Annotated in this window: 35 protein-coding genes (1 of these 35 only partly in view); 21 read left to right on the top strand and 14 right to left on the bottom strand. The window is 64.1% G+C overall.

What is annotated here, in order from left to right; all coding sequences use genetic code 11:
* The coding region (locus AAGA68_06720) for a pilus assembly protein PilZ (GenBank protein ID MEM9384735.1) at positions 1–131 on the top strand (131 nt) is incomplete at its 5' end.
* A 180-nt stretch (positions 132–311) separates the two neighbouring features.
* On the opposite strand, the gene AAGA68_06715 is transcribed toward AAGA68_06720, so the two are convergent.
* The 9 genes from AAGA68_06715 to AAGA68_06675 form a co-directional block, all read right to left on the bottom strand.
* On the bottom strand, positions 312–1406 hold the full coding sequence (locus AAGA68_06715; GenBank protein MEM9384734.1) for a cyclic nucleotide-binding domain-containing protein: 1095 nt from the start codon (positions 1404–1406) through the stop codon (positions 312–314).
* 313 nt (positions 1407–1719) lie between these two features.
* Entirely contained in the window at positions 1720–2136 is a 417-nt protein-coding gene (locus AAGA68_06710; protein MEM9384733.1) for an acyl-CoA thioesterase, read from the bottom strand.
* Complete coding sequence (locus tag AAGA68_06705) at positions 2133–4232, bottom strand: 3-hydroxyacyl-CoA dehydrogenase NAD-binding domain-containing protein (GenBank protein MEM9384732.1); 2100 nt, start codon at positions 4230–4232, stop codon at positions 2133–2135. The genes AAGA68_06710 and AAGA68_06705 overlap by 4 nt, the downstream gene beginning before the upstream one ends.
* A gap of 47 nt (positions 4233–4279) precedes the next feature.
* The gene (locus AAGA68_06700; protein ID MEM9384731.1) at positions 4280–5566 is read right to left on the bottom strand and encodes an acetyl-CoA C-acetyltransferase; all 1287 of its coding nucleotides are present in this window, start codon (positions 5564–5566) and stop codon (positions 4280–4282) included.
* Positions 5567–5699: 133 nt separating this feature from the next.
* Positions 5700–7061, bottom strand: a complete 1362-nt coding sequence (locus AAGA68_06695; protein ID MEM9384730.1) for an energy transducer TonB — start codon at positions 7059–7061, stop codon at positions 5700–5702.
* Between the two features lie 38 nt (positions 7062–7099).
* Complete coding sequence (locus tag AAGA68_06690; protein ID MEM9384729.1) at positions 7100–8740, bottom strand: response regulator; 1641 nt, start codon at positions 8738–8740, stop codon at positions 7100–7102.
* Between the two features lie 35 nt (positions 8741–8775).
* Positions 8776–10605 (bottom strand): hypothetical protein, encoded by a 1830-nt coding sequence (locus tag AAGA68_06685; GenBank protein MEM9384728.1) that lies wholly within the window; start codon positions 10603–10605, stop codon positions 8776–8778.
* A 45-nt stretch (positions 10606–10650) separates the two neighbouring features.
* A complete protein-coding gene (locus tag AAGA68_06680) occupies positions 10651–11148 on the bottom strand; it encodes a thioesterase family protein (protein ID MEM9384727.1) in 498 nt (165 codons plus the stop codon).
* The gene (locus AAGA68_06675) at positions 11145–11924 is read right to left on the bottom strand and encodes an SDR family NAD(P)-dependent oxidoreductase (GenBank protein ID MEM9384726.1); all 780 of its coding nucleotides are present in this window, start codon (positions 11922–11924) and stop codon (positions 11145–11147) included. Before AAGA68_06675 ends, AAGA68_06680 begins: the two co-directional genes overlap by 4 nt.
* A 276-nt stretch (positions 11925–12200) precedes the next feature.
* Between AAGA68_06675 and gltB the strand changes: the two genes are divergently transcribed.
* Both gltB and AAGA68_06665 read left to right on the top strand, forming a co-directional pair.
* Positions 12201–16688 (top strand): glutamate synthase large subunit, encoded by a 4488-nt coding sequence (gltB, locus tag AAGA68_06670; GenBank protein ID MEM9384725.1) that lies wholly within the window; start codon positions 12201–12203, stop codon positions 16686–16688.
* 13 nt (positions 16689–16701) lie between these two features.
* Entirely contained in the window at positions 16702–18132 is a 1431-nt protein-coding gene (locus tag AAGA68_06665) for an FAD-dependent oxidoreductase (protein ID MEM9384724.1), read from the top strand.
* A gap of 274 nt (positions 18133–18406) precedes the next feature.
* Here AAGA68_06665 and AAGA68_06660 read toward each other — a convergent pair whose 3' ends face one another.
* Complete coding sequence (locus tag AAGA68_06660; protein MEM9384723.1) at positions 18407–20434, bottom strand: chorismate mutase; 2028 nt, start codon at positions 20432–20434, stop codon at positions 18407–18409.
* Between the two features lie 199 nt (positions 20435–20633).
* Here AAGA68_06660 and AAGA68_06655 point away from each other — a divergent pair, with 199 nt between their 5' ends.
* The 9 genes from AAGA68_06655 (at position 20634) to AAGA68_06615 (ending at position 34556) form a co-directional block, all read left to right on the top strand.
* Entirely contained in the window at positions 20634–23039 is a 2406-nt protein-coding gene (locus tag AAGA68_06655; GenBank protein MEM9384722.1) for a TonB-dependent receptor, read from the top strand.
* Between the two features lie 452 nt (positions 23040–23491).
* A complete protein-coding gene (locus AAGA68_06650; protein ID MEM9384721.1) occupies positions 23492–24451 on the top strand; it encodes a CoA ester lyase in 960 nt (319 codons plus the stop codon).
* Positions 24452–24475: 24 nt separating this feature from the next.
* Positions 24476–25654 carry a malate--CoA ligase subunit beta gene (locus AAGA68_06645; protein ID MEM9384720.1) on the top strand — a complete coding sequence of 393 codons (1179 nt, stop codon included), beginning with the start codon at positions 24476–24478 and terminating at the stop codon, positions 25652–25654.
* A 7-nt stretch (positions 25655–25661) separates the two neighbouring features.
* The gene (gene sucD / locus AAGA68_06640) at positions 25662–26552 is read left to right on the top strand and encodes a succinate--CoA ligase subunit alpha (protein ID MEM9384719.1); all 891 of its coding nucleotides are present in this window, start codon (positions 25662–25664) and stop codon (positions 26550–26552) included.
* 11 nt (positions 26553–26563) lie between these two features.
* A complete protein-coding gene (locus AAGA68_06635; GenBank protein MEM9384718.1) occupies positions 26564–27535 on the top strand; it encodes a D-glycerate dehydrogenase in 972 nt (323 codons plus the stop codon).
* A 1-nt stretch (position 27536) separates the two neighbouring features.
* Positions 27537–30329, top strand: a complete 2793-nt coding sequence (locus AAGA68_06630; protein MEM9384717.1) for a phosphoenolpyruvate carboxylase — start codon at positions 27537–27539, stop codon at positions 30327–30329.
* 16 nt (positions 30330–30345) lie between these two features.
* On the top strand, positions 30346–32019 hold the full coding sequence (locus AAGA68_06625) for a formate--tetrahydrofolate ligase (GenBank protein MEM9384716.1): 1674 nt from the start codon (positions 30346–30348) through the stop codon (positions 32017–32019).
* Between the two features lie 78 nt (positions 32020–32097).
* Positions 32098–33348 (top strand): serine hydroxymethyltransferase, encoded by a 1251-nt coding sequence (glyA, locus tag AAGA68_06620; GenBank protein ID MEM9384715.1) that lies wholly within the window; start codon positions 32098–32100, stop codon positions 33346–33348.
* A gap of 26 nt (positions 33349–33374) precedes the next feature.
* A complete protein-coding gene (locus AAGA68_06615; protein MEM9384714.1) occupies positions 33375–34556 on the top strand; it encodes an aminotransferase class V-fold PLP-dependent enzyme in 1182 nt (393 codons plus the stop codon).
* Positions 34557–34631: 75 nt separating this feature from the next.
* Here the strand turns inward: AAGA68_06615 and AAGA68_06610 are convergent, their stop codons facing one another.
* Both AAGA68_06610 and AAGA68_06605 read right to left on the bottom strand, forming a co-directional pair.
* Positions 34632–35126 carry a YcgN family cysteine cluster protein gene (locus AAGA68_06610; protein MEM9384713.1) on the bottom strand — a complete coding sequence of 165 codons (495 nt, stop codon included), beginning with the start codon at positions 35124–35126 and terminating at the stop codon, positions 34632–34634.
* A gap of 163 nt (positions 35127–35289) precedes the next feature.
* Positions 35290–35634 (bottom strand): hypothetical protein, encoded by a 345-nt coding sequence (locus AAGA68_06605; protein ID MEM9384712.1) that lies wholly within the window; start codon positions 35632–35634, stop codon positions 35290–35292.
* Positions 35635–35907: 273 nt separating this feature from the next.
* Here AAGA68_06605 and AAGA68_06600 point away from each other — a divergent pair, with 273 nt between their 5' ends.
* On the top strand, positions 35908–36939 hold the full coding sequence (locus tag AAGA68_06600) for a hypothetical protein (protein MEM9384711.1): 1032 nt from the start codon (positions 35908–35910) through the stop codon (positions 36937–36939).
* A gap of 31 nt (positions 36940–36970) precedes the next feature.
* Here the strand turns inward: AAGA68_06600 and hutG are convergent, their stop codons facing one another.
* Positions 36971–37789: an N-formylglutamate deformylase gene (gene hutG / locus AAGA68_06595; GenBank protein ID MEM9384710.1), complete on the bottom strand. Its 819-nt coding sequence runs from the start codon at positions 37787–37789 to the stop codon at positions 36971–36973.
* A 158-nt stretch (positions 37790–37947) separates the two neighbouring features.
* On the opposite strand from hutG, the gene pabB reads away from it, so the two are divergent.
* From pabB to fae, 7 genes are all read left to right on the top strand, one after another.
* The gene (gene pabB / locus AAGA68_06590) at positions 37948–39366 is read left to right on the top strand and encodes an aminodeoxychorismate synthase component I (protein ID MEM9384709.1); all 1419 of its coding nucleotides are present in this window, start codon (positions 37948–37950) and stop codon (positions 39364–39366) included.
* 107 nt (positions 39367–39473) lie between these two features.
* On the top strand, positions 39474–40370 hold the full coding sequence (locus AAGA68_06585) for a formylmethanofuran--tetrahydromethanopterin N-formyltransferase (GenBank protein ID MEM9384708.1): 897 nt from the start codon (positions 39474–39476) through the stop codon (positions 40368–40370).
* An 11-nt stretch (positions 40371–40381) separates the two neighbouring features.
* Positions 40382–41464 (top strand): beta-ribofuranosylaminobenzene 5'-phosphate synthase family protein, encoded by a 1083-nt coding sequence (locus AAGA68_06580; protein ID MEM9384707.1) that lies wholly within the window; start codon positions 40382–40384, stop codon positions 41462–41464.
* Positions 41465–41498: 34 nt separating this feature from the next.
* Complete coding sequence (locus tag AAGA68_06575; protein MEM9384706.1) at positions 41499–42389, top strand: NAD(P)-dependent methylenetetrahydromethanopterin dehydrogenase; 891 nt, start codon at positions 41499–41501, stop codon at positions 42387–42389.
* Complete coding sequence (mch, locus tag AAGA68_06570; protein MEM9384705.1) at positions 42386–43363, top strand: methenyltetrahydromethanopterin cyclohydrolase; 978 nt, start codon at positions 42386–42388, stop codon at positions 43361–43363. The genes AAGA68_06575 and mch overlap by 4 nt, the downstream gene beginning before the upstream one ends.
* Before the next feature lie 10 nt (positions 43364–43373).
* A complete protein-coding gene (locus tag AAGA68_06565; protein ID MEM9384704.1) occupies positions 43374–44291 on the top strand; it encodes a triphosphoribosyl-dephospho-CoA synthase in 918 nt (305 codons plus the stop codon).
* Between the two features lie 99 nt (positions 44292–44390).
* Positions 44391–44903: a formaldehyde-activating enzyme gene (gene fae, locus AAGA68_06560; protein ID MEM9384703.1), complete on the top strand. Its 513-nt coding sequence runs from the start codon at positions 44391–44393 to the stop codon at positions 44901–44903.
* Between the two features lie 65 nt (positions 44904–44968).
* On the opposite strand, the gene AAGA68_06555 is transcribed toward fae, so the two are convergent.
* Entirely contained in the window at positions 44969–45859 is an 891-nt protein-coding gene (locus AAGA68_06555) for a dihydrofolate reductase family protein (protein MEM9384702.1), read from the bottom strand.
* Positions 45860–46005: 146 nt separating this feature from the next.
* On the opposite strand from AAGA68_06555, the gene AAGA68_06550 reads away from it, so the two are divergent.
* Positions 46006–46251, top strand: the 5' portion of a protein-coding gene (locus AAGA68_06550) for a 4a-hydroxytetrahydrobiopterin dehydratase (protein ID MEM9384701.1). 132 nt of this gene lie beyond the right edge of the window; the window shows 246 of its 378 coding nt (coding positions 1–246); it begins with the start codon at positions 46006–46008; the stop codon falls past the right edge of the window.

The raw sequence follows: 46251 nt of genomic DNA, 5'->3' as shown, positions 1-46251 counted from the left end.
GTGCTCAAGGAAAGCGCACGGCAGGCATAGGCGTGCAGTTTAGTGAGCAGGACCGCGGCGCGACCCAGGAGAAGATTGAGAACTACCTAGCTGGCAAGCTCACCAACGACCGTCCGACGCACACGATGTAGCGTGTCCTAGTGTCCTGAGTTAGAAGTTCGGTGATGACTTCGCGGCACCTTTTCGCCCCTGAACACGTTGCTCCTCCTCCCGTTGGACCTGCCACGCTCGTCGTCGCGCCGCGCTCAGGGACAAAACTCGCGTGCGAATTCATCAAAGAACTTCCAACTCAGGACACTAGGTGCCGACACCTAGCGATGTCCGGCGATACCGTCCTTCACCACGTAGACATCAAATCCCCGCTCCGCGAGTAGATACGCTGCCGCCGTCGAGCGCCCTCCGTCATCGCACACGGCGATCAGCTTCTCCGCCGGGTCTAGCGATCGCGACTTCATGCGGATCATGAACAGCGGGATCGGGATCGCATCTTCAAGGGTGCCGTTCTCCGGCACCTCGGTCGGCAGGCGTACGTCCAGCCAGCGTGCCTCTTTTGTCAGCACCATACCCTGAGCCTGCTCGTAGTCGACGAACTTGAGCATCGGCTCGCAGAGCAGCTCGAAGAAGTCTTCATTGGACAAGCGCATCACGGCGCCGTCTGTGTTCATCGTGACCGACGCAGTGCGCTCGCGGCCCGAGAGGAGTGCCTCCTCACCGAAGGTATCTCCGGGATTGAGCGTTGCCAGCACGAAACCGCCTGTGCTGCTGTGCGGAGAGGTGCGGGTTACGGAGGCGGAGCCTTCGGTGACGAAGTAGAAATAGTCACCGGGATCACCCTGACGCACGAGGGTTTCACCCGCGGAGGTGGGTCGCCGCTCGAGCTTCAAGAACAGCGCCTGAATATTGCCCGGGGGAATTCGTTGGAACAGCGCCGAGTGAAGGAGGGCGCTCATCCAATCATCGCCGGCACCTTCCTCGCTGTTCAGGTCGCTGACTTCGTAGGATCCGGTCTTGTCCCAGGTCAGCATGATCTCGAGGAACTCGCTCTCGACCACGAGAAGCTGCGTGGTCTTCTCAGCACGCAAGCCCAGGCGCCGTGGCTTCATCGGCGCGAGCTCTGCCTTGGCCTCGGGGCTGCCTTCCTCCACCGTGCGTACGCGGCGGCCTTCGTCGGTGTAGAGCCCGACGGAGCCATTCATTAGGAAGTACGAATACTTGTCGTTGTCGCCCGAACGAAACGCCCAATCGCCGCTTTTGAGGTCGATGCTCCGGGCGCGCTCCATAACGGCTTTGAGATTGTCGTTGCGCAGGCCTTCGAACGGGGACAGGCGGCGCACCGCGGACACGGTGACGCCGCCGCTCAGGGCGGAGCCTATCTGCGAGTCGGAGCGGGTTACAGCACTTGCCATTGCACTCATCCTACACTACCCACCACGCACCAAAAGGCCGTCGCTCCAGCGAGCGGTTGGCGCCCTGGCACGCGCGATTGATGCCCTCGTGCACTGAACCCTTTGATTTCCATGGCCCTCGCCTTAATGAGAAGGGCGCTAGGTTGGCTCGCCGCCGCTAGCGCAAATTCCGCTCTTGGCAAGAAGAGCGCCATCGGAAGCGCTTCCCCCGCACGCGGATCTCGGCCAGCGGCCTACCCGCTCTATGTTCTACTGCGCAGGTTAGCAGTGGGTAGGTGCATTACCCGGTACATCGTTCACATTTCATGATCGTTTACGTCGATCGGTCGGTCGCAACAGGGCGCGGCCGGCGATCCTCGCCCACGTGAACGTAGGTGATGCACGCCGTCGCGACCTGAAGCGGCAACGCCTCATGGCGCCCGGGTCGATCTACGCGGATATCGATGGCAACCCGCAAGGAACTGGTGCCCACTTCCGCCACGTGGGCATAGCAGGAGACGACGTCACCTACGTACACGGGCTGGAGGAAGCGAAACTCGTTCACAGAGACAGTAACGACTTTTCCCCCGGCGCGCTGATAGGCGAGGATCGCGCCGGCCAGATCCGCGTGTGACATGAGCCAGCCGCCGAAGATGTCGCCGAGCCAATTCGCATCGCGCGGCATGGCCATGGTGCGGGCGGTCGCGACGCCCTTTGGGGCGCCGTGCTCGGGAGCGTACATATCGCTCATGGCGTGGCGCGCAGGGTGTCCCACCCCGAATCCGGAGTGAATCGCGCACCGTGGCGCTCAGTGAGTGCAGCAAGTTCGGCGACGATTGTGTCGACACCGCGGCGCTGGGCGTAGTGGATGGGGCCACCCGTGAAGGGCGCGAATCCGGTGCCGAAGATGATGCCTGCATCTAGCAGCTCGGGATCTTCGATGACACCTTCTCGCAGGCAACGAATGGATTCGTTGAGCATGGGCAAGATCAGGCGCTGGGCCAGCTCACGTCCCTTTCCGTCCTCCGGGTCAGGGCCGATGAGGGGCTTGCCTCGGCGCCATTGATAGAAACCTTCGCCTGCCTTTCGCCCCAGCTTGCCCTCGGCCACCATGCGCTTCAGCCTCTCAGGTACGTCGAGGTCGAACTCCTCAGCGAACACGCCGGAGACGAGTAGACAGACGTCCAGGCCGATCGTATCGGCAAGTTCCACCGGGCCAACCGGCATGCCGAAGTCCCTAGCCGCGCGGTCGATAGACGAGAGCTCAATGCCCTCTTCGATGGCGGCGAACGCCTCCATTAAGTAGGGCATGAGCACCCTATTGACGACGAAGCCGGGTGCGCTGGCGCAGGGTAACGGCAGTTTACCGATCTGCTTTACCAAGGCGCACCCGCGATCCAGCGCGGCCCTGTCGGCTTCGGGGGCAGCGATCACCTCCACCAGCGGCAGTTTGGCAACTGGATTGAAGAAGTGTAGGCCGATCAGTCGTTGCGGCGCCTGCAAGATCTCGCGAATGCGCTCGAGACGGATGCTGGAAGTGTTGCTTGCAAGCACCGCATCTGGCCGCGCTGTCGCTTCCACCTTGGCGAACAGGGTGCGCTTGGCCTCCAGGTTCTCGTAGATTGCTTCGATGATGACGTCGGCATTGGCGATGCCGTTGCCGTCTGGATCGGGGAGCAAGCGGTCGTAGGCAGCGGTGATCGCTTTCGGTTCACGCAGGCGGCGCTTGAACAGGCGACCGGCGCGCTCGATTGCGGGCACGAGGTCCTTCGCCTCCCGGTCTTGGAGCGTTACCCGTAGCCCCTTCATGGCACACCACGCCGCGATGTCACCTCCCATTAGCCCCGCGCCGATCACGTGGACGTGGCGCGCGGGTGCCATGCGCGGGGCCAGCGCCTTGAGTCGATCTTGTAGGCCGAACACACGCACCAGGTGCCGAGAGGTATGCGAGCACATGAGAGCGGCGATGGAACGCGCCTCCGCCTCCAGGAACGTGCCGTGGCTGGCGTCCCCGTGGCATCGCCACAGGTCGATGATCGCATAGGGGGCGGGGTAGTGAGCCTCGCGTGCTTCCCGGCTAACCTGGCGGCGTAACTGGCGGACTAGCACACCGCGGGTAAAGGGCGTATCGAGAAGTGTTTGCACGATGGGGCGTCGGCGCACCGGGGGTGGCGAGAGTGCCAAGCGCTGTCCGGCGCGCTGGAGATGGCGTGCCGGCACGATCTGGTCGACTAAACCGATCCGTTTGGCCTCGCGGGCACGTACGTTACGTCCCGTGAGCATCATGCTCATGGCGGGTACTGGGCCGAGCATGCGAATGCTGCGCACGGTGCCGCCAAAGCCGGGGTGGATCCCCAGCTTGACCTCGGGGAGGCCAAGGGTTGCAGACGGTTCGTCGACCATTACTCGGTAGCGGCACGCCAAGGCGAGCTCCAGCCCGCCGCCCAGGGCGAAGCCGTTGATCAGAGCGACCGTGGGGCAGGGGAGTTCGGCGATCTGCTCCATGATCAGCTGCCCCCGGCGAATCAGCGCGTAGGCCTGATCGGCGTCGGCAAGGCGCTCGAACTCCGTGATATCGGCGCCGGCGATGAAGCCGCGCTTGGCAGAGCGAAACATCACTGCCCTGGGTGAGCGGTCCACTAGCGCGCTCAGCAGCGTATCGAGCTCTCCTAACACGGCGCTGGAGAGTACGTTGGTACTGCTTCCCGCGCGGTCCAGGGTTAGGCGCCACACGCCGTGCTCATCAATGTCAGCTTGCCAGTGTTGGCAGGGCGGGAGCGAGCCCTGCCGGCTGTGGGTGTCGCTGGCACCGCCCGGGAGTTTGGGCTGACTGCTGGGTGTCTTCATAAGGTGAGGTTCCGGACTATGCGGTTCATGACAACTAGGTGCGTGTTCTAAGCCTGTCGCTCCACCAGCATGGCGCCGCCCTGCCCGCCGCCGATGCAAAGGGTGGCCAGAGCCCGGCGTCCTCCCGTGCGCTTGAGTACCTCGAGGGCGTGCAAGACGATCCGCGCGCCGCTCGCCCCTACGGGGTGTCCCAGGCTGATCGCCCCTCCGTCCACATTGAGGCGATGGATCGCGAGCGTGCCCAAGGCCCCGTCAAGGCCTAGCTGCTTGGTGCAGTAGGCGTCGTCCTCCCAGGCGGCGATGCAGGCTAGCACCTGACCGGCGAATGCTTCGTTGAGCTCCACCGAGTCGAGATCGGTCAGAGAGAGCTCCTGACGTTTGAGGATAGGCGTTGCCGCGTGGACGGGCCCGAGGCCCATCTGCGCAGGGTCGAGGGCAGCCCATTCAACGTCTACGAGCTTGCCCAGCACAGGTAAGCGGTAGCGCTCGACTGCATCGGCGGAAGCCAGCAACAGCAGCGCCGCGCCATCGGTCACCTGGGAGCTGTTTCCGGCGGTCACCAAGCCGACGGAGCGGTCGAAGAAGGGGCGCAAGCGCGCGAGCTTCTCGGTGCTAGAATCGCGGCGAAGGCCATCGTCCTCCTCGTGCAGGCGCCCGCGCGTATCAAAGAGCGGTGCCACTTCCCCCATGCGCCCTTCATCGTAAGCTCGCGCGAGGCGTTGGTGGCTGTTTACCGCATAAGCGTCCATAGCCGCGCGGGTGATGGCGAAGCGGTGTGAGATCACCTCGCAGGTCTGGCCCATGTTGAGTCCAACGATCGGGTCCGTAAGGCCGCGTACCAGACTCAACACCGGGGAGAGGTGCTTTCGGCGCAGGCGGGTCAGGGTCGTGAGCTTGGCCAGCGGCGTACGAGCCTGATTCAAGGCCGCCAGCAGAGTGACTGCATCGTCGTTGAACAAGACGGGAGCGCGGCTCATCGCTTCCGTACCACCAGCGAGGGCGAGCTCGCAGCGCCCCAGAGCGATGTCTTTGGCGGCGCTGTCGAGGGCTTGCATCGCCGATGCGCAGTTGCGCATGACCGTGTACGCGGGCACATGCTCACCGCAGCCTAGGCGCAGGGCGATGACCCGAGCGATGTTGGCCTCGTCGGGCGAAGGCATTGCGCAGCCAATGACGAGTTCATCCACGTCCTCGGGCCTCAAGGGCAAGCGCGCCAGCAGCTGCCGACCGGCCTGCACGGCCAGATCCGAAGCGGCGAAGACACCCGGCTTCCCGCGCGCCTTAAGGAAGGGGGTTCGCAAACCGTCGACGAAGTAAACCGGACGGCCGGTCAAGGCAGTCTTGGCGATGGGGGGCCTCCTATGGGGGCTTGGCTAGTCCTGCGGCGTGCGCTCACGCGAGGCAAGCGATGGATTGGCAACTGCGCTAGCAGTGTAGCGCAGGCGGCGCCCAGTAGGTCCGACGACCCTAGTCACCCAGCCGGAAGGCGAGGCGAGTGCGGACGCGCTGTGACAGGGGGCGTCCGAGGTAAGTACGCGGTTGCAATTGCCACTGACGAATCGCCGTCAGGGCAGCATCGCGGAAGTTCGCCGTACGGGCGGAGTCGAGTACCACGATGTCGCTGATGCTGCCGTCCTCCTGCACGAGAAACTCCACTTCCACCCAACCTTCTGCGCCGCGCTGGCGGGCGACCGTCGGGTATCGGGGGGGAACGTAGTTGGCAAACTCAAACTCGTTCAGGTTGGCAATGCGTTGGCTCTCCGCCACGTGGCGTGCGTCGGCGACTTGTTCCCGCAGCGTCGGCAAGCGCTGGTCGTTTTCGTTGACCATGGCGGCTTCGGTAATCCACCCCTCGGCGGAGTCGAAGTCGCCTCCTTCAATGCGCTGGGTAACGCCGTCGACCAACTTGTTGAGATAGGCGCCCCGCAGGCGCGCCATCGCGACTTGGTCGGCCTGCAAGTAGTCGAGCTCCGAGATAAGCTGCTTGGCGTTCTCCCACTCCGGGGAGAGCAGCCTGTCCTCCTCGATCGCCGCGCGTGCAGAGACCAATAGCTGGCCCAACCGTACCTCTAGGGCCCGCTCTCGCTCGGACTGAGCCTGCGCCTCTACGCGGGCTGCTTCGGCTTGGAGAATCGCCGCCTCGTTCGCAGAGGCCTCCGCCGCCGCTGCGGTGGCGGCGGCGCTACGCAGACTGCCCAATTCATCCCAAGCATTTTGCAACCCGTCCTGGCGTCGGCTAGGTATCGCCTCTGCCCGGGAGAGCATGTCGCTCGCGAGGTCGAAGTTACTCGAACGGGCTAGCACTTGTGCCGTGTTGATCAGGCGGGAACGCTCCGTCTGCAGCTGTTGCTCCACCAAGGCCACGAGGCGATGGCCCGGACGCAGCGACTTGGCAGCCGCGAGCTGATTGATGGCGGTTTGTACTTGCTCTTGGGCAAGGGCGCCGGTGGCTCGCTCAAGAACGATCTCCGCGAGGCGGTCAAGGCCTAGATTGGCTTGCGCATGTTCTGGGTCGAGTTCGAGTACGGACTCGTAGTAGCCCCGCGCGTTTTGCTCGGGCGGCGAGAAGTACTGCTCGGCGGCCATGGCGAGGCTCGCGTTATCAAGTAACCGATCAATCTCATTCGGTAGTAAGGCGTCGCCTGCCTCAACGCTCGGCAGGGCAGCACCGTCCACGGTGACCGCATTTGCCACGCTGACGAGGGCATCTGTGTTCGTCGAGCCCATGCCGAAGGCGCCACCGGCGAACCAAGCGGCCGCCGTGCCGACGCCTACTAGGGCACTCACCTGAAGGAGGAGGAGGCTCGGCTGGCGGGATAGGATGGGCATGTCGTCTCAATCCCCGGCGGTAGGGTCAGAAGAAGTGCTCAGTCGTCTTGAGCGCCGGTCAGGAAGCGGCTGACGCGCCGCAGGCGATCGCTCAACAAGGCGCCTGTGGTTGGCGCGTGGGCCGCCGCGCTCGGCAGGGCGCGAGTGTCTACCAACGGCGGATCTACGACCACCGGAGGGGCGGCGATAGCGGTGTCCATCGCGTCGGCGTCGTGGGTCGCGACGGCGTGCGCCCAGCTGAGGGCGCCGAACAGTTGCTGGGACGTGGGCAAGGCGTAGAGCAGGCTGATGATGCCTGGTACCCGCGCCGGAAGCTCAAACAGGGTGGCGCACTCCGACACTTCGGCAAGCACCAGGATACTCAGTTCGGGCGCAGCGCCCAAAAGGGTGCGGGCCGTACGCTCCACAGCACGCGCCGATCGTCCCCTGCCGTCGACCAACACCACCGAACAGGAGGAGCTGCAGATGGCGTTAAGTGCCGCGTCAGGCGTCGCTGCGTCGACGACCACGTGCGCGCGCTCGAGGCTGCGGCGCAGCTCCGCGCGGGTGATCGCATCGTCCGACAGAAGCAGTACTTCCGTGGGTACTAGGGGCCGTGCAGCTGCATCCGCAGGCCTTGCGCGCGATGCGCTGGCTGCCGCGCGGTGTTCAGCATGCCCCAGGCCACCGAATGGTTCCGCTAGAGGCGTGTCCGGAAGTACGCCGTTTATGCCTGACTCGGGGGCGGACGGGGCAGTTACCTGGACCGCCGGTGATGTGCTCTCGTCGGCGCGCGGTGGCCGCGTCGATTTGTCATGCAGCATGCTCGCGAAGACCCGCTCCGTGTCCGTCGGGTCATCGTAAGCGTCCTCCTCCACGGTAATGCCGTGGGCGCTCCACACGCGTGTACTGATCGGCCGACTGTCCGTCGTGTCGCCGGGTGAAGGCGCGGCGTCCGTGTCCTCGCTCTCGCTGCCCGGTGCGGCGGTCGCGTCGACCTCCGCCAAGGGCGCGGGGACACTGTCCGCGGCGCTGGCGGCGGACCGCTCGGTGTTCGCTGGGACCGTGTCCGCTTTGGCGAGGGGTACATTGCCCGTTGTGGCTGCCGCATCGCTCACTCGCGGTGTTCCGCCGAACGTGTGCTCCGCGCCGTCGAGGGTGCGATGCAGGCCGGAGTCATCATCGCGCAGCGAGAGTACCGGACGTGTCCCCTCCTGGTCGTCTCGAAGCGGGTCGTTGGCGGCGGCGCTATCAGGCTGTGCGGCGCTGGCGGCCGCTCGTACCAACGCACTCGCGCGACCCACCCGGGCGGTTCGCCCCGCCTGGGCGATCGTGGCCCGTAGCACATCCGGAGCACAGGGCTTGGAGAGCACACGAAACAGTTGAGCGCGGCGAATCGTCGCGGCGTCGTAGGGCTGCTCTCCCGCACCCACGAGCAGGATGCGCGCAGCCTCAGGCGCGCGCAGCCGTACCCAGTGCAAGAGATCGAGGCCGTTCGTATCTGGGAGCCGATCGTCCGCGACCACGACATCGACTGGTGACTCGTCCAGCGCCTGCAGAGCCTCGTGCACGTGCGTTGCCCCGATGACATCGTGGTCGTGACGGAACATCGCCCGCAGGCTGTTTAGCACCCGCCGATCAGCATCGACGAAGAGCAACTTCAATCGAGCGGCTGCTTCGAGTCGATCTTCTGGGTTCATCCCGGGGTCTGTCCGTATGTCGGCATGGTGATGGCTCAGCTCGCGGTGGCCTGCTCGCTATCGCTGTCGCTAGCGCTAGCGCTAGCGCTAGCGGAGGAGAGTATCGCGGCCTCTGGCTCCTGTTGGGCGAGTAGCACTGGCAGGGTGATGGTAATCGTCGAGTCCGCGCTGGCTTCGCCTCCCTGTAGCTGCCCCCCCGCGCCGGCGATCAGTTTACTGGCGATCGCAAGATCGAGCCCAGCACTCGCACCGGAGTCGCTCGTCGACTGTGCCGCCGCTAACATCAGGTGCACCCTTTGCCCGTCCCGATGCGCGCTCGCCATGATCGATTGCCCACCGCTGCTCGCGTCCTTTGGCGCCAGAGCGGTGAACGCGCGCAACAGCCCCCGTTGCAGTGGCTCTTGCGAGGCATCGACAATAATCGGCCCGTCGAGTGCCACCGTGACGGGCGCGTCGGCTCGGTCGGCAGCCCACTGGCCGGCGACCTGGGCCACCAGCGCCGCCAAGTCCGGCGCTGGCGACTGATCCGTGTGCTGCAGTCCCGACATGATGGAGCCTACGTCACGCGTTAGGTCATCCAAGCCATCGGCGTTGTCCTGTAGCAGGCCACGCACCTCGACTACGCTGTCCGTGAGGTTGTTCTCGCGCAAAGACCGCCGCAGGGCGGTTAAGCCATCGGCGACCCGCTGACGATCGGTTTGCTCGCCGCTGAACAGGGCCAGCGTTTGGGCGGTTTGATCGACGAACCCTTGAAGTTCGTCGAGGCGTTCATCGACCAGGGTCGTGTTGCTGCGCAAGTACCACAGGGGGGTGTTCATCTTCGAATCGATCTGCGCGGCGACCTGCTCGAGTCGATCGGCGTGTCGACGCTGCGCGAGGCCACGCTGTGCGAGTTCAAGATCGGCGATCGCATCGTCCAGGGTGGACAACTGCTCGGCCAAGCGCAGCTGCACGGCCGTCTGGGCCTCGAGGTCCGGGTCGACTTGCGTAGGGTCCGCGACGACAGCGGGCGCTGGCTCTTCCGGCTTGCGCAGTCCGACGAGGAGCAGGGCAATGAGAGAGAGGGCGGAGAAGGCGGACAGGGCGGCCCACCCCTGTGCTGCCCCAAGGTTGGTAGACCCCCGCAGGAGGCTAGCTTCTGCCTGCCGGGCGAGGCGAGGAACCGATAAGGCTTCGAGTTGGGCGAGGGAGGCGTCGGCCAGGGGCCGGTCCGCCGCTACGCTCTCGACCGCGTCGAGAAGCGGCGTCAGGTAAGGAAGGTCTACCGTATCGGCACGCAACAATTCCGCGTCATCGCTCAGGGACGTTTGGTCCGTGCCCCCGCCACGGCGCGCGGCATCGACGGCACGGGTGAGCAGGGAGAAGGCGCGTTCGGCGGTCAGGCTGTTACCGCCCTCGCGCAGCTGGCGCACCACCTGCGGGCCCTGCCCCTGCAACCAAGCGACCTGATTCGAAAGACGCGCCCGGTGATCGACCAGGGCGCCACCTGCCGTGAGCGCATCCCGCCCCGCCAGCACCAATGCTTGCGCCTGCGGGTCGTTGGCGTCAGCCAACGCGTCGATGGCCGTATTTAGTTCGGCGAGCGAACGGTCGCCGCGAGCGGAGGCGTCCGCGGTAAGCTGATATGGGTCGAGGTTGGTGAGCAGGTCGGCGTACTCGACGGCGATGCGTCGGACTGCGGGCACCTGGGCCGCGTCTGCCCCGGCAGCGTTCGAGGTCGGCCTCGAAGCCAGAACAAGCAACACCAGCGCGCCGCACAGCACGCCGGCTGCCAACCATGCGCCGATCGCTTTGAGCAAGTGTGCCCCCGGTGGTGTTAACTCCTCGCCGGTGTGTCCCAGCGTGAATCCCCCCGAGATTACCACCGCAAGTTGCTAGACGACAGTGGTCATTCGGGGAGAAATATGTCCTCACGATGGACGGTTTGGGACATGCTGATCAGGGATTTGCGCGAGCACGGATGAGTATGTGTCGGCGAATGCCTGGGGCATTCGAGTCGCGCGTCCCGTGTCTAAGTTGATGCAGGCAAACTCGGTGCGGGCTCTGAGCAGCGTGCGCCCGTCACGCGCATTTCGAATCTGGAATCTGCGGACGATGCGGATGATGCCGTCGCATTCGACCACCCAGGTGGCTAGCGCCAGCGGCTCCTCGGGGTAGGCGGCGGCGAGGTAGTCGTACTCGCACCGTCGAATGACCATCGCGCGGCGCGTGGCGCGGTAGGTCGCGAGGGTGATGCCCAAACTCGCTGAATGCGCCCAGCTCACCCGTTCGCACCAGCGCATGTAGCTGGTGTTGTTGGCGTGGCCCAGGCCATCGATGTCCTCCTTGGCCACGGCGTGCTCGATCAGAAACGGCCGCGGCAGATCCCAGCCCTCGCCTACAGGTTCGCTCAGCTCGGGCGTCGTCACGGCGCGATCCTCTGGCCGTCCCAGGCGAAGCAGTGCCCCGAGTCTTGCTTCCCCAGGCTGCTCAACACCTCCAGCAATGCGGCGGCGCTGCGCTCTGGCGAGAACAGCTGCTGTTCGGGAACACCGCTGCGGAAGGGCGCCGATAGGTCCGTGGCCACGGTGCCTGGATGTAGGCCCACGCAAACGCAATCGGGCAGGCGCCGGGCCCATTCGATCGCCAAGGTTTTGGTGAGCATATTCTGGGCTGCCTTAGATGCGCGGTAGGCGTACCACCCACCGAGCCTGTTGTCCGAGATGCTGCCCACGCGAGCGCTCAGGGAAGCGAAGAGGCTCCGACCGGATGTTGGCAGCAGGAACATAAAGTGTTGCGCGACTAGCATCGGTCCTGTCGCGTTCACTGCAAACGCGCGGGCGAGCGCAGCGGCGCTGAGGTTCTCAAGGCGTTTCTCGGGCTGATGGGTTGCGTCGTGCAGCAGACCCGCCACGTTGATCACCAGCCTCAGTGACTGCGCCTTAGGCAGCCGTTGCGCCACCTCCTGGGCGGCCGTGGCAATCGAGTCGGGTGCCTCCAGATCGAGCGGGACCGCCAGAAGACGCGAATCGTGTTGCTCGGCCAGCCTCGCCAGGGCCGCCGAGCGTTTCGGCTGGCGACTAGTGGCGACGACGCCGAGGATGCTCTCGCGGGCGAGCAGCGCCTCCACAAGCGCAGCGCCGATCCCGCGCGAAGCTCCCTGCACCAGGGCCCAGGCGGGCGTCTCGATCAGTTTGTCAGGCACTCAGGGTCCTTAGGATGTGGGCTTGCTGAGGTCGCAGCGCTCGCATTCCGCCACGCAGGTCAGCCAGGGCAGTGTGCTTGACCCGATAGGTCTGGGGCACGCTAGCCCGGAAAGGAATGCCGCCTTGACCGCTTCTTTGTGCGTATAGCAGGATTGCTGCTATGCACCGCACGGCATGGGCTCCCACCCATGTCAGGCCAAACCAGGGGCGCTTGGAGCTCTCTCCCGGCGCCCTTGTTGTCTCTGGCCAAACTGGGGAATGCGGTCGGAGGTGGAATGACGACACTGAGCAAGCGAGCCGCCGAGGCTCACCCGCAGCACGGTTTGTGGCAACCTGATTTCGAAAGGGACAGCTGCGGTTTCGGGTTGATCGCCAGCATCGACGACCGCCCGGATCACCGCCTTGTCTCGCGCGCCATCGAGGCCCTGAGCCGACTCACCCACCGTGGTGCGGTCGCCGCTGACGGTCGCTCCGGAGACGGCTGCGGCCTCCTGATCCGACGCCCTGACTCGTTTCTTCGCGCGGTCGCCGCCGCTGCCGACATCACCCCCGCGAAGCGCTTCGCGGCGGGCAACGTGTTCCTGCCCACGGATCCGTCGCGCGCGAAACAAGCTCGCCAGGCCCTCGAGCAAGCTGTCGAGGACGGCGGCTTGAGCTTCGTTGGTTGGCGGCAGGTGCCGGTCGACCTCGCGGCCTGTGGCGAGCAGGCCCTGGCCCTGCTCCCCATGGTCGAACAGGCGTTCGTGAACGCACCGGCAGACATGTCCCTCGGGCAGTTCGAGCGCCGCCTGTTCGTCGCTCGCCGGCGCGCCGAGATAGCGATGGCCAAGCGCGCGGATGACTTCTATATTTGCAGCCTCTCGAGCGACGCCATCGTCTACAAAGGGATGGTGCTGCCGCGACTGCTGCCTGAGTTCTACCTCGACCTTCGAGACGAGCGCTTGACCACGTCGGTGTGTGTGTTTCACCAGCGCTTCTCCACCAATACGCTTCCACAGTGGTCACTTGCACAACCGTTTCGATACCTCGCGCACAACGGTGAGATCAACACGATCCGCGGCAACCGCAACTGGGCCGAGGCACGACGTGGCCGCTTCACCTCGGACCTCCTCCCGGAGCTATCTGAGCTGGCGCCGCTGGTGTCGATGGAAGGGTCCGATTCTTCCTCGTTGGACAACATGCTCGAGGTGCTGCTCGCTGGCGGCTTAGATCTGTTGCTCGCGATGCGCTTGCTCGTTCCCCCCGCCTGGCAAGCGACGGCCAGCTTGGATCCCGATCTGCGCGCCTTCTACGAGTTCTACTCCTCGCATATCGAACCCTGGGATGGGCCAGCGGGCATCGTGATGGCCAACTCACGTTACGCGGCGTGCACGCTGGATCGAAACGGCCTTAGGCCGGCACGCTACTGGCTTACGGACGATCGCATCATCACGGTCGCCTCTGAGACCGGAGTCATCGACTACGAACCTGGCACCGTGGTGGCCAAGGGGCGCCTTGGTCCGGGCCAGATGATCGCGGTAGATCTCGAACATGCGCGGCTGCTGCATAGCGCCGACATCGACGAACGCCTCAAGCAGACCGCCCCGTACAAACACTGGTTGAAGGAGGGCGTGCGCTATCTCGACTCGCAGCTAGTGGACTCGCGCCTCGCCGCCGAGCCGATGCCGGCGGACACGCTACTCGCCTACGAGAAGATGTTCGGAGTCAGCAACGAAGAGCGTACCTCGGTAATCCGACCCCTGGCCGAGAGCGAGATGGAAGCCGTGGGCGCCATGGGAGATGATACGCCGATCGCCGTGCTCTCCCGGCGAGTCCGCTCGCCTTACGATTACTTTCGCCAGCAGTTTGCGCAGGTCACCAACCCGCCCATCGATCCGTTGCGCGAGTCGGTGGTGATGTCCTTACAGACGCAGATCGGGCGCGAATGCAACGTGCTCGATCCGCAACCCGATCACGCGCACCAGATCGTGCTCTCATCGCCCGTGCTTTCGCAGCGCAAGTTGCGCCAGATCTTGGACTTCGACGAGCACGGCGTTAGCCACGCGTTCCTCGACCTCAACTTCGCCTTGAGCATGAGCCTGGGCGAGGCGCTCCAAGCGCTATGTCAGCAGGCCGAGCAGGCGGTTCGCGCGGGTAGTCTGCTGCTCCTGCTCAGTGATCGCTACCTGACCCGAGAGAAGCTGCCGCTGCACGCGCTGCTGGCGACCGGCGCCGTGCATCAGCACCTGATCGAAACGGGCTTGCGCTGTCGCTGCAATCTGGTCATCGAGACAGGCACGGCGCGGGATCCTCATCACTTCGCTTGCCTCATAGGTAACGGCGCGACCGCCGTGTACCCGTATATGGCCTATCAGTGCTTGCACGATCTGAGTCGCAGCAACGAGATCAAGCAGGACTATCACTCGCGCCAGCTCGGTCGCAGCTATCGGCGCGGGATCCGCAAGGGCTTGCTGAAGATCATGTCCAAGATGGGGATCTCTACGATCGCGAGCTACCGGGGTGCTCAGCTGTTCGAAATCGTTGGTCTTCACGAGGAGGTGGTGGCGCGTTGCTTCCGCGGCACACCCAGCCGTATCCAGGGCGCCAACTTCGACGACCTGAGGGCGGATCAGCTGGCCCTCAGCGAACGCGCTTGGAACGAGCGCGCACCGAGGGAGCAGGGTGGCATCTACAAGTGGGTACACCGCGGCGAGTACCACATGTACAACACGGAGGTGGTGCAGTCTTTGCAGATGGCTGTGCGCACAGGAGATCGGGAGGACTACGATGAGTTCGCCCGCGCCGTTAACGAACGCCCCGTCTCATCCCTTCGTGATCTGTTCGACCTTAAGCCCCTCGGCGAGCCCGTTCCGCTGGAGGAGGTGGAGTCCGTCGAGACCATCACGCGGCGATTCGAATGTGCCGGCATGTCCCTTGGCGCGCTGTCGCCCGAAGCCCACGAGGCTCTCGCGATCGCAATGAATCGTATCGGTGGGCGCAGTAACTCGGGCGAGGGTGGGGAAGATCCCGCTCGTCACGGCACGGAGAAGCGATCGAAGATTAAGCAGATCGCGTCGGGGCGCTTCGGCGTTACTCCCGAGTATCTGGTCAGCGCGGAAGTTCTGCAGATCAAAATCGCCCAGGGCGCTAAGCCGGGTGAGGGTGGGCAACTACCCGGGCATAAGGTCGATCAAACGATCGCGCGCCTGCGCTACGCGAGCCCCGGTGTGGGATTGATCTCGCCACCGCCCCACCACGACATCTACTCCATCGAGGATCTCGCCCAGCTGATCTTTGACCTCAAGCAGGTGAACCCCGCGGCGCTCGTGTCCGTGAAGCTAGTGGCTGCGCCCGGTGTCGGTACCATCGCAGCAGGGGTGGCGAAGGCCTACGCCGATCTCATCACTATCGCCGGACACGACGGTGGCACGGGCGCCAGTCCATTGACGTCTATCAAGTACGCTGGGGGCCCATGGGAGCTGGGGTTGGCAGAGACTCACCAGACGCTGCGCGCCAACAACCTGAGGCACAAGACACGGATCCAAACGGACGGCGGACTGAAGACCGGCCTCGACGTCGTGAAGGCGGCCCTGCTCGGTGCCGAGAGCTTTGGATTTGGTACGGCGCCCCTGATCGCGTTGGGTTGCAAGTACCTGCGCATCTGTCACCTCAACAACTGTGCCGTAGGGGTCGCGACCCAGACCAAGGCGCTTCGGCAGCGCTTCTTTACGGGCTTGCCGGACATGGTGGTGAACTATTTCCGGTTCGTGGCCGAAGAGGTGCGCGAACTGATGGCCTCCCTGGGCGCTCGCACGCTGGATGAGCTCATCGGCCGGGTCGATCTCATCCGCCTGCGCGAAGGGGAGACTGAGCGCCAGCGACGCTTGGATCTCACACCGATTACCGCGGGCAAGGGGTTGGAGGACGGCGGTCACCTGTGCACCACACCGACCAACGACCCCTTCGACCGGGCCGAACTTGCCCAGCAAATGCTTGGCGATATGCGCAGCGCGATCGAAGCCGGTCACGGCGGACGCTTCCACTACACGGTGCACAACTACGATCGCTCTGTGGGAGCGCGCATCTCTGGGGAGATCGCTCGCCATCATGGCGATCAGGGCATGGCGCGAACACCGCTCGAGGTGCGCCTACAGGGTAGTGCCGGGCAGAGCTTCGGCGTGTTCAACGCCGGCGGCCTTCACCTACATTTGGAAGGGGATGCGAACGATTACGTCGGCAAGGGAATGGCGGGTGGCAAGCTGGTGCTATACCCGCCGCGTAGCTCTGGCTTCCGCGCGCGAGATACGGTCATCATGGGCAACACCTGCCTCTACGGCGCCACGGGCGGTGAGCTGTACGCGGCCGGTCTCGCGGGGGAGCGCTTCGCTGTGCGTAACTCCGGGGCCGTGGCGGTGATCGAGGGTGCTGGCGACCACTGCTGCGAGTACATGACCGGCGGCGCGGTCACCGTTCTCGGGCGTACAGGTGTGAACTTCGGCGCCGGTATGACCGGCGGATTTGCCTTGGTGCTGGATCTCGACCGTGACTTCGTCGACCGCTACAACCACGATCTCATCGACATCCACCGTCTCACGCCGGAGCGCATGGAGGCGCACAGTCAGTACCTGTTGCGCCAGCTCGCCACTCACGTCCAGGAGACGGGCAGCAAGTGGGCGCAGGAGATGCTTGATGACTTCCGCAGCGTGGTGGGGCGTTTTTGGCTAGTTAAGCCGAAAGCCGCCAGCATCGACAATCTCGTTGAGTCCTTGCGCCGCGCCAGCTAGGAAGGCTATTCAGATGGCACAAGATAAGCCTTTGCACTTCCTGGACACGCCTCGACGTGAACCGGAGAAGGCCCCCGCCAGCGAGCGGGTGCGTCACTTCGGAGAAATCTACGGGCACTACGGGGCCGACGCGGCGGCTGAGCAGGCCGCCCGTTGCTTAGGCTGCGGAGTTCCCTTTTGTGAATGGAAGTGCCCAGTGCACAACTACATTCCAGACTGGTTGCGCCTAATAGAGGAGGGCAATCTCTTTGAGGCCGCCGAGCTCTCCCATCGCACCAATTCGCTGCCGGAGATGTGCGGACGCATCTGTCCACAAGATCGGCTCTGCGAGGGCGCTTGTACCTTGAACGACGGTCACGGCGCCGTCAGCATCGGTGCGATCGAGCGCTACATCACCGATGAGGCCCTGAAGCGCGGCTGGCGTCCGGATTTGTCCTACGTGAAACCGACTGGCAGGCGCGCGGCGGTCATTGGCGCAGGGCCTGCTGGCCTAGGTGCCGCGGATATCCTCGCGCGCAATGGCGTGCAGGCTGTGGTCTACGACCGCTATCCCATGATCGGCGGGCTTCTTACCTTTGGTATTCCACCCTTCAAGTTGGAGAAGGAGATCGTGGAGCTGCGCCATAGCTTGATGGTGGACATGGGCGTGGAGTTTCGCCTCGGCGTCGAGGTAGGTCGCGACGTTGGCTTCGAACAACTGCTCGAGGAGTATGACAGCGTCTTCCTCGGCCTGGGCGCCTACACCGCCGTGACGGGCGAGTTCCCTGGAGAGCATCTTCCGGGCGTGTATCCGGCGCTGCCGTTTCTGATCGGAAACGTGAACCGGCTGCTCCGCGTTAGCACGGAAGACCCCTACATCAGCCTGAAAGACAAGCGCGTCGTGGTGCTCGGCGGCGGCGACACGGCCATGGACTGCAACCGCACTGCCCTACGCCAGGGCGCACGCAGCGTAACCTGCACCTATCGTCGCGATGAAGCGAATCTACCGGGCTCTCGCCGCGAGCTACGCAATAGCGTCGAGGAGGGCGTCGAGTTTCTCTACAACCGCCAGCCAGTGGCGATCGTCGGCGAAGAGCGGGTGGAGGGGGTTCGCCTGATGGAGACCCGCGTGGGACCGGCGCGCGGGCGTGGTGGCAGGAGGAGCACGGACGTGGTTGAGGGCACGGAGCATGTGATCGAAGCCGACGCGGTAGTCATCGCCTTTGGCTTCCGCCCGAGTCCGCCCGCGTGGCTCGCTGAACACGGTATCGAGCTGGCGTCCGGCGGAAAGCTGCGCGTTACGCAGGATGCGGAGCGTCCCTACCAAACGACCAACGAGAAGGTGTTTGGGGGCGGCGACATGGTGCGCGGTGCCGACCTGGTCGTCACCGCTGTGTTCGAGGGCCGGGAAGCGGCGCGGGGCATGCTTCACTACATGGGTGTGCCCCGGCAGCAGCAGGCCTAGTGGGCCGCTTGGTAAATAAGGGGACGCTCAGCGATTAGCATGGGCGCCAGGGCAAGGCGGTCGAATGCAGCCACAGCCGAGCTATGGCTGCATTTGACCAACGCTGCGATGGCGCCCGTGCTACTCGCCCTTCGAGTCTGCCCAGGGGCGGCGTCCACGGCGTTGCATCGCCTGCCAATGGCGATGCCATTGGCTGCGCGACGCGCCTTGCTGACGCTGCCCCTACGCAGACTGAGCGTTACCTAATTGACCAAGCGGCCCACTAGGCCCGGCCTCAGCGTTGTAGTACTTGGGCGACTACCTTAGCGAAGTGTTCGCTGGACAGGGTCGGCGTTTCGCTCTCGTTCGTGGCATCGCCGGCCCCGAGTGCGATCAAACACCCATTGGCGCCTACGGCCTTTCCCGCCGCTAGCAAAGGCATCGCCAGGGAAGCCGTGGTGCCCAGGGCGGAGCCTGGGTCGATCAGCATGGGGCAGTTGGTCTCATGGCGTAGGCGCGCCACTGCGCCGAGGTCCAAGGTGGTCTGCGTCGCATCGTCGATGGCGCCGATGCCCGCTTCGCAGAGCATGACCTGGCGATTGCCTTCTGTGCGCAGAATGTTCAATGCCCGCAGCAGCTCTCGGATACTGCTTCCGCGCCCACGCGTGAGCACGACAGGGCGCGCAGTTCGCCCGACCGCCCGCAGTAGATCGAGATGCTCCATATGCCGACCGTCCAGCCTCAGCGCATCGGCGGCAGCGGCCGCTTCGGCAACGTGCTCCACCCGCATCACCGTGGCGATCAACGGTAGGCGCGTGGCCCGGGCCGCCTCCGCCAGCCATTGCAGCTGACGTCGCCACCGTTGGGCATCCACGGTGAGCGCGTTGTCCTGCAGTCCGCTTACGAGCGCACTGGCGCCGGCTTGGGCCGCGTGTTCGGCCTCGGTCGCCGCCGCGCTCTTGGAGTTGGTGTGCGCGGGGCTGGCCATGATGGCGAAACGCTCGTCATCTACCGTCAGCGCGCCGATCCGCACCGGTACGATGGCACCTTGGCTCTCGGGTGCCGCCGAAGCGACTTCGGTTACCGCTACGGGCGCCTCTGCACCGCCAACCCACCGTTCGGGGGCAATAGCTGTCGCGCGAATCTGGTGCGAGGCGTAGCAGCCTAGAACCTTCAGGTACCGAGTCACCCGGGCTAGGCGTTGCAGGGTCTCGCGCATGGCCGGTGCGTCGACGTTGGCCTCAACGTCCACGTAGAACATCTCCTCCCACGGGTTGCCCATGATCGGGCGCGATTCCAGCTTGCACATGCTCAGGCCCGCGTCGCGAAACAAGGAGAGCGCTTCGACGAGCGATCCAGCCGTATCCGCCGTGGCCATCACGAGAGACGTCTTACAGGCGATGGGCAGTGGTACAGATCGCGCCTGGCGGGCGACGCACAGGAAGCGAGTCACGTTCTCTCGCTGGTTGGCGATGTTAGTTGCAAGTGGCACGAGGCCGTAGCGCTCGCCAGCCTGGCGGCTCGCGATGGCGCCTGCGCGGTGATCCGTTTCCTGTGCCGCGCGGCGTACTGCCTCCGCCGTTTCCAAGGATTCTTGGCGGCAGTGGCGCAGGCTAGACACGAATTTGCTGCACTGAGCGAAGCCTTGCGGGTGGGCGTAGATGCGATCGAGCGACTCGATGGTGGCGCCCGGTGCCGCCAACAGGCAGTGATCGATCTGCAGGGTTTCTTCGCCGATGACCGACAAGGGGGTGTGCATGAGCAGGTCGTACACCTCGTTGATGCCGCCGGAGGTGGTGTTCTCGATCGGCAGCATCGCGTAGTCGGCCGATCCCGACTCGACCGCTTCCACCGCTTGGGAGAAGGCGTCGAAGCCCAAAAACAGCAGTCGGTCTGCACGGCTTGCGAAGTGCTGCTGTACGGCGACTTGGCTGTAGGAACCCGTGTCGCCCTGAAAGGCGACCCGTATGCTCGGCGCGTCCACGGCGGGGTCGTTACTTTCCACCAATCGGGCCTGCTGCAGCCGAACGGAGTCATCGATGATGAGATGGAACACGCGAGTGACGTAAGGGGCGTCGAGGCCGTGAAACCTGCCGCGTTCGATCAATCCGACTAGCAAATCCTCCTCGCGCTCTTGGTCGCGGACTGCGCGCCCCGAGCTGGCCTTGGTCTGCGCGACGCGCACGGCGAGTTCTCGTCGCCGCGCCAGCAGCTCGATGAGCGAGCTGTCGAGCGTAGTGATCTCATCCCGCAGCGCGTCCAGCGCGCTGCCCGATACCACGGGGGCGGTGCCGTCGCCGTCGCCGGGTGGTTTATCGGCCATTGCCGGTGTCCTTGAGTTGCTGGTCGAACTTGGCGATCGCCCGGTGGCGTCGCCGGCCCCGCATTATCAGGCACGCAGGCGCCCGTGTCTGTGCGCCCGAGCCTCAACGGTGGCCACGCAAGATTGCTGCCATTGAACTCGGTGGGCTACATTGCCCGCGTTTGAAATCGTTGCCGCTTGGGGAGCAAGAGGGGGAGCAATGACGGAACTTGGTAAGGGAGAAGGCCATCGAGTCGCCGCCGCGAGCCGCACGCTTTGGCCGGCCGGGCTTGCGCTCGCATTGGTGAGTGGGGGGGTTGAGGCCCAATTGGAAGAGGTGGTGGTTACGGCGCAAAAGCGCGAAGAGTCTTTGCAAGACGTGCCGATTGCTGTCAACGCGATCGACGCAGGCACGCTGGAGAAGGCGGGCATCGTCGATATCCGCCAGCTCACCGCGCTCGCGCCGAGTCTGGTCCTGTCGAGCTCGGCGTCGGAGGCGGCCGGCACGGTCGCGCGCATCCGAGGCATAGGCACCACGGGCGACAATCCAGGCCTCGAGTCCTCTGTTGCGGTGTTCATCGATGGCGTTTACCGAAACCGTAACAACAATGCGCTGACCGACCTCGGGGGAATCGAGCGCATCGAAGTGCTGCGCGGGCCTCAGGGTACGTTGTTCGGTAAGAACGCGTCTGCCGGGCTGATCAACATCATCACCAAGGGGCCGTCCTACGAGCCAGAGGCGCACCTGAGCGGCTCCTTCGGTAGCTTCAACGAGCTGCGCCTGAACGCTGGGTGGAGCGGTCCCTTGGTCGATGATCGGATCGCTTTTCGCATCGATGGTGCCTTCAATGAGCGCGACGGCTTCCTGGAGGACCGCGCGACTGGTCAGTCCTTCAACGACCGCGATCGCGTCTTGTTCCGCGCACAGCTGCGCGCGGATCCGAGCGAGGCCGTCTCTATGCGCATCATCGCGGACTACGCGGATCGCAATGAGACTTGCTGTGCGGCGACTACCATTGTGGCCGGCCCCACGACTGGCTTTATTAGTGCCCTTGGCGGTGATGTGGTGGTGCCGCCGGATCCCTTCGAACGTGACGCCACGGTGAACGTGGAACGTGGCTACCAGCAAGACGTGGAGGATTACGGCGTGTCCCTGCAGATCGATGCGGACGCCTCTTTCGGCACCTTCACGTCCATCACGTCGTATCGCGAGTGGAACGCCAATCGCTCGCAGGACCTCGACTATACGAGCGCCGATGTCCTCTTCCGAGACATCGACGGCAATGTGCAGGGCTTCGACACCTTCACCCAAGAGCTTCGTCTGGCAGGCACCAGCGATCGTATCGACTGGATGGTCGGGGGATTCTACTCGGATGAGGAACTCTCGCTGGATGATGCGATCCGCACTGGCGCGGTCTACGAACCGTTCCTGGATCTGCTGTTGGGCGGCGGTGTGCCGGGCACTTTGCCCGCAATCACCGGCCTAGCGCCCGGCACGATCTATAGCGAGGGGCAAGGCGTGGTGCGCGATTCCTTCCACCAGGAAGCCGTCAGCTGGGCGCTGTTCACGCACAATACCCTGCGCTTTAGCGATCGCGTGTCGCTCGGTTTCGGCGTTCGTTACACGGAGGAGGACAAGGATCTCGAGGCTAGCCTGCTGTCGGACAACCCAGCCTGCTTGGCGTCCGTTGGCTTGGGCGTGGGGCCGCCCGACGCTATCGGCCTTGTTTGCCTGCCGTTCTTCAACCCGTTGACCGACGGCGAGTACGCCTCCGATCGTACGGACAAGGAGTTCACGGGAACGGTTAACCTGAACGTTGAGTTCAGCGATAGCGTTTCAGGCTACGCCTCCTACGGCGTGGGTTACAAGGCGGGTGGCTTCAACCTCGACCGCGCTGGGCTCGGCAATCCGCTGCTTGGGTTGGCGCCTTCCGGTGCAGATCTCGAGTTCGAGGCAGAGACCGTTGACTCCTACGAGATCGGTATTAAGTCGCGTCTTGCGGGCGGGGCGATGCAGCTGAACCTGGCGGCCTTCAGTAGCGAGTTCGAAGACTTCCAGCTGAACACATTCACGGGGATCAACTTCGTGGTGAGCAACCTCGCGGAGGTGACCACCGAAGGTTTTGAGCTGGACTTTACGGCGCTGCCTTTCGATCCGCTGATCATCCGTGGTGGCGTGGCCTTTGCCAACGCGCGGTACGGGGATGACATCATCGATCCAGCCACGGGCGTGCTCTCGCCCCTGGCGGGCCAGACCCTTACCAACGCGCCGCGTTGGAGCGCGTCCCTGGCGGCGACCTACGAGCAGCCCCTCGGCAACGGCCTGCTAGGGTTCCTACACCTCGATTCGCGGTTTACCTCCGAGATGAACACGGGCTCCGACCTCGACGTGGAGAAGATTCAGGATGCCTTTACGGTACTGAACATGCGCGTCGGCCTCGGTAGCGATAGCGAGCGATGGACCGTCGAGGTCTGGGCGCGCAACTTGCTGGATGAGGACTTTATTCAGATTGCCTTCGACCAACCGTTGCAGGGCTCGGGCAGCGGTCCTGGTTCCACCCAGACCTTCGGTGCGTTCCTCGGGGAGCCGCGCATGGTGGGCGCGACCCTCCGTTTGCGCTTCTAGCCGGTTACTTTCTCACCATAGGGCGGCAACTTTTTCCCTATCTGGGAAGGAGTTGCCGCGCCTCTCCGCTCGCTCTCCGCGTTCTCGTGTACATTTCGAAGGGTTGTACCCAGGGTGAGGCCCTAACCCAAGGGATACTTGCCGGAATGTAAGTATTCCTTATTTCGCCTTATATCTTCGTTCCGGCAAACTTGGGAGACGTCTAACGCAAGTCGTGTGGCAACGCGCATCCGATGCCCGTCGCCCACAAGTGATCGGTAGGCGGCGTGCGACCGGGGAAGAGATGATCAGCGCCGCCACGTCTTGGGCCGCCAGAGCCCAACCGCGATCGACTCGGGTGAGCGCAAACCCAGCGTAAGACAAGAACTGAAAATGCAGCGACGCGATCGCGAAAGGGGTTCGACCCGCGCGGTGGCGCCGAGAATGCACCCTTCACGCGCACAGGAGAATCAATGAGCTTCACCCAGTACTCGCCGGCGCCGGCGCGGCTGCACCGCAGTGAATTGGCCGTACCCGGCTCGAACCCGAAGATGATCGAGAAGGCTGCCGACAGTGCCGCCGACTACGTGTTCTTGGATTGCGAAGACGCGGTGGCCCCGGGGGATAAGGAACGGGCGCGTCGCAATATCATCGAAGCCCTCAACGAGATCCCCTGGCGCGAGAAAGGCAAGACGATCTCTGTGCGCATCAACGGCCTCGACACCCACTACATGTACCGCGACGTGGTGGACATCGTGGAGCAGGCCGGATCCAAGCTTGACACCATCCTCATCCCGAAAGTTGGGGTACCAGCAGACGTTTACACCGTTGACTGCATCGTCACCCAGATCAGCGATGCTAGGGGGTTCGGCGAGCACCGTATCGGCCTCGAATGCCTTATCGAAACGGCGCTTGGCGGGGCTAACGTAATGGCGATTGCGCAATCGAGTGCAAGGCTCGAGGCGCTGCACTTTGGCGTCGCCGACTACGCCGCGAGTATGCGTGCCCGCACCACGGTGATCGGTGGCTTGAACCCCGACTACCAGTGCGAAGGGGCGCTCGCCGATCAGTGGCATGGCGCGTTGGTGAACATGGCCACCGCATGCCGGGCCTATGGCTTGCGTGCCATCGACGGGCCCTTCGGTGACTTCAGCGATCCCGACGCCTACCGCGCCGCCGCGCGCCGCGCCGCCGCCTTGGGCTACGAGGGCAAGTGGGCGATTCACCCCTCGCAGATCGAACTGGCCAACGAGGTCATGTCGCCACCGGAGGCCGAGATCGACCGCGCCGATCGAATCGTAAAGGCGCTGGAGGAGGCGGCTGCGCAGGGTAAGGGCGCGGCGTCCCTAGACGGCAAGATGATCGATGCGGCGTCTGAGCGGATGGCGCGCAACGTGCTAGAGCAGGCGCAGTTGATGCGCGCTAAGGCCTAAGCCGAGTTTCAAGGGGAAGCACAAGTGGACATTCACGAGTACCAGGCGAAGGAATTACTTCGCGATTACGGCGTAGGCGTGTTGCCCGGCGCGCTGGCTTACAGCCCGGAGCAGGCCGTCTATCGCGCCCAGGAGATGGGCGGCGAGGTGTTCGCCGTCAAGGCGCAGGTGCACGCGGGCGGGCGCGGAAAGGCTGGCGGGGTCAAGATCTGCCGATCGCCGGATGAGGTGTGGGAGGCCGCCGAAGCACTGCTGGGGCGGCGCCTGGTTACGCATCAAACCGGACCCGAAGGCAAGCTGATTCACCGAATCTACGTAGAGGCCGGCTGCGATATCGAACGCGAGTTCTACCTAGGCTTCGTAATGGATCGCGAGAGTGAGCGGATCATGATCGTCGCTTCGGCCGAGGGCGGCATGGAGATCGAGGATATCGCGCAGAGTAAGCCGGACACGCTCATCCGCGCTGCAATCGAACCCGCCGTCGGCATGCAGGCGTTCCAGGCCCGCGAGATCGCCTTCGCGTTGGGACTGTCCGGCAAGGAAGTGAATCAAGCGGTGAACTTGATCATGGGAGTCTACAAGGCCTTCACCGAGTGGGATGCCAACATGGCGGAGATCAACCCCCTGGTCGTGACCGCCGACGGCCGTGTTCTCGCCCTAGACTGCAAGATGTCCTTCGACGACAACGCCACTTTCCGGCATCCGCGCATTGCTGAGCTGCGCGACAAGACCCAGGAGGACCCACGCGAAATGCGTGCCGCAGACCGCGGCCTCAGCTACGTCGGCCTTGACGGCAACATCGGTTGCATAATCAACGGCGCCGGTCTCGCCATGGCCTCCATGGACATGATCAAGCATGCCGGTGGAGAGCCTGCCAACTTCCTCGACATCGGCGGCGGCGCTTCGCCGGAGCGCGTCGCCAAAGCGTTTCGTTTGGTGATGTCTGACGACAAGGTACAGACCATCCTGGTGAACATCTTCGCTGGCATCAACCGCTGTGATTGGGTCGCCGAAGGCGTGGTCCAAGCCGTCCGCCAGGAGAACCCCCAGATGCCACTCGTAGTGCGCTTGTCGGGCACTAACGTGGAGGAGGGGCGCAGGATCCTGAATGAGTCGGACTTGCCGATCATCCAAGCGGACACCCTGCGCGAGGCTGCCGAAGTGGCGGTGGCAGAGTGGAAAGCGACCACCGGACGGAGCTGAGCAAACCATGGCAATTCTTCTCGACAACGACAGCCGCGTCATAGTGCAGGGTTTCACCGGTCAGCACGGCAGTTTCCATGCTCAGGCGATGATGAACTACGGTACCAACATCGTCGGCGGCGTAACGCCGGGCAAGGGCGGCACCACGCACCTCGAGCGGCCGGTCTTCAACACGGTAAAGGACGCCGTTGAGGCGACCGGGGCGGACGCCTCGATCATCCTAGTGCCGCCACCCTTCGCTGCGGATGGCATCATGGAAGCGGCCGATGCGGGCATCCGTTTCTGTGTCTGCATCACCGACGGCATACCGACCCAGGACATGATCCGCGTCAAACGCTACATGCGCCGCTACCGCGCGGAGAATCGCATGGTGCTCACGGGGCCTAATTGTGCCGGTAGCATCAGCCCTGGCAAATGCATGATGGGCATCATGCCTGGCCATATCTACATGCCCGGGCCGGTCGGTGTGATCGGCCGTTCGGGGACCCTCGGCTACGAGGCTGCCTCGCAGATGAAGTCCCTCGGGATCGGCATCTCCACCAGCGTTGGCATTGGCGGCGACCCTATCAACGGCAGCGCTTTCCGGGATCACCTGGAACGCTTCGAAGCGGACCCGGAAACCAAAGCGGTGGTGATGATCGGCGAAATCGGCGGCCCGCAGGAAGCCGCAGGGGGACGCTTCTTCAAAGAGCACATGAGCAAGCCGGTGATAGCCTACATCGCCGGCCTCACGGCACCCAAGGGCCGACAAATGGGTCACGCGGGCGCGATCATCTCCGCCTTCGGCGAGTCGGCAGCGGAGAAGGTGGAGATTCTTCAGGAGTGCGGCGTGACCATCGTGCCGACGCCTGCTGATTTCGGTCCCGTAGTGGCCAGTGTGCTCGAGAAAGTCGCTTAGGAGGCGAGCGTATGTCTAAGGCCAAGGTGATCGTCACGCGGCGCTGGCCCGAAGCGGTCGAGCGGACGCTCGCGGACGAGTATGAGCTGGTGCTAAACGAATCCGACACGCCGATGACGAGGGAGCAGCTGCAGGCCGCGTTCGCCGAGGCCGATGCGGTGTGCCCCACCGTGTCGGACAAGATCACGGAGGAAGTGATGAGTCCGTCGAGCCTCCGCGCAAAGGTGATCGGAAACTACGGCGTGGGCTTCAACCACATCGACTTGGAAGCGGCTAAGGCACGTGACCTGGTGGTGACCAATACGCCCGAGGTGCTAACGGACTGCACCGCTGACACCGCCATGACGCTTATGCTGATGGTCGCCCGACGCGCCGGAGAGGGCGAGCGCCACGTGCGCACGAGGGCGTGGACCGGGTGGCGTCCGACCCACATGATGGGCGCCAAGGTCACGGGCAAGGTCCTAGGTCTGATCGGCTTCGGTCGCATTGCTCGCGCCATGGCGCACAAGGCGCACTTCGGCTTTGGCATGCAGATCCGCTACTGCGATCCCTATCCGCCGGCGGCTGAGGTGGCTAACGCCTACGGCGCCATCCGCTGCGATTCGATCGACGAGGTAATGGCCAGCGCCGACTTCGTGTCGCTGCACATGCCGGGGGGCGGTGCAAACACGGGCATCATCAACGCCGAGAAACTCGGCTTGATGAAGCGCGGCGCGTTCCTGATCAATACGGCCCGCGGGGATGTGGTGGACGAGGCGGCGCTGACGGCGGCCCTGCGTGATGGGGTGATCGCGGGCGCCGGACTCGACGTCTACGAAAAGGAGCCCACCGTCACCGAGGCGTTGCTCAGCATGGACAACGTGGTGTTGCTGCCTCACCTTGGCAGCGCCACCTTGGAGACCCGTGAAGCGATGGGGATGCGCGTGGTCAGTAATCTGCGCGCCTTCTTTGCCGGCAAGGCGCCGCACGACAGGGTGGCATGACATGAACGACGCTACCGACGACAGCCGCCCCGAAGCGGCGCTGGAAGCTACGCCGAGCTCAATCGCCGATCGCGTCGCCCTCTACGCGAACGAAGCGGTCGAGCTGCTGAGTCATTCATTCTATAAGGTAATTCAACGGCGTGAGCCGCGCATAGAGGCATATCTGCGCGACGGCAGCGCAACGCCGCCGTCCGATCGTGCCCTAATACTCGCAATCCTCCAGGCACAGGGCATCTGGTTTCAGCTCCTCGGCATTGCTGAGGAGAATGCAGGAATGCGTCGTCGTCGCATGATCGAGATGGAGCGCGGTGCCGCGGAAGTGGCCGGAAGCTTCGCGCAGATGCTGCGCGACGCTCGGGAGCAAGGGTACTCTGCCCAGCGCCTGCAGCAGGTGCTCAACGAGGCCCGCGTGCGGCCCACGCTCACGGCCCACCCAACGGAGGCCAAGCGGGTCACCGTGCTCGAGATTCACCGTCGCATCTACCTGCTTCTGATGGAGCTGGAGTCGCCGCGCTGGACCCGGCGCGAGCGCGATAACCTGCATGCCGATTTGGAGGAGGAGATCGACCTGCTGTGGCTGACGGGGGAACTGCGGATGCAGAAGCCCACGGTGGCGCATGAGGTGGCGTGGGGGCTTCACTTCTTCCGCGATGCTCTGTTCTCGCGCACGCCGGAGATGTTCGACAAGCTGGAGCAAGCGATCGAGGAGGCCTATCCCGGCGCCGCTATCAGCGTGCCCGCATTCTTCGACTTCGGGTCATGGATTGGCGGCGATCGCGACGGCAATCCCTTCGTCACCGCGGACACTACGCGCGAGACCCTCTTCTCTTGTCGTCTGGAGAGTCTACGACGCTACGCGGAACAGCTTCAGGCCCTGTGCCGACGCCTGAGTATCGCTGAGTACGCTTTCGAGTTGAGCCGTGAGTTTCGGGCGCGCCTAGACCTGCATCTGCAGGAGAGTGGGGAGGGAGAGCACATCTCCACCCGCAATCCGAACGAGGTGTTCCGTCAGTTTGCCGTGTGCATGCAGCGCAAGTTGGCGGGTACGCTGGCCGCTGCCGAGGAGCACAGAACTCCCGCACCGGGTACCTACGCCTACAACTCGGCAGATGAGCTGGTCGATGACTTGCTGATCATGGAGCAAACGCTGGAGAAGGGCGGTTCCGTAGGCCTTGCGCGCAGCGCGGCGCGGGCCCTGCGCCGCGAGATCGAGGTGTTTCGATTTAAGACGGTCAGCCTAGACGTGCGGCAGAACACCACTGTGACCCGTCGGGCCTTGCAGGACATCTGGCTGCGAGTTACCGGCAGCACGGAGGATAAGCGCCCGGCGCTCGACTCACCCGAGTGGCGTGAGTGGCTGTTAGGCGAACTCGAGCGCGAACGCCCCTACGAGATTACCTTCAACGATCTACCGCCCGCTTCGCAGGAGTTTTTCCGCCTGCTACGTACCTTGCGCGACCTTGGACCGAGCCTAGATGAGCGTGCCCTTGGCGCGATCGTGCTTAGCATGACCGAGAGTGCGGAGGACGTGCTCGGTATTTACGTCACGGCGAAGCTGGCAGGGTTGGTAGCAAGCGAGGAGGAAGGTGAGTACTGCCCACTGCAGGTGGTACCGCTGTTCGAGACTATCGGCGATCTGCGCAACGCGCCGGACATCATGACCGCACTCCTGGAAGTTCCCTACGTGCGACGCACGTGCCGCCACAGCGGCGGCTACCACGAGTGCATGATCGGCTACTCGGATTCGAACAAGGACGGAGGCTACTTCACCTCTAGCTGGGAGCTACACATCGCCCAACAGCGCCTTACCGCGCTCGGCGAGCGTCACGGTATTCCGGTGGCGTTCTTCCACGGTCGCGGGGGATCGGTGGGCCGCGGCGGCGCTCCCACGGGGCGCGCCATCGCCGCCCAACCCGCGGGGTCTGTCGGCGGCCGCCTGCGCTTGACCGAGCAGGGCGAAGTCGTCTCCTTCAAATTCGCTAACCAGGGTACGGCGCTCTACAACATGGAGCTGCTGGCCGAGAGCGTGCTCGAACATACGGTGAAGTCCGAGCACGAGTCGGCGCTGAAACCTAATGAAGAACTCAACGCGGCGATGGATAGCCTCTCGGAGTTTTGCTACCAGGCCTACCGACGCTTGATCGAGCACCCGGGCCTGGTGCAGTACTACGCCGCGGCAAGTCCCGTCGAAGAGTTGAGCCTGCTGAATATGGGCTCGCGCCCAGCTCGTAGATTCGGCGCCACCTCCCTGTCTGATCTGCGCGCGATCCCCTGGGTGTTTGCGTGGACCCAAAATCGCCACATCGTGCCAGGCTGGTACGGATTCGGCAGCGGCATTGAGGCCTTTATCCGCGAGCGCGGCGGCGAGGAGGCGCGCACCACGCTACGCAGAATGTTCGCTCAATCGAGACTCTTCCGCTTGGTGATCGACGAGGTTGAGAAGACCTTGCTCCAGGTGGATTTGGAGATTTCGGAGGGCTACTCGCGACTGGTCCCGGACGAGCAGGTGCGCTCGGAGATCTTCGGCATGATCACGGCTGAGTACGAACTCACCGTGCGCCACGTGTTGGCGATTTCTAACAGCGAGGCACTGGCCTCTCGCTTCCCACGTTTTCGCCGCAAGTTCGCGCGCCGGTCGGAGGCGATCAAGCAGATAGGGTACGAGCAGATTTCACTGATCAAGGAGTTCCGCGGCGGCTCGAAGAACAAGAACGGTGAGCAGCGCCTCGATGAACTGGTGCCGCTCCTACTCTCGATCAACTGCATCGCGACTGCCTTGGGATGGACGGGATAAAGGGGGAGCCAACGTAATGTCTGACATCGAAATCGCACGCAAAGCCAAGATGCGGCCGATCATCGAGCTGGCCGGTGAGCGGCTCGGGATCGAAAGCTCGCACCTGGACCCTTACGGTCACTACAAGGCCAAGCTGTCCCTGGATCACATCAGCTCCCTGGCGGACAAGCCGGATGGCAAGCTGGTTCTGGTGACCGCGATCAGCCCGACCCCTGCAGGTGAGGGCAAGACTACGACCACCGTCGGCCTTGGTGACGCCTTGAACCGCATCGGTCGCAAAACCGTGGTCTGTCTGCGCGAGCCCTCGCTCGGGCCCTGCTTTGGCGTGAAGGGTGGGGCTGCCGGAGGCGGCTACGCCCAGGTTGTGCCGATGGAAGACATCAACCTGCACTTTACCGGCGACTTCCATGCGATCGGCGCCGCACACAACCTGCTCTCCGCAATGACTGACAACCACATCAATCACGGCAACGCACTGGAGTTAGATCCGCGCCTGATTCAGTGGAAGCGCGTGGTCGACATGAACGATCGCGCCTTGCGCCAGATCACAGTGGGGCTTGGCGGAACACCCAACGGCTTCCCGCGCGAAGACGGTTACGACATCGTGGTGGCGTCGGAAGTCATGGCCATTCTGTGCCTCGCCGATGGTTTGGCTGATCTAAAGGATCGCTTGGGTCGGATCATCGTCGGTTACAAGCGGGATCGCACGACGCCCGTGTACGCGCGTGAATTGAACGCCCACGGCGCCATGGCTGCGCTGCTGAAGGACGCGATCAAGCCCAACGTAGTGCAGACCCTGGAGAACAACCTGGCGTTCATCCACGGCGGCCCCTTCGCCAATATCGCCCATGGCTGCAACACAGTTATGGCCACCAAGACGGCCCTAAAGCTGGCCGACTATGTGGTGACTGAGGCCGGCTTCGGTGCCGACCTTGGGGCCGAGAAGTTCATCGACATCAAGTGCCGCAAGGCGGGCCTCAAGCCGGCCGCTGTTGTGCTCGTGGCCACCGTCCGCGCGCTGAAGTTTCACGGTGGTGTGGCCAAGGCGGACCTGAATACGGAGAACCTGTCCGCGTTGGAGGAAGGACTTTCCAACCTCGAGCGGCATGTGAGCAACATCACGGAACGCTACGGGCTTCCTTGCGTTGTGGGCATTAATCACTTCACCTTCGATACGGACGCGGAGATTGCCGCCGTGAAGGCGCGTTGCGAGAAGCTGGGCGTCGAGGTAGTGGTCGCGCGCCATTGGGCAGATGGCGGCGCTGGCGCCGAGGATCTCGCCACCAAGATCGCCGGAATCCTGGACGAGCGGCCGGGAACACATCGTTACGTTTATCCGGATGAGGCCTCCTTGTGGGAGAAGATCGAGGCGGTCGCCACGCGGGTTTATGGAGCGGCGAACATCAGCGCAGATCCAAAGGTGAAGTCCAAGCTCGAGGAATGGTCACGCCTGTATCCGGACTATCCCGTGTGCATGGCGAAGACCCAGATGAGCTTCTCCACCGATCCCGGCCTGCGCGGAGCGCCGTCCGGACATGCGGTTCACGTCAGGGATGTGCGGCTAGCAAACGGGGCAGGATTCATTGTGGCGATCTGTGGCAGCATCATGACCATGCCCGGCCTGCCCAAGGCTCCGGCTGCCGAGCGAATCGATATTGACGAGAACGGCAGCATCAGCGGCTTGTTCTGATTTTATGATGAGCTGATTCGATAGGTGGAAGACACCTCGCGAATCGACTTGCGCTTTTGACTACTGGAGGTTAGTGGAGTGTTTAACAAGACCGACTCCATCGAGCAGTTCGATCCGGATCTGTGGGAGGCGATGAGCCATGAGGTGCGTCGTCAAGAAGAGCATATCGAACTGATTGCATCAGAGAACTACACCAGCCCCCGGGTGATGCAGGCGCAAGGATCCGTCCTCACCAATAAGTACGCCGAGGGCTACCCGGGCAAGCGCTACTACGGTGGCTGTGAGCATGTTGATGTGGCGGAGCAGCTCGCGATCGATCGAGCCAAGGAGCTCTACGGCGCTGACTACGCCAACGTGCAGCCGCACTCGGGCTCGCAGGCCAACGCCGCCGTGTTCATGGCGTTGCTCAAGCCGCACGACAAGATCATGGGCATGAGCCTCGATCACGGGGGGCACCTCACCCACGGCGCCAAGCCCAACTTCTCCGGCAAGATCTACGATGCCACTCAATACGGGGTCGACTCTGACGGTCGCCTCGACTTCGATGTCATCGAGGAGATCGCCGTCGAGCAAAAGCCAAAGATGATCATCGGCGGCTTCTCCGCCTACTCGGGGATCATCGAGTGGGCACGCTTCAGGGAAATAGCGGACAAGGTGGGCGCTTACTTGGTAGTGGACATGGCGCACGTCTCCGGGCTGGTGGCGAGCGGCCATTACCCGAACCCCGTACCGCACGCCGATGCCGTTACTACGACCACCCACAAGACACTGCGCGGCCCTCGTGGGGGGCTCATCGTTGCACGCAAGAATGATGAGCTCACCAAGAAGTACAACAGCCTGATCTTCCCCGGCATTCAGGGCGGACCGTTGATGCACGTCATCGCCGCCAAGGCCGTTGCCTTCAAGGAGGCCCTAGAGCCGGGCTTTAAGGACTATCAGACCCAAGTCCTGAGGAATGCGCAGACGATGGCGGAGACCATGATCGGGCGCGGCTTCAAAGTGGTGTCCGGGGGCACGCAAAACCACCTGTTCCTGCTTGATCTAGTCGACAAGGGGCTCACCGGCAAGGCCGCCGATGCGGCGCTCGGCAGCGCTAACATTACCGTGAACAAGAACACGGTGCCGAACGATCCCCAGTCACCCTTCGTGACCTCGGGGGTGCGCATCGGGTCCCCGGCGATCACCACGCGGGGCTTCAAGGAAAAGGAGGCGACGCAGGTGGCCAACTGGATTGCGGATGTCCTCGAAGACATCGAGAGCGACGCCACGCTGACGCGCGTGAAGAACGAGGTGGTCGAGCTGTGCTCCCGCTTCCCCGTCTATCGTTGATATCACGGCAGGAGAACTGATCGACCATGACCATGCTCACCGGAAAGCACCACCTATTCGTCCCCGGCCCGACCAACGTGCCGCCCGAGGTAATGCGCGCCATCCACGCGGAGATGGAGGACCATCGATCGCCCCTGCTGCCGTCGTTCACCAAACCTCTGATGGAGGACCTCAAGCAGGTCTTCAAGACCACCGAAGGCACGGTCATTGTGTTTCCCGCGTCGGGTACGGGTGGTTGGGAATCGGCCCTGCAGAACACCCTGTCGCCCGGCGACAAGGTGTTGATCGCGCGCTACGGCCAGTTCAGCCATCTGTGGATCGACATGGCCCAGCGGCTTGGCCTAGACGTGATCGAAGTCGACGCTGAGTGGGGAACGGGCGTGCCGGAAGAGACCTTCGGCCAGATCCTGCGTGATGACACGGACCGCGACATCAAGGCCGTCCTCATGACGCACAACGAGACGGCCACTGGCGTCACTAGCGATGTGGCGCCAGTGCGCAAGGTGATGGACGATGCGAACCATCCAGCACTGCTATTCGTCGACGGCGTCAGCTCGATCGGCAGCATCGACTTCCGCATGGACGAGTGGGGCGTCGACGTCGCCGTAAGTGGCTCGCAGAAGGGCTTCATGTTGCCCGCAGGTCTTGCGATCATCGCCGTTAGCCAGAAGGCACTCGCGGCTCGTGAGAATGCCAAGCTCGTTCGCTGTTTCTTCGACTGGAACGACATGCTCGCTACTAACCCGGGCGGCTACTTTCCCTACACGCCGTCCATGCCTATGTTGCGTGGTCTGCGCGTAGCGCTGGATCGTTTGCTCGAGGAAGGCCTAGAGAACGTCTACACTCGCCACCACCGCCTTGCGGAAGGCGTCCGAGCGGCCGTGCGCGAGGGCTGGGGCTACGAGATTTGCGCCAAGGCAAAGCGCTGGGAATCGGACACGGTGACCACGATCCTGGTGCCTGAGAACATCGACGGCGCTAAAGTCGTGCAGCGCGCGGCCACCCACTACAACCTCGCGCTAGGCGCCGGCCTATCGCAGCTTGCGGGCAAGGCATTCCGCATCGGTCATCTCGGTGATCTCAACGAGCTTATGCTGTGCAGCGCGATTAGCGGCGCAGAGATGATCTTGCGTGAGTTCGGCGCTGACGTGGCGCCGGGCAGTGGCGTGGCGGCGGCGACCACCTACTGGCTGCAGAACGAGCGCTAGCGGATTGCTCAGGCGCGCGGGGGTCTCGGCCACGTCTATCGCGGCCGTCGCCCCTGGCCTTCGTCGCTGGAGGCCCTAGTCCGTGAGCCAGCCGTCCACCAAATGATGTTCCAGGTCACCCGCTTCACGCTCGTGGATGACCCGCCCGCGCACCGTGATCCCAGCATCGATCACCGTTTGGGTGGTGCCCGATACCAGCGGGTGCCACCACTCTAGTCCTCGTCCCTCCGCGATACGCCGATAGGCGCAGGTTCCCGGCAGCCAGCTCGCGTCCTTGGTGAGCATCCTCGCGGTCAGGGTGATGCACTGAGGCTGTTTGATCGATCGGCGAGGGTAGTCGGTGCAGCGGCAGCTGTTCGTGTCGAGAAGATCGCAGCATACGTTGGTGCCAATCCTTTCGCCTGTGCGCTCATCCTCGAGCCGGAAAACGCAGCAGCGAGCGCAGCCATCGCACAGCGACTCCCACTCCTTAGTGGTCATCTGCTTGAGCGACTTCCGTTCCCAGAAGGGTCGCTCCTCGCCCTCAGGCGGCGTGGGCGGGGAACCGTGCTTGTCCGAGCGCTTTGCCATCCGGGGAGTCTAGCTGGCTCAGCCGGCCTATTCCGTGACGGTGTGTTCGTTGGGGGAGGACGCGACAGCCATCGGTGGCCCCGGCTGCTCGCTGCAGGTGTGGAGGGTGGGCAGGCGGGATCACCCACCTGCCGCCTTTCGTGTGTTGCCGTGCGCGGTGGGCTCAGCCGCCGAAAAGGCGCTTCAACCAGCCGAAGAAGCCGCCGCCGCCCGTGCTCTGCGGCGCGCCGTCACCGCTGCTGGCGGGCGCCGAGGACGCCGCCGCTGCGGGCGGGGGGCCAACGGTCGCGCTCGATACGGCGTTGGCCGAGGCGCTGCCATCCCCCAACAGCAGGGCGGCTGCGTCGCTACCCACGGCGGCATCGAGGGCCTGTTGCACGGACCCGTCGAAGTGACGTCTAAGCACCGAGTCACTCGGGCGCGGCGGCATCGTTGCGAGTATGTCGGCGAGGGCGCTGCCTACGTGATGGCGCTTGAGCACCGAGTCTTCCGGTATCCTTGAGTTCATTCCCTTGCACTCCCCGTGCGTTGACCTGCCACTAGCCTGGATTGCTCATGAGTCTTTCGCTGCGGCCGGTGGTACACAGGAAAACATAGGGTGTGCTCTCGTCAGGCGCTCGACGTACTGCTCAGTACGCGGCGCGCCACCCCACGGTTTCCGCGTGTCACCACCTCGCGACGAAGACGCATAAACAATCCAGGCTAGGTAAGTGTATCCGCCGTCCGTGATATCGAAAAGCACCGTGCTACCCGGCGCGTTGATCGCCGCGACGATCGCGTCGTGAGTGAACGGCTGGGCTACCGGATCTGCCTGCCCGAAGGCTTGGAGGCGAGTCGCGCTTGGAGCGACAAGCGCCTTCGGGCCCTGCGAGCGCAGCTTGCTAGAGCGGGAGGGGCGCTGGACGCGCTCGAGTGTGTTGCGGCGGCGGGGTCACTCGGACGTCGCGAGGCGGCGCCGGATTCGGACGTGGACTGCGTCGTCGTAGGCAGCGACGGCGCTGGCCCGGACGCGGTAGAGCGCGCTATGGCGGAGGTGCTCAAGGCGATCGAGAGCGTGGGCTTACGGGCGCCGAAGCGCGGTGGTTTCTTTCGCCAGGTCGTGCGGCGGGCGGAGCTGCTCGACCCGCGGCGCCTGGGGAGCCTGGACGAGTCTCCGCAGGTCTACGGCAAGCGGCTCCAGTGCCTGCTGGATGCGCGAGCAGTGACTCAGTCCGACCGCTTCGGCTGCTTGCGTGGCGAGGTGCTGCGCTGGTTCACCATCGGGCAGGGGGCGTCGGCGCCTTTCGCACTGCTGGCCTCTGAGCTTGTGCGCTACCGGCGCAGCTACGTGGCCTATCAAACCTACGACTTCGCGCACGGCGAAGACGACAGTTGGCGCCTGCGCATGGTGAAGCTGCGCTCCTCGCGCCTGGTGACCGTCGCGGGCCTGTTGGCGCTCGTCGGCGAGAGCACCACTCGGGCGGATCCAATCGCCTTTGTAGAAGAACACCTGGAGCTGACGGCCCTAGAGCGCCTCCTGCTTGTGATGGGCCAATGGAAGCCGGCAACCGCTGAACGGGTTGCCCGGCACTACGCGATCGCCCACCAGGCGGTCGCGGACGGCTCCACCCGTCGCGGCCTGATCGCCGAGGGGGGCACTGTGCGACTCGACACGCTCGCAGGGAGTGGCGATGCGGCCCAGCAAGCCTCCCCGTGTTCGGTGCCAGCCGCGCTCGATGCCGCCCTTATCGAGCTGGCGCGCGAGGTGAACGACTTCTTCCTGACGCAGCGTAGGCACTGGTCAGGTTGGTTCTTCCAGGCGTTGCTACTCTAGGCGCAGATGGACCGGGGACCGATCCGGGCCATCAGGCCCCACCCTGCGCGCCCAGCTCTCGTACCCGCGCCTCGAGCGTGACCAGCATCGCGCGCAGGTAGGGGCGCAGCTGATCCGCCAGCGCGGGCGCGTAGTTCCACGGCGGCGTCTCGTGGAGATAGGCGCGCTGGGCCGTCTCCATCTGGATCGCGTGAACCCCCGTTTCCGGTTGACCGTAGTGGCGCGTGGTCCATCCTCCCTTGAAGCGACCGTTCAGGACCCAGTTGTATCCGCCCTGTTCGGCGGCTCGACAGCCCTCCGCGGTAAGGGTCTCCAGATCCGCATGGCAGGTGGCACCCTGGTTAGTGCCGATGTTGAGCACCGGCAACTGGCCCTCAAAGAGATAGGGGATCACTGAACGGATCGAGTGACAGTCGTAGAGGAGGACCGCCCCGTGCTTGGCCTTGAGTCGTTCGATTTGCTGGTGAAGGGCTTCGTGGTACGGGCGGTGGTAGGTTCGGACGCGCTCGGCCACCTCGTCTTCGTCGGGCGCCTGCCCCTCCAGGTATAGGGATTCACCATCGAAGTCCGTCACTGGGCAGGTGCCGGTGGTGTTTTGCCCGGGATAAAGGGAACCGCCGTCCGGGGGGCGGTTGAGGTCGACTACGTAGCGGGAGTAGCGCGCGGAGACCGTTGTCGCGCCGGGCAGCAATCCCGCGTAAAGGCGGTGTATGTGCCAGTCCGTGTCATCTAGCGCGCGGCCGCGCTCCGAGAGCCGGGACAGGATCCCCTCGGGCACCTGAGTCCCCACGTGGGGAGCACTCAAGATGATTGGCGAGTCGCCCTCTTGCAGGTCGATTACGGGATCCACGGATAGGCGCTCCTCGAGTCGAGATGAACCAGCAATTATAGGCCGATCCCGCAGCAATCGTGATGACGCACGCTGTCGGACTCAGGTCACGAATGCGCTACACTTGTGCGCCCCGCGAGGCGCCCTTCGCCCCGCGGCTTGGTGGGGAACGGCGGAGAGTGAGCGTCCTGTCAGCAACAGCATCCCAGCGCGTTATCGAGTTGCCCTACGCCCCGGACTCGGCACGTCAGTTTCAGCACCTGTCGGCGCAACCTTGGTTCGTGTTCCTCGACAGTTGCGTGCCGCGTGCGCCCCTCGGTCGTTTCGACGTGCTCGCCGCGCGCCCGCGCGCCACGCTCTGCACGCGTGGCGGCGTCACCGCCGTGCGCGAGGGGGGTGATCTACAGCTAAGCGACGCCGACCCCCTGGAGCTCCTGCGAGAGCGCATGGGGCCGCGCCAGCCTGAGGTGCCTGATCTGCCGTTCTGCGGCGGTGCGTTGGGCTACTTCGGCTACGATTTGGGTCGTCGTTTTGAACGCCTGCCAACGGTCGCGGAACGCGACGTCGACCTTCCCGATATGGCCGTCGGCGTCTACGACTGGGCGGTGGTGGTCGACCACCGCGAAAGACGCACTCGTCTGGTCGCCCCGCAGGCTCGGGATGAGGCCTGGTGGGCGCGCGTGCACGGGTTGGTGACGGGCGGCGTCTCGTGGGGTGGCTCGGAACGGGTGGCCGCGGCCGGCTATCAACTCATCGGCGAGTGCGTCGCCAATCTCACGCCGCAGACGTACGCTGAGGCTTTTGCACGCATTAAGGGCCACATCCGGGCCGGAGATTGCTACCAGGTGAACTTCGCCCAACGCTTCTCAGCCCCGGTCGCCGGTGACGCCTGGTCCGCCTATCGCCAGCTGCGGGAAGTCACGCCCGCTCCCTTCTCGAGCTTCATGCGCCTGCCAGACGGCGCGGTGCTCTCATCTTCACCCGAACGATTCCTTAAGGTACGTCGCGGGGTGGTCGAGACGCGCCCGATCAAGGGTACGCGACCACGCCAACTCGGGGCAGAGGCGGACCGTGCGATGGCCGAGGAGCTCTATCGAAGCGAGAAGGATCGGGCCGAGAACGTGATGATCGTCGATCTTCTGCGCAACGACCTGGGGAAGGTCTGCCGCCCCGGTAGCGTGCGCGTGCCGGAGCTGTGGAAGCTTGAGAGCTTCGAGCGCGTCCACCACCTGGTGAGCACCGTCACCGGCGAATTGGAAGAGGGCGCAGATGCGATCGAGTTACTTCGCCACTGCTTCCCTGGAGGCTCGATCACGGGCGCACCGAAGATCCGCGCCATGGAGATTATCGAGACCCTCGAGCCGCACCGGCGCAGTGTGTACTGCGGTGCTATCGGGTACCTAGGGGTAGACGGCAGCATGGACACCAACATCGCCATTCGAACGATGGCCTGGCACGGCGGCATGCTGCACGGCTGGGCGGGTGGCGGCATCGTGGCAGATTCAGCGCTGGATGCTGAGTACCAGGAGAGTTTCGACAAGGCCTCGGGCATGCTCGCGCTCATGCGTCGCGAGCAGGCTGCAGATCTTATCTCTTAGGCATATCGAAGGCTCGCGCGCTGAAGGGACCCGGTATCCCCTGAACATCGCAGCGCCGGCCAACAGAACGCGCTAGCTTACAGTTTACTTATCTTGGAGTGCATCTAATGGCTGAACTTAAGATCAACGGAATTCCTATCCAGGACGACTACTCGGAGACCTTTGCGGCGCGCGACGCGCGGATCTTGGTCACCAGCATCAACCGGAAGTGGGCCTACGAAGCAGCCATGGAGACCAAGGGTTTGGGGCGCTCCGCAACGGCTCCCCCCTGTGAGGCGACGCTCGAGCGGGAAGTCAGCCCGAAGGACACTCCCGATGGTCGTCCGGGGTTCATTATTCAAGTCATGGATCGCAAGCTGGAACACTTGACTAAGTGCCTAGCGCTACGTATCCGCAAGGGGGCTGTGCCCAACCCGCAGACCAGTGTGTTCGATGCGATGCCTAAGGAGTACGCCGAAGACACGCTGGATCTTGAAGGCACGGTGATCCAGAAGTTCGGCGACGGCTACGAGCAGGAGATCGAGCACCACGGTCGTACCGTGTACCGCGTGCCCCGTATGGACGGCTTCTTACACGTGGAGCGCACCTTCGGCATTACCGAAGCTGTCACCGGTGGCATGTTTCTGATTCTGGCAGACAACATCGAGAACTGCTTGGCATCGGCTGAGAAGTCTATGGAGGCGGTGGCTGCGATCGATGAAGTCGTCGTAAAGTGCGCCGCCAGCGGATCCAAGGTCGGGGCAAAGAACTACAAGGATATGGTGGCAACGACCAACCATCATTACTGTCCGTTGATAGATGTGGAAGACAGCTACGTACCAGACGGCGTGAAGTGCATCTACGAGATCATCGTCAGCGCCCCGCGCGAGGCCCAGGTGCGCGAGGGCATGCGTGCCGGAATTGAAGCGGCGACCGCGGTGGCAGGCGTGAAGGAAATCCACACGGCCAACTACGGCGGCAAGCTCGGTAAGGGCAAAATTCAACTGCACAGCCTGTTCGACTGAGGGACGCTCGGGTGGCTAATCGACCACCAAGCCCGTGGGGAGGTGTAAGCGGTCCCACGACGCTGCCCACGCAGAAGCCGCTCGCGGGCGTCGAGGTGCTGGCGCCAGCTCGCTTGCACATGGGCTTCATCGATCCCGCGGGCACTGCGGGCGGGCGTCGCTTCGGCAGCGTGGGCATGGCGTTGGACCACCCGCATACGCGGCTTCGGGTGCGGACAGGCAACGGACTGGACGTGAGCGGCGTCGAGTCATCTCGGGCAACTCGCTACGTCAGTACCCTGCTCGACCACCTGAGCCTGGCCCATCGGATACGCGTGGAAGTGTTGCAAGCGATGCCTGCTCACGCGGGCCTTGGATCGGGCACCCAGCTGGCCTTGGCGCTCGGCGCCGCCCTCTCGGCGCAGTCGGGTCGTCCGCTTTCTGCTGCGCGCACGGCGAGTCTGCTGGATCGGGGAGGTCGTTCGGGCATCGGGGTCGGCGCGTTCGAGCAGGGTGGCTTTCTGGTCGATGGCGGCAAAGCCTCTGCGCAAGCTGCGCTGGAGCCACCGCCGATCATCGCTCGGGCCGAGGTACCCTCCGCGTGGCGAGTGGTGCTCGTGTTCGACCAGGCTTTCCGCGGATTGTCCGGGGAGAGAGAGCGCGCGGCGTTCCGCGAGCTGGCCAAACGCTCCCCCCCGGGTGTGCATGAGCACGCGACACTCGTGTTGATGGGCATGCTCCCGGCGCTGATCGAAGCAGACCTACGCGTCTTTGGCGCTGCGATCACCGAGCTACAGGAACGCGTAGGTGATCACTTTGCACCCGCCCAGGGCGGACGCTTCGCGAGCCCGGCGGTCACTGAGGTCCTAGCCTGGATGCGCTCGCACGGCACCCACGGCGTGGGGCAGAGCTCATGGGGGCCGACAGGATTCGGCTTCTGCGCAGACGAAGCCCACGCCCGTCACCTGGTCGCTCAGCTCGAAGCCCAGCGGCGAGCCGGGAGCGGGCTGCAGTTCGCCGTGGCCACTCCTCGCAACACTCCCGCACGACTGCAGCCGATCGCCCCCGGCGACGGCGCCGCCAGCGATACGCTGGCCGCTAGCGTCGACCACTGAATTCTCAATAATCAGGTCTCAAGGACAGCGACAAATGGCAATACCGCGGATTCTTCATATGCTCGTTCCGGGCGACAATGTGAGTCCCTTCGACGTCAACATGGCCGTCGATGCGGGCTTCGAGGTGATCGTGCCTTACACGGGGATCGGTACGGATCGAGTGGTGGCGATGGTGCAGGATGCGATCTTCTCGCGCCCGCCCAAGCGCTTTCGAGAAACGGGCATATTCATCGGCGGTTGGGACGTGAACGAGGCCGCCGAGATGCTGAGTCAGACGCGAGGGGCGATGGTGCCGCCCTTCGAAGTTTCCGTCTTTGCCGACCCGAACGGGGCGTACAGCACGGCGGCAGCGATGATCGCGATGGCCGAAGCAGAACTGATTACGCGCGACGGTCGCGGTTTCGAAGATCGCAAAACCGTGATCTTCGGCGGTGGCCCGGTGGGCATGTGTGCTGCCGTGCTCGTGGCCCAAGAGAATGGCAAGCCGATGTTGGCCCGACTCACGCCGGCCAAACCCGAGCGCGAGGCGGCGGCCACTGGATTCTTCGAGCGCTACGGCGTCAACATCCCGTGGGTTTCTGCCCAATCCGACGATGGAAAACGCAGCGCGTTGGAGTCCGCTGAGGTGGTCATCGCGGCCGCGAAGGCGGGGATACGGATCATCACCGACGACATGCTGCAGGACGCCAAGCAAATGAAGGTGGCCGTGGACGTGAACGCTGTCCCGCCGAGCGGTATTGAGGGAATAGGCCCGCGCGATGCGGATGTTGCTCTCGCCGGCGGGGCGGTGGGCATCGGTGCCCTCGCAGTGGGGGATATCAAGTACAAGGTGCAGTCGGATCTTCTGAAGTACATGCAGCAGGCAGAACAAGCCGTCGTCTTGGACTTCCCCGACGCCTTCCGTCGGGCGCGGGAGCTGCTGTGAACGAAGCTGCAGGCAAGGTGCAGATCAACGCCTTGGCGGCCCCGCTGGTCGACCGCCTGATCGAGCAGGCGGCGGCGCTGCGAGTGGGCGTCTCGACGCTAGCGCAGGCCACCGTGGTGGATGCTGGCATCGATCAGCCGGGTAGCCTCGAGGCCGGGCGCTTGATCGGCGAAATCTGCATGGGAGGTCTCGGGCATGTCTCCTTGCAGAGCATCTCAAGCTTCACCCAGTGGCCTTGGCAGGTGCAGGTGCGTACCAGCCAGCCGGTGATCAGCTGCCTGGGTAGCCAGTACGCCGGCTGGTCGCTCGCGCACAAGGAGGGCGATGGGCCGCGTTTCCATGCCCTCGGGTCAGGGCCCGCGCGAGCATTGGCGCGCAAGGAGGCACTCTTTGAAGAGCTGGCCTATACGGACACGGGCGATCAGGCCGTGCTGGTGCTGGAAACGGACAAGGCGCCGCCCAACGCGCTGGTGCAAAAGGTGGCGGCAGACTGCGGCGTGGCTCCCGAGGGACTCACCCTCGTGCTGACTCCCACGGGAAGTCTGGCTGGCGTAGTGCAGATCGCAGCACGGGTGGTGGAGGTCGCCTTGCACAAGGCGCACGAGCTGGGATTCCCCCTCGAGAACGTGATCGAGGGTCTAGGCACAACCCCACTGCCGCCCCCAATCCGCAACGGCCTCGCGGCGATGGGACGCACCAACGATACGATCTTGTTCGGCGGCCAGGTGCATCTGCTCGTGACCGGACCGGACGATGCGGCGGAAGAGCTTGCCAAGACTCTACCGAGCGGTACCTCGCGCGACTACGGCAAGCCCTTCGCCGAGGTGTTCAAGGAGTACGATTACGACTTCTTCAAAGTGGATGGCATGTTGTTCAGCCCAGCGCGGGTGGCCGTCACCGCGGTGGTCAGTGGGCGCACATTTCACGGCGGTGCGCTCGATGAGACGCTCCTAAATCGTTCCTTCGGAAGCTGACGTACGTAAAATGGCAATGACCGCCGGTGCACAGCTGCTTGATGACAGCGCCGCCAGGGCCGCTGCGGCGGCGGACCCCTTGCAGCGAGCATACTTGCTGGCCTGTCTGGATGAGCTGCGCGCGCCCAAGCCGGGGAACGTGAGCATCTACTCACCGGGTCACGGCATGACCGCCCTCGACTTTGCGCGCAGTGCCGAGGCCAGTGCGCCCGCCCTCTGCGACCCGACGCGGCGCCTTGGGGCTCGCGTTCTGGGGGCCATCCAGGGGTCGTGGGCTGTGGCTGGTTGTAATACCAATCTCGGCATTGTGCTGCTGGCGGCCCCCCTGCTGATGGCAGCGCAGCATAGCGGCGGCGGCGCCCTGCGAGACGGTGCGAAAGCGGTCTTGCGTGGACTCGATGTCGACGACACCCAAGGGGTCTTCGAGGCGATACGCACAGCAGCGCCAGCAGGTTTGGGTGAAGCCCGCCAGCACGACGTGCGCGGCAAGGCCACGGGGCCCTTGCGGGATGTCATGGCCAGTGCGGCGGGCGAGGACCGCATCGCCCGCCAGTACAGCCACGACTACGTCGATGTTTTCGAGCTCGGTGTGCCGGCACTGCAGGCATCAACGGAGCAATACACCTCCCGAAAATGGCAGGTGGTTGCGCTATACTTGGGATTGCTGGCGTGGGTACCCGACACGCATATTCGGCGCAAGTTCGGCGCAGATGAAGCGGCATCCGTTCAGAAGGAAGCGCGTTCAGTCCGAGACTCATTGCGACGACAGGGGGAGGGACCCGCGGCGCTGGCGATGTTGCGCGAGTTCGACGCGCGGCTCAAAGCGAGGGGAGTCAATCCAGGAACCACGGCCGACCTGACGGTCGCCACCCTGCTGGTCTCCAGGCTAGCGGGCGTGGTGCCCTCGTCAGGGCGTCCATCGACTTGACACTCAAGGGGCGGCCGCCGAGCGGCTGAGCACCGAGGGTCTCGACGGGGCAGGGCATGAGAGGGCCCAGCCCGATTATTTAGCTCAAGGAGTAATCTAATGGCGAAAGTGACGGGAGTAATGGTGGGTGAGGCCCTCGTGGGCGACACCAACGAAGTGGCACACATCGACCTGATCGTGGGCCCTCGCGGCTCCGCTGCCGAGACCGCATTCTGCAACTCGCTGACCAACAACAAGGACGGCTTCACCAGCCTGTTGGCCGTGGTCGCACCGAACGTGCCGGCTAAGCCCAACACCCTGATGTTCAACAAGGTCACCATCAAGCGTTCCAGCCAGGCGGTGCAGATGTTCGGCCCCGCCCAGCGTGGCGTTGCCAAGGCTGTGGTCGAGTGCGTGGAAGACGGCACGATTCCCGCTGATGAGGCGGATGACCTCTACGTGTGCGTGGGTGTGTTCATTCACTGGGAAGCCACCGACGATGCGAAGATCGAGCAGTGGAACTACGAAGCCACCAAGATCTCGCTGAAGCGTGCTATCGCAGGTGAGCCTTCGGCGAAGGAAGTGGTTGCTCAGAAGAACGCTGAGCACCCGTTCGCCGCTAACGTATCCTAAGGGATTCGCTAGTTGCCGCCGGGTGCCGCGTGGCACCCGGCTGGCTAGTTGGGCTTAGCCTGCTACTACGGTCCCGGCCGAAATCTAGCAAAGAACTGTCCGTCGTGTCCTTTAGCGGCGGCTAGCAGATAGAGCTGCTCCATCCTCAGCGAGCCGCTGTCCTGCCCCAGGGGCGGGCCATTCACCAGGGTGTGGAATGCGTCGCCTCCGAGCAGACGATGCCCTAGCGTGAGGTACAGGCACCCAAGGTGGCCTCCGCGAAGCATCGAACCGAGCACCGTTGGCCCCGCTTCTAGGTAGGCCCGTGAACAACCCAGAGCGCGAACGGCCTCTAGGAGATCGCTGGCGCCGACCGGGCCGTTCTGCTGTGCCGTCATTACCTGCACGCCATCCTCTTCCTCTAGCCGGCGTTTGCGCGCCTGTGGTGCGTCGCTCGAGGTCACGACGACCACCGATTGGCCGTGTTCGGTTAGGGACTTCGGCAGCACGAAGTCCAGCGTGTGACTGGCTATCACGACGGCCGGCTGTCGCGTGAGCCCGCGTTGATCTCGCCACGCCAACAGGTCGGCACCGTCCGCACGCAAACCGACCTGCAAAATATTACTGAGTCGTCCGGCCGCGAGGGCGCGCAGATAGGCACCGTGGGTAATGAAGCAGTCCGCGTGAGCCTGCAGTTCCTGGAACAAGCGCCAGTCCGTGGGTGTCGTGAGGGCGCGAGGTACATGCGAGTCCCCTTCCGCGGCGCCGAGGGCGATGCGCCCGTCTAGGCTGGTCACGAAGTTCGCGTAAACAAGGGGCTGCTCGCCAGCACGTAGAGCTGCTTCCTCCAGCACCGCTACCTCCGGATCGAGGTATCGCCCGTGGACGGGTACTCGCGAATCAGAGTCCGACGGCGGAGGGTACATGGGCAGTAGCTGGGCAGTGGTAGCTTTTGAGGGTTCAGGGCCGAGGGTCATGACGGCGTTTCGCGTGATGGGGCAGCGGTGCCGCGATAGTCTACACTCTGGCCTCGCTCGCGGACGCTCGGCGCGTACGCGAGCGGCGAGGCGCGCCCACCATGTGGGGTGCGTAGGCGAGTCACCAGCGCAGGGAGAACCGCATCATGGCGAACGACGAGCAGACCTACAGCGAAGAGCAGATCAACGCGCATCTGCAGGCCCATCTGACTCACTGGTACTACGAGGATGGATGGATTCGCCGCAAATACCGCACACACGGTTGGAAGGCGACGATGATGGTGGTGAATACGGTGGGGCATCTCGCCGAAGTTGCGTGGCATCACCCAGATCTGACCGTCTCCTACGCCTTTGTCCTGGTCAAACTGCAGAACCATGCGGCCGGCGGCATC

Source organism: Pseudomonadota bacterium (assembly GCA_039193195.1).
In the GTDB taxonomy this organism is placed as follows: domain Bacteria; phylum Pseudomonadota; class Gammaproteobacteria; order Steroidobacterales; family JBCBZW01; genus JBCBZW01.
This window is presented reverse-complemented; position numbering and strand designations above follow the sequence as displayed.

What these genes read in the sequence shown, in the direction of transcription:
- AAGA68_06610 (MEM9384713.1), bottom strand. Translation starts at nt 35,126, where the DNA reads ATGGCAAAGCGCTCGGACAAGCACGGTTCCCCGCCCACGCCGCCTGAG.
- fae (MEM9384703.1), top strand. Translation starts at nt 44,391, where the DNA reads ATGGCGAAAGTGACGGGAGTAATGGTGGGTGAGGCCCTCGTGGGCGAC.
- gltB (MEM9384725.1), top strand. Translation starts at nt 12,201, where the DNA reads ATGACGACACTGAGCAAGCGAGCCGCCGAGGCTCACCCGCAGCACGGT.
- AAGA68_06705 (MEM9384732.1), bottom strand. Translation starts at nt 4,232, where the DNA reads ATGAAGACACCCAGCAGTCAGCCCAAACTCCCGGGCGGTGCCAGCGAC.
- AAGA68_06660 (MEM9384723.1), bottom strand. Translation starts at nt 20,434, where the DNA reads ATGGCCGATAAACCACCCGGCGACGGCGACGGCACCGCCCCCGTGGTA.
- AAGA68_06575 (MEM9384706.1), top strand. Translation starts at nt 41,499, where the DNA reads ATGGCAATACCGCGGATTCTTCATATGCTCGTTCCGGGCGACAATGTG.
- AAGA68_06630 (MEM9384717.1), top strand. Translation starts at nt 27,537, where the DNA reads ATGAACGACGCTACCGACGACAGCCGCCCCGAAGCGGCGCTGGAAGCT.
- AAGA68_06715 (MEM9384734.1), bottom strand. Translation starts at nt 1,406, where the DNA reads ATGGCAAGTGCTGTAACCCGCTCCGACTCGCAGATAGGCTCCGCCCTG.
- AAGA68_06635 (MEM9384718.1), top strand. Translation starts at nt 26,564, where the DNA reads ATGTCTAAGGCCAAGGTGATCGTCACGCGGCGCTGGCCCGAAGCGGTC.
- AAGA68_06710 (MEM9384733.1), bottom strand. Translation starts at nt 2,136, where the DNA reads ATGAGCGATATGTACGCTCCCGAGCACGGCGCCCCAAAGGGCGTCGCG.
- AAGA68_06565 (MEM9384704.1), top strand. Translation starts at nt 43,374, where the DNA reads ATGGCAATGACCGCCGGTGCACAGCTGCTTGATGACAGCGCCGCCAGG.
- AAGA68_06555 (MEM9384702.1), bottom strand. Translation starts at nt 45,859, where the DNA reads ATGACCCTCGGCCCTGAACCCTCAAAAGCTACCACTGCCCAGCTACTG.
- AAGA68_06605 (MEM9384712.1), bottom strand. Translation starts at nt 35,634, where the DNA reads ATGAACTCAAGGATACCGGAAGACTCGGTGCTCAAGCGCCATCACGTA.
- AAGA68_06585 (MEM9384708.1), top strand. Translation starts at nt 39,474, where the DNA reads ATGGCTGAACTTAAGATCAACGGAATTCCTATCCAGGACGACTACTCG.
- AAGA68_06655 (MEM9384722.1), top strand. Translation starts at nt 20,634, where the DNA reads ATGACGGAACTTGGTAAGGGAGAAGGCCATCGAGTCGCCGCCGCGAGC.
- AAGA68_06665 (MEM9384724.1), top strand. Translation starts at nt 16,702, where the DNA reads ATGGCACAAGATAAGCCTTTGCACTTCCTGGACACGCCTCGACGTGAA.
- AAGA68_06650 (MEM9384721.1), top strand. Translation starts at nt 23,492, where the DNA reads ATGAGCTTCACCCAGTACTCGCCGGCGCCGGCGCGGCTGCACCGCAGT.
- AAGA68_06625 (MEM9384716.1), top strand. Translation starts at nt 30,346, where the DNA reads ATGTCTGACATCGAAATCGCACGCAAAGCCAAGATGCGGCCGATCATC.
- AAGA68_06615 (MEM9384714.1), top strand. Translation starts at nt 33,375, where the DNA reads ATGACCATGCTCACCGGAAAGCACCACCTATTCGTCCCCGGCCCGACC.
- AAGA68_06690 (MEM9384729.1), bottom strand. Translation starts at nt 8,740, where the DNA reads ATGAACCCAGAAGATCGACTCGAAGCAGCCGCTCGATTGAAGTTGCTC.
- sucD (MEM9384719.1), top strand. Translation starts at nt 25,662, where the DNA reads ATGGCAATTCTTCTCGACAACGACAGCCGCGTCATAGTGCAGGGTTTC.
- AAGA68_06695 (MEM9384730.1), bottom strand. Translation starts at nt 7,061, where the DNA reads ATGCCCATCCTATCCCGCCAGCCGAGCCTCCTCCTCCTTCAGGTGAGT.